The sequence below is a fragment of the Campylobacter sp. MIT 97-5078 genome (assembly GCF_006864455.1).
In the GTDB taxonomy this organism is placed as follows: Bacteria; Campylobacterota; Campylobacteria; order Campylobacterales; family Campylobacteraceae; genus Campylobacter_D.
The window spans coordinates 1-57,213 of sequence record NZ_QHLK01000011.1; the positions used below are offsets into that span (position 1 = coordinate 1).

At 34.4% G+C, this 57,213-nt stretch carries 55 protein-coding genes, 2 tRNA genes and 3 pseudogenes (1 of these 60 only partly in view); 36 read left to right on the plus strand and 24 right to left on the minus strand.

Features of this window, described 5'->3' with window-relative positions; translation table 11 throughout:
• The 9 genes and pseudogenes from DMB91_RS06375 to DMB91_RS06410 all read right to left on the minus strand — a co-directional run.
• Positions 1–865 (minus strand): hypothetical protein (locus tag DMB91_RS06375; protein WP_143116869.1); only part of this gene is annotated, 865 nt, incomplete at its 3' end.
• Positions 866–968: 103 nt separating this feature from the next.
• Positions 969–1,148 (minus strand): hypothetical protein, encoded by a 180-nt coding sequence (locus DMB91_RS06380; protein WP_034907165.1) that lies wholly within the window; start codon positions 1,146–1,148, stop codon positions 969–971.
• A gap of 180 nt (positions 1,149–1,328) precedes the next feature.
• On the minus strand, positions 1,329–2,393 hold the full coding sequence (gene hisB, locus DMB91_RS06385; RefSeq protein ID WP_034902936.1) for a bifunctional histidinol-phosphatase/imidazoleglycerol-phosphate dehydratase HisB: 1,065 nt from the start codon (positions 2,391–2,393) through the stop codon (positions 1,329–1,331).
• The gene (gene hisD / locus DMB91_RS06390) at positions 2,390–3,676 is read right to left on the minus strand and encodes a histidinol dehydrogenase (protein WP_034902939.1); all 1,287 of its coding nucleotides are present in this window, start codon (positions 3,674–3,676) and stop codon (positions 2,390–2,392) included. The genes hisB and hisD overlap by 4 nt, the downstream gene beginning before the upstream one ends.
• Before the next feature lie 11 nt (positions 3,677–3,687).
• On the minus strand, positions 3,688–4,587 hold the full coding sequence (gene hisG / locus DMB91_RS06395; protein WP_034902940.1) for an ATP phosphoribosyltransferase: 900 nt from the start codon (positions 4,585–4,587) through the stop codon (positions 3,688–3,690).
• A gap of 105 nt (positions 4,588–4,692) precedes the next feature.
• Positions 4,693–5,496 (minus strand): metal ABC transporter permease, encoded by an 804-nt coding sequence (locus DMB91_RS06400; RefSeq protein WP_034902942.1) that lies wholly within the window; start codon positions 5,494–5,496, stop codon positions 4,693–4,695.
• Positions 5,480–6,244, minus strand: a pseudogene (locus tag DMB91_RS06405) (metal ABC transporter ATP-binding protein). Before DMB91_RS06405 ends, DMB91_RS06400 begins: the two are co-directional and overlap by 17 nt.
• Positions 6,244–6,384: a hypothetical protein gene (locus DMB91_RS08880; RefSeq protein WP_156104086.1), complete on the minus strand. Its 141-nt coding sequence runs from the start codon at positions 6,382–6,384 to the stop codon at positions 6,244–6,246. The pseudogene DMB91_RS06405 and the gene DMB91_RS08880 overlap by 1 nt, the downstream one beginning before the upstream one ends.
• A 113-nt stretch (positions 6,385–6,497) precedes the next feature.
• Entirely contained in the window at positions 6,498–7,895 is a 1,398-nt protein-coding gene (locus DMB91_RS06410; RefSeq protein WP_052043141.1) for a metal ABC transporter solute-binding protein, Zn/Mn family, read from the minus strand.
• A 191-nt stretch (positions 7,896–8,086) separates the two neighbouring features.
• On the opposite strand from DMB91_RS06410, the gene DMB91_RS06415 reads away from it, so the two are divergent.
• Entirely contained in the window at positions 8,087–8,437 is a 351-nt protein-coding gene (locus DMB91_RS06415) for a Fur family transcriptional regulator (RefSeq protein ID WP_034902949.1), read from the plus strand.
• Here the strand turns inward: DMB91_RS06415 and DMB91_RS06420 are convergent, their stop codons facing one another.
• Both DMB91_RS06420 and DMB91_RS06425 read right to left on the minus strand, forming a co-directional pair.
• Positions 8,438–8,695, minus strand: coding sequence for a ribbon-helix-helix domain-containing protein (locus DMB91_RS06420; RefSeq protein ID WP_034902952.1), 258 nt, complete (start codon positions 8,693–8,695; stop codon positions 8,438–8,440).
• A 9-nt stretch (positions 8,696–8,704) separates the two neighbouring features.
• A complete protein-coding gene (locus DMB91_RS06425; RefSeq protein ID WP_034902955.1) occupies positions 8,705–9,298 on the minus strand; it encodes a bacteriohemerythrin in 594 nt (197 codons plus the stop codon).
• Positions 9,299–9,413: 115 nt separating this feature from the next.
• On the opposite strand from DMB91_RS06425, the gene DMB91_RS06430 reads away from it, so the two are divergent.
• Positions 9,414–10,085, plus strand: coding sequence for a response regulator transcription factor (locus tag DMB91_RS06430; RefSeq protein ID WP_143116870.1), 672 nt, complete (start codon positions 9,414–9,416; stop codon positions 10,083–10,085).
• Positions 10,072–11,292 (plus strand): sensor histidine kinase, encoded by a 1,221-nt coding sequence (locus DMB91_RS06435; protein ID WP_034904451.1) that lies wholly within the window; start codon positions 10,072–10,074, stop codon positions 11,290–11,292. The genes DMB91_RS06430 and DMB91_RS06435 overlap by 14 nt, the downstream gene beginning before the upstream one ends.
• A gap of 36 nt (positions 11,293–11,328) precedes the next feature.
• Here the strand turns inward: DMB91_RS06435 and DMB91_RS06440 are convergent, their stop codons facing one another.
• Genes DMB91_RS06440 through gap form a run of 7 tightly spaced genes read right to left on the minus strand, consistent with a single transcriptional unit; the run spans position 11,329 to position 16,529 of the window.
• The gene (locus DMB91_RS06440; protein ID WP_409513471.1) at positions 11,329–11,532 is read right to left on the minus strand and encodes a hypothetical protein; all 204 of its coding nucleotides are present in this window, start codon (positions 11,530–11,532) and stop codon (positions 11,329–11,331) included.
• A 13-nt stretch (positions 11,533–11,545) separates the two neighbouring features.
• Positions 11,546–12,223 carry a polyphenol oxidase family protein gene (locus DMB91_RS06445; protein ID WP_034904457.1) on the minus strand — a complete coding sequence of 226 codons (678 nt, stop codon included), beginning with the start codon at positions 12,221–12,223 and terminating at the stop codon, positions 11,546–11,548.
• Entirely contained in the window at positions 12,187–12,813 is a 627-nt protein-coding gene (gene ribE, locus DMB91_RS06450; protein ID WP_034904459.1) for a riboflavin synthase, read from the minus strand. The genes DMB91_RS06445 and ribE overlap by 37 nt, the downstream gene beginning before the upstream one ends.
• 5 nt (positions 12,814–12,818) lie before the next feature.
• Positions 12,819–13,640: an enoyl-ACP reductase FabI gene (gene fabI / locus DMB91_RS06455; protein ID WP_034904461.1), complete on the minus strand. Its 822-nt coding sequence runs from the start codon at positions 13,638–13,640 to the stop codon at positions 12,819–12,821.
• Positions 13,634–14,323, minus strand: a complete 690-nt coding sequence (locus tag DMB91_RS06460) for a triose-phosphate isomerase (protein WP_034904464.1) — start codon at positions 14,321–14,323, stop codon at positions 13,634–13,636. The genes fabI and DMB91_RS06460 overlap by 7 nt, the downstream gene beginning before the upstream one ends.
• Positions 14,320–15,531, minus strand: a complete 1,212-nt coding sequence (locus tag DMB91_RS06465) for a phosphoglycerate kinase (RefSeq protein ID WP_034904467.1) — start codon at positions 15,529–15,531, stop codon at positions 14,320–14,322. Before DMB91_RS06465 ends, DMB91_RS06460 begins: the two co-directional genes overlap by 4 nt.
• Positions 15,532–15,533: 2 nt before the next feature.
• Positions 15,534–16,529 carry a type I glyceraldehyde-3-phosphate dehydrogenase gene (gene gap, locus DMB91_RS06470; protein WP_034904468.1) on the minus strand — a complete coding sequence of 332 codons (996 nt, stop codon included), beginning with the start codon at positions 16,527–16,529 and terminating at the stop codon, positions 15,534–15,536.
• Positions 16,530–16,588: 59 nt separating this feature from the next.
• On the opposite strand from gap, the pseudogene nadD reads away from it, so the two are divergent.
• Positions 16,589–17,113: pseudogene (gene nadD / locus DMB91_RS09125) on the plus strand (nicotinate (nicotinamide) nucleotide adenylyltransferase); the annotation flags it as partial.
• Between the two features lie 33 nt (positions 17,114–17,146).
• Complete coding sequence (gene rsfS / locus DMB91_RS09130) at positions 17,147–17,473, plus strand: ribosome silencing factor (RefSeq protein ID WP_260604884.1); 327 nt, start codon at positions 17,147–17,149, stop codon at positions 17,471–17,473.
• Positions 17,474–17,623: 150 nt separating this feature from the next.
• Here the strand turns inward: rsfS and DMB91_RS06480 are convergent, their stop codons facing one another.
• The gene (locus DMB91_RS06480; protein ID WP_034904473.1) at positions 17,624–18,964 is read right to left on the minus strand and encodes an apolipoprotein N-acyltransferase; all 1,341 of its coding nucleotides are present in this window, start codon (positions 18,962–18,964) and stop codon (positions 17,624–17,626) included.
• Here DMB91_RS06480 and yajC point away from each other — a divergent pair.
• The 12 genes from yajC (at position 18,937) to DMB91_RS06540 (ending at position 32,280) form a co-directional block, all read left to right on the plus strand.
• Complete coding sequence (gene yajC, locus DMB91_RS06485) at positions 18,937–19,209, plus strand: preprotein translocase subunit YajC (protein WP_034904477.1); 273 nt, start codon at positions 18,937–18,939, stop codon at positions 19,207–19,209. The two genes, DMB91_RS06480 and yajC, sit on opposite strands and share 28 nt — an antisense overlap.
• A complete protein-coding gene (gene secD / locus DMB91_RS06490; protein ID WP_034904478.1) occupies positions 19,202–20,785 on the plus strand; it encodes a protein translocase subunit SecD in 1,584 nt (527 codons plus the stop codon). The genes yajC and secD overlap by 8 nt, the downstream gene beginning before the upstream one ends.
• Entirely contained in the window at positions 20,785–21,756 is a 972-nt protein-coding gene (secF, locus tag DMB91_RS06495) for a protein translocase subunit SecF (protein ID WP_034904482.1), read from the plus strand. Before secD ends, secF begins: the two co-directional genes overlap by 1 nt.
• Positions 21,757–21,770: 14 nt before the next feature.
• Positions 21,771–24,209, plus strand: a complete 2,439-nt coding sequence (gene leuS, locus DMB91_RS06500; protein ID WP_034904551.1) for a leucine--tRNA ligase — start codon at positions 21,771–21,773, stop codon at positions 24,207–24,209.
• The gene (gene lptE, locus DMB91_RS06505) at positions 24,206–24,712 is read left to right on the plus strand and encodes an LPS assembly lipoprotein LptE (protein WP_052043191.1); all 507 of its coding nucleotides are present in this window, start codon (positions 24,206–24,208) and stop codon (positions 24,710–24,712) included. The genes leuS and lptE overlap by 4 nt, the downstream gene beginning before the upstream one ends.
• Positions 24,705–26,090, plus strand: a complete 1,386-nt coding sequence (locus DMB91_RS06510) for a hypothetical protein (RefSeq protein WP_034904488.1) — start codon at positions 24,705–24,707, stop codon at positions 26,088–26,090. Before lptE ends, DMB91_RS06510 begins: the two co-directional genes overlap by 8 nt.
• Complete coding sequence (locus DMB91_RS06515) at positions 26,080–27,243, plus strand: Mur ligase family protein (RefSeq protein WP_034904490.1); 1,164 nt, start codon at positions 26,080–26,082, stop codon at positions 27,241–27,243. The genes DMB91_RS06510 and DMB91_RS06515 overlap by 11 nt, the downstream gene beginning before the upstream one ends.
• A gap of 4 nt (positions 27,244–27,247) precedes the next feature.
• Positions 27,248–28,138, plus strand: coding sequence for a M23 family metallopeptidase (locus DMB91_RS06520; protein WP_034904605.1), 891 nt, complete (start codon positions 27,248–27,250; stop codon positions 28,136–28,138).
• Positions 28,084–28,479 (plus strand): polymer-forming cytoskeletal protein, encoded by a 396-nt coding sequence (locus DMB91_RS06525; RefSeq protein WP_034904493.1) that lies wholly within the window; start codon positions 28,084–28,086, stop codon positions 28,477–28,479. Before DMB91_RS06520 ends, DMB91_RS06525 begins: the two co-directional genes overlap by 55 nt.
• 6 nt (positions 28,480–28,485) lie before the next feature.
• Positions 28,486–31,437, plus strand: coding sequence for a DEAD/DEAH box helicase (locus DMB91_RS06530; RefSeq protein WP_034904607.1), 2,952 nt, complete (start codon positions 28,486–28,488; stop codon positions 31,435–31,437).
• A 12-nt stretch (positions 31,438–31,449) separates the two neighbouring features.
• On the plus strand, positions 31,450–32,130 hold the full coding sequence (locus DMB91_RS06535; RefSeq protein ID WP_034904496.1) for an endonuclease III domain-containing protein: 681 nt from the start codon (positions 31,450–31,452) through the stop codon (positions 32,128–32,130).
• Positions 32,131–32,205: 75 nt separating this feature from the next.
• Positions 32,206–32,280 (plus strand) — tRNA-Asn (locus DMB91_RS06540).
• A gap of 21 nt (positions 32,281–32,301) precedes the next feature.
• Here the strand turns inward: DMB91_RS06540 and DMB91_RS06545 are convergent.
• The 3 genes from DMB91_RS06545 to DMB91_RS06555 all read right to left on the minus strand — a co-directional run bounded on the left by DMB91_RS06545 (position 32,302) and on the right by DMB91_RS06555 (position 34,247).
• Positions 32,302–32,940 carry an HAD family hydrolase gene (locus tag DMB91_RS06545; protein WP_034904548.1) on the minus strand — a complete coding sequence of 213 codons (639 nt, stop codon included), beginning with the start codon at positions 32,938–32,940 and terminating at the stop codon, positions 32,302–32,304.
• Between the two features lie 32 nt (positions 32,941–32,972).
• A tRNA-Ile gene (locus tag DMB91_RS06550) sits at positions 32,973–33,049 on the minus strand.
• Between the two features lie 85 nt (positions 33,050–33,134).
• Positions 33,135–34,247, minus strand: a complete 1,113-nt coding sequence (locus DMB91_RS06555; protein ID WP_081946915.1) for an FtsW/RodA/SpoVE family cell cycle protein — start codon at positions 34,245–34,247, stop codon at positions 33,135–33,137.
• A gap of 74 nt (positions 34,248–34,321) precedes the next feature.
• Here DMB91_RS06555 and DMB91_RS06560 point away from each other — a divergent pair, with 74 nt between their 5' ends.
• The 17 genes and pseudogenes from DMB91_RS06560 (at position 34,322) to DMB91_RS06640 (ending at position 52,833) form a co-directional block, all read left to right on the plus strand.
• A complete protein-coding gene (locus DMB91_RS06560; protein WP_034904501.1) occupies positions 34,322–35,305 on the plus strand; it encodes an RluA family pseudouridine synthase in 984 nt (327 codons plus the stop codon).
• A complete protein-coding gene (locus tag DMB91_RS06565) occupies positions 35,253–36,464 on the plus strand; it encodes a fibronectin type III domain-containing protein (protein ID WP_034904503.1) in 1,212 nt (403 codons plus the stop codon). Before DMB91_RS06560 ends, DMB91_RS06565 begins: the two co-directional genes overlap by 53 nt.
• Positions 36,464–37,642 carry a tRNA (guanosine(46)-N7)-methyltransferase TrmB gene (gene trmB, locus DMB91_RS06570; protein WP_034904505.1) on the plus strand — a complete coding sequence of 393 codons (1,179 nt, stop codon included), beginning with the start codon at positions 36,464–36,466 and terminating at the stop codon, positions 37,640–37,642. The genes DMB91_RS06565 and trmB overlap by 1 nt, the downstream gene beginning before the upstream one ends.
• 81 nt (positions 37,643–37,723) lie before the next feature.
• A complete protein-coding gene (locus DMB91_RS06575; protein ID WP_034904508.1) occupies positions 37,724–38,389 on the plus strand; it encodes a cell division ATP-binding protein FtsE in 666 nt (221 codons plus the stop codon).
• A complete protein-coding gene (locus tag DMB91_RS06580; RefSeq protein WP_034904509.1) occupies positions 38,376–39,182 on the plus strand; it encodes an FtsX-like permease family protein in 807 nt (268 codons plus the stop codon). The genes DMB91_RS06575 and DMB91_RS06580 overlap by 14 nt, the downstream gene beginning before the upstream one ends.
• The gene (locus DMB91_RS06585) at positions 39,179–40,345 is read left to right on the plus strand and encodes a murein hydrolase activator EnvC family protein (protein WP_034904513.1); all 1,167 of its coding nucleotides are present in this window, start codon (positions 39,179–39,181) and stop codon (positions 40,343–40,345) included. Before DMB91_RS06580 ends, DMB91_RS06585 begins: the two co-directional genes overlap by 4 nt.
• Positions 40,346–40,395: 50 nt before the next feature.
• Positions 40,396–41,112 carry a UMP kinase gene (gene pyrH / locus DMB91_RS06590; protein ID WP_034904516.1) on the plus strand — a complete coding sequence of 239 codons (717 nt, stop codon included), beginning with the start codon at positions 40,396–40,398 and terminating at the stop codon, positions 41,110–41,112.
• A 23-nt stretch (positions 41,113–41,135) separates the two neighbouring features.
• A pseudogene (locus DMB91_RS06595) lies at positions 41,136–41,358 on the plus strand (DNA-directed RNA polymerase subunit omega).
• A gap of 7 nt (positions 41,359–41,365) precedes the next feature.
• Complete coding sequence (locus DMB91_RS06600) at positions 41,366–43,534, plus strand: RelA/SpoT family protein (RefSeq protein ID WP_143116873.1); 2,169 nt, start codon at positions 41,366–41,368, stop codon at positions 43,532–43,534.
• Positions 43,535–43,543: 9 nt separating this feature from the next.
• Positions 43,544–44,746 (plus strand): tyrosine--tRNA ligase, encoded by a 1,203-nt coding sequence (tyrS, locus tag DMB91_RS06605; RefSeq protein WP_034904520.1) that lies wholly within the window; start codon positions 43,544–43,546, stop codon positions 44,744–44,746.
• Complete coding sequence (locus DMB91_RS06610) at positions 44,747–45,844, plus strand: nitronate monooxygenase (RefSeq protein WP_034904525.1); 1,098 nt, start codon at positions 44,747–44,749, stop codon at positions 45,842–45,844.
• Positions 45,837–47,768, plus strand: a complete 1,932-nt coding sequence (locus DMB91_RS06615) for an N-acetylmuramoyl-L-alanine amidase (RefSeq protein WP_034904610.1) — start codon at positions 45,837–45,839, stop codon at positions 47,766–47,768. The genes DMB91_RS06610 and DMB91_RS06615 overlap by 8 nt, the downstream gene beginning before the upstream one ends.
• Before the next feature lie 6 nt (positions 47,769–47,774).
• Positions 47,775–49,610 (plus strand): bifunctional tRNA (5-methylaminomethyl-2-thiouridine)(34)-methyltransferase MnmD/FAD-dependent 5-carboxymethylaminomethyl-2-thiouridine(34) oxidoreductase MnmC, encoded by a 1,836-nt coding sequence (gene mnmC, locus DMB91_RS06620; protein WP_034904527.1) that lies wholly within the window; start codon positions 47,775–47,777, stop codon positions 49,608–49,610.
• Between the two features lie 262 nt (positions 49,611–49,872).
• Positions 49,873–50,631: a transporter substrate-binding domain-containing protein gene (locus DMB91_RS06625; protein WP_052043192.1), complete on the plus strand. Its 759-nt coding sequence runs from the start codon at positions 49,873–49,875 to the stop codon at positions 50,629–50,631.
• A gap of 11 nt (positions 50,632–50,642) precedes the next feature.
• On the plus strand, positions 50,643–51,389 hold the full coding sequence (locus DMB91_RS06630; RefSeq protein ID WP_052043193.1) for a transporter substrate-binding domain-containing protein: 747 nt from the start codon (positions 50,643–50,645) through the stop codon (positions 51,387–51,389).
• Positions 51,390–51,409: 20 nt separating this feature from the next.
• Entirely contained in the window at positions 51,410–52,090 is a 681-nt protein-coding gene (locus DMB91_RS06635) for an amino acid ABC transporter permease (protein WP_034904530.1), read from the plus strand.
• Positions 52,090–52,833: an amino acid ABC transporter ATP-binding protein gene (locus DMB91_RS06640; protein ID WP_034904533.1), complete on the plus strand. Its 744-nt coding sequence runs from the start codon at positions 52,090–52,092 to the stop codon at positions 52,831–52,833. Before DMB91_RS06635 ends, DMB91_RS06640 begins: the two co-directional genes overlap by 1 nt.
• Here DMB91_RS06640 and DMB91_RS06645 read toward each other — a convergent pair.
• Positions 52,830–53,462 (minus strand): MarC family protein, encoded by a 633-nt coding sequence (locus DMB91_RS06645; protein WP_143116871.1) that lies wholly within the window; start codon positions 53,460–53,462, stop codon positions 52,830–52,832. The genes DMB91_RS06640 and DMB91_RS06645 overlap by 4 nt on opposite strands.
• Positions 53,452–53,820 carry a methionine-R-sulfoxide reductase gene (locus DMB91_RS06650; RefSeq protein ID WP_034904539.1) on the minus strand — a complete coding sequence of 123 codons (369 nt, stop codon included), beginning with the start codon at positions 53,818–53,820 and terminating at the stop codon, positions 53,452–53,454. Before DMB91_RS06650 ends, DMB91_RS06645 begins: the two co-directional genes overlap by 11 nt.
• Positions 53,821–53,866: 46 nt before the next feature.
• On the opposite strand from DMB91_RS06650, the gene DMB91_RS06655 reads away from it, so the two are divergent.
• Both DMB91_RS06655 and DMB91_RS06660 read left to right on the plus strand, forming a co-directional pair.
• Positions 53,867–54,676: a ferritin-like domain-containing protein gene (locus tag DMB91_RS06655; RefSeq protein WP_034904542.1), complete on the plus strand. Its 810-nt coding sequence runs from the start codon at positions 53,867–53,869 to the stop codon at positions 54,674–54,676.
• 67 nt (positions 54,677–54,743) lie between these two features.
• A protein-coding gene (locus DMB91_RS06660) for a hypothetical protein (protein WP_143116872.1) crosses the window boundary here: on the plus strand, positions 54,744–57,213 show its 5' portion. 65 nt of this gene lie beyond the right edge of the window; 2,470 of the gene's 2,535 nt are visible here — the first part of the coding sequence; the start codon lies at positions 54,744–54,746; its stop codon lies off the right edge, out of view.

Sequence of the window (57,213 nt, forward strand, 5' to 3'; positions counted from 1 at the left end):
TTAAATCATAATTATCAGGATTACCTGTAAGACCTAATTCTTTCATCAAAGCTTCTTTCATCATCTTTTCTAATTCCTCAAGCATTTTTTTTAAATCAATAAAAAGATCGCGTAGATCTAATTTAACATATTTAAGCCCTGAGCCAATTAATTTTTCAGCTTTTTGTTGGTTTCCTAAAATTTGTCTTAAAGCAAACTTATATTCAGACTCGGACTTATCCTTATCCACTACTAACTCACTCAGTGTAAGCAATCCGTCTTTGTCTTTGTCTTTGCTCAAAGTATTATTGAGTTCTTGGGTTATGCTGAAGGTGGAATCAGTTATTTTATGGCTGAAATTTTCTGGTGTATATCCAAGATTATCCAAATATTTTTTTTGTTTGTTAAATTGACCATAAGAATAAATTTGAGTTTGAACTGAAATTTTATCATTTTGGTAAGTTATATTAGCATCAATTCCTACTCCACTTCTTGTATTACCAAATTCATTTGCGTCTAAAGAGCCATTTTTATCAATATCTGCTTCTAAATAGCCTCTTTGATAAGCTATATCACCGAACCAACCTGCTACTAAATTTTGAGCTTGTCCGCTAAGCCCATAAGTGCCATCTTTGTTTTGTTTAACTTGGGAAGTGCCAAAGGCATTTTGCAAATCTTTTAAATTCTCATCACTTAAATTAACACTAATTCTCCGTCCGCTTACAATATCAGTAAAAAAGACTTTATTTTTAAATTTACTTGATAAGTTTTGATTATTAAGATAATCTTTTATGTTCGCGTTAGTATCAATACTATCTCCGGGTTTTAAAGCTTTATAAACGCTTTCGTTAAAAGTAGAATTAAGATTTAAGAAATTGATTTGCATTTTTCTGCCTTTTTTCTAAAATCAATGTTTTAAAACTAAATCAGCAGAAAAACGAAAAAGTTTATACCAAAAAATTCGAAAATAGAATTAAACTTGGTAAATCTTAGTAATTCCACGGCAATCCAACAGGCCTTGATAATTTTTTAATCGCCTCTTGTCCAGCTTGAACCAAAATAGAATTTGATGAATTATAGCCATAACTGCTAGGATAAGGCTTGCCTTGATTAGCATACCAATTTGCACTAAAAGGCTTATAAAGATACCCACCCTTAACCTCTTTCATCTCATCAAGGCTAAGAACTTTAACACCTTTAGAGTCTCATTTTATATAGATTAAATTATGCTTTATTTTTTAAAGTATTATATAAACTTTTCTTGCTTACAAAAGTAGATGTTTGGTAAATTATTACAAATTCTGTATATATGTTTTTGTAAAAATTCATTTTGATTTTCTCTGGGTAACTCACAGCATACCCTTAGAGCTAGCAAGACTTTCATTTTCTATTTTTATCGCCATTTTAAGAGCTTTAGCAAAGGCTTTGAAAAGCCCTTCAGCTTTGTGATGATCGTTTTTACCTTTTACTTTAAGGTGCAAACTTATGCCAAGCGCATAGCTTAGTGAGTAGAAAAAATGTTCTATCATCTCAGTGCTAAGCTCGCCTAGCTTTTTTTTCTTAAATTTAGCCTTATACACCAAAATAGGGCGGTTTGAAAAGTCTAGCACACAACGTGCTAGACTTTCATCCATAGGTAAGCAAAAGCCATATCTTGCTATACCTATCTTATCGCCTATAGCTTTTTTAAGTGCCTCTCCAAGGGCTAGTGCTACATCTTCAACGCTGTGATGCTCATCTATTTCTAAGTCCCCTTTGCAATGTATCTCAAGGGCTATGCCAGAATGCACTGCTATTTGATCAAGCATATGATCAAAAAAGCCAATCCCTGTTTGAATTTGGCTTTTGCCTCCATTTAAGCACGCTTTAATGCTGATTTGTGTTTCTTTGGTATTTCTTTGAACAAAGCTCGTTCTAAAAGAGCTTAAGATAGTATTACAAATATCTTCCCAAGTGTTCTTTTTTGGCTCATAAAGCAAGCCTTGTATGCCCAAGTTTTGAGCTAAAATCATATCAGTTTTTCTATCGCCTATAACAAAGCTTTGATTTTTATCATAAAGCTGGTGGATGATATAGTCTTTTAAAAGTGCAGTTTTTGGCTTTCTGCATGCACAATTTTCATGCTCAAAATGCGGACAAATGAAAATATCTTGAAATTCTATTCCGCAAGATTTTAAAATATCAAGTATTTTATTTTGCACTAGCTCAAAGTCTTTTTGAGCAAAAGAGCTTGTGCCAAGCCCGTCTTGATTGCTTACAAGCACGAATTTAAAATTAAAATTCTTAAGCTTAAGCAAGGCTGGGATAACTCCTTTTTCAAAGCGAAGTTTTTCAAGGCTATCAACTTGCAAATCACTCTTTGGCTCCTCAATGATAGTGCCATCTCTATCGATAAATAGGATTTTTTCACTCATGATAAAGTTTTTAACCTCAAGCTTACAGCATTTTTATGTGCGTCTAAATGCTCGGCATGTGCTAAAATTTCAACGCTTTTTGCAAGCTTTTTAAAGCCCTCACAGCTTAATTCTTGAACAGTCATTTTTTTAGTAAAATCGCTTAAATTTAAGCTTGAACGTGTTCTTGTCAGCCCATAAGTTGGTAAAACATGATTTGTTCCACTTGCATAATCGCCCATTGATTCAGGAGAAAAGGCTCCTAAAAACACTGAACCAGCATTTTGCACCTTATCAAGCAAACTTCTTGGAGAGGCAGTTTGTATGATTAAGTGCTCTGGAGCGTATTGGTTTGAAATTTGCACCGCTTCGTTTAAATTACTAGCTATGATGATTTTTGAATGACTTAAGCTCTTTGAGGCTAATTCTTTTCGCGGTAAGTTTTCAAGCTGAGAAGCAAGCTCTTTACCTACTTTTTGGGCAAAACTTTCACTCAAACACACTAAAATCACTTGAGAATCCGCTCCATGCTCGGCTTGAGAAAGCAAATCACTAGCTACAAACTCAGCATTTGCTGCCTCATCAGCGATGACTAAAACCTCGCTTGGTCCAGCTTGCATGTCTATATCAGCCCCATTTATATCAGCACTTACTTGAGCTTTAGCTTCAGTTACAAAGGCATTTCCTGGTCCATAAATTTTATCTACCCGAGTTACACTTTGTGTGCCATAAGCTAGTGCAGCTATGGCTCCAGCTCCGCCCATTTGATATACCTCATCTACCTCACAAAGCTTGGCACAAAAAAGCACAGCATCATTGATCTTAGCTGGGCTTGCTAAAACTACCTTTTTGCAATTTGCTATTTTTGCAGGGATTGCTAGCATCAAAGCTGTTGAAAAAAGCGGAGCTAGTCCTCCTGGTATGTAAAGTCCAACTTTTTCTATGGGACGACTCACTAGTTCGCATTTTACGCCCTGTGTAGTTTCTAGTTCTAGGGGCTTAAAAATTTGAGCTTGGTGGAATTTTTTGATATTTTCATAAGCTGTGATAATGGCTTTTTTTAGATTTTCATCTACTCTTTGACAAGCTAAGTTAATCTCATCTTGAGTGAGTTTTATGCTTGAGATTTCAGCCTTATCAAAACGCAAGGCTTGTGCTATCAAAGCTTCATCGCCTCTATTTTTTACTTCATCAATAATGCCTTTTACCAAGGCTGAAAGCTCATCTTTACGCTCTATAGCCGGACGTTTAAGGGCTTTTTTTTGTTCTTCTTGAGTGAGTTTATTAAAATGTAAAATTTGCATATTTTCTTCCTTCATTTAAGCATTTTTTCTATAGGCAGAACTAAGATTGAACTTGCACCTTCCATTTTAAGTCTTTCCATAGTTTCCCAAAAGAGATTTTCTTGACTTACCATGTGTAAAGCCACCTTTTTTTCATCATGAGCAAGAGGCAAAATAGTTGGATTTTCAATGCCCGGAAGCAAAGAGATTATGCGTTCAAGCTTATCTTTTGGAGCATGAAGCATGATGTATTTGCTTTCTCTAGCTTGCAATACACCTTGAATTCGCAATAAAAGCTTATCCACCAGGGCTTGATTTTGCTTGCTTAGGTTTTCTTTTTTCTGGATCAAACACGCTTTTGAAGTGTAAATCACCTCAACTTCTTTAAGTCCATTAGCCTGTAAAGTTGCCCCACTTGAGACAAGATCACAAATAGCATCAGCTAAATTGGCTCGCGGTGCAACTTCAACTGAACCTGTAAGCGTGCAGTGCTTGTAAGTTATGCCTTTTTCACGCATAAAACGTTTTAAAAGCTGAGGATATGAGCTTGCTATCCTTAAGCCATTAAAGCTTTTTAAGCCCTTATATTCGGTATCTTGAGGCATTGCCAAAGATAAGCGACAATGTCCAAAGTCTAGCTTTTTAAGCAAGATATATTCACAGCTTTCTTTGGCTAGGCTTCGTTCTAAGGCGTTTTCTTCAAGTACATTTTCTCCTATAATGCCAAGATCAACTACCCCATCAAAAACAAGCCCCGGTATATCATCATCTCTAACACGTAAGATATCAAGTTCTAAATTTGTCGCAAAAGCGATGAGGCTTTGTTCGTGGATATGAGCTTTTACGCCGATGAGTTCTAAGAGCTCAAGGCAGCTTTTACTTAAGCGACCTGATTTTTGAATCGCAATTTTTAAACGAGAATTTTCTTGCATAGCTTTTTTAACCTTAGTTCTTAAAAGCCTTATTTTATCATAAAATCTAATAAATTGCCTGAATTTTTGTTGAAAAAGAAGTAATTTTTTTGATATTTTACTTGTTTAGTTTTTTCTTCTTTTTACTATAAATACAAGCACAAAGGCTAGGCAGGCTATCATGATGATACTTGCACTGCTGCTAAGATTAAGCACAAAGCTTAAAATAAGCCCTAAAAAGCAAAAGATAAAGCTTAAAAGTGAAGCTAGAGCCATCATTTTTAAAAGTTTTTGAGTAAAATATTCAGCGATAAAACAAGGAATGCTAAGTAAGGCAATGATTAAAATCAATCCCACACAACGCATGCAAATGACTATACAAAAGGCGATCATACAAATGAGTAAATAGTAAAAAAAGCTTGTATTTACACCACGAAGTAAGGCAAATTCTTGATCAAAGCTTATGGCAACAAATTGGCGATAAAAAGCAAGCACAAGCACTATAAAAAGACAATTAGCACCAAATATAAGCCATAAATCAGCACTTGAAACGGCTAAAATCGAGCCAAACAAATACGCCATTAAATCACTCTTATATCCCGCACTTAAATCAATTAAAATCAAGCCCAAAGCCATTCCAAATGCCCAAATAACAGCGATGAAATTATCACTTCTATGAGGATAACGTTTGGATAAAAAAGCTACGATTAAAGCTAAAAAAAGCGTAAAAAGCGAGGTGCATAAAAGCAAAGGCAAAGAAAAATAAAACGCCAAACCTATACCGCCAAATGCTCCATGAGTGATTCCTCCAGCCATTGAAAAAAGGCGGTTTATCATCACTAAAGAGCCAATTATCCCACAAGCTAAACTGATGAAAATAGATGCTAAAAAAGCATTTTGAAAAAAAGAAAATTCAAACATATCCAACACTTTTACTCCTTTTGTGTGTATGCTCGCAACTAAGACATTCATCAAAGCTCATTTCTACCGCACAAAAATGCTAGTAGGTTTGAAGATGAGTAAGGAGCTTTGCTTTGTGCTTATCATTATCATACAAGATGAGTTCTTTGTTAAGATAAGCGATTTTGTTTGCAAAGGCAAGCACTATATTAATATCATGGCAAATGCTAATAATTCCTATGCCTTGTTTATGTAAAGAGCGTAAAAACTCAAAGATATTTAAAGCACTTTTACTATCAAGGCTAGCACTTGGCTCATCAAGGATTAAAAGCTTGCATGGACTTATCAAAGCCCTTGCTATATAAGCTCTTTGTCTTTGCCCTCCGCTTAAATCTTTGATATTTTTATATGCAAATTCTTTTAAGCTAACTTTTTCGAGGACTTCAAGAGCTTTATTTATATCTTTTTTACTATAAAAGCCAAAGATTTTTTCATTAATAAGTCCCATTAAAACAAGTTCAAGCGTATTTATACTAAAGTTTTCATTCACAAGTGTGTTTTGAGGAACATAGCCAATTTCATTCGTTTTTAAAGCCTTAAATTTAAAATTAGCACAGGGTAAAAGTCCTAAGATATGCTTTATAAGCGTTGATTTACCGCCTCCATTTGGTCCAATGATAGCTAAAAAATCCTTTGTATCATAGCTTAAATTTATATCTTTAAGCACCATTTCTTTATCGTAAGCATAATTTAGCTTTGAAAGTTCAAAAAGTTTCATTAAAATACTCCAGATTTTGCGTTAAAAGCGGCTAAAATGGCAATAAAATCGCTTAAATTGAGCGTTGTTTGATAACTTTGTGTTTTTTTGGCATTTAAAAAAGTAAGCTCAATTTGTTCCTTTAAGTGTGTTATGTTCATGTATAAGCTCAATGCTAATGTGTGTTTTAGGTGTATAAATAATAAAGCACAAGCTTTTGCAAAACAAAAAGACAAACAAACAATCATAAGCAAACGAAGCATACAAAACTATCCTAAAAGCTTTGTGAAAGTTTTTGAGCACTCTTTAAAAGTTCGTTTTCCCAGTCTCTTGAAAGATGATCGATCTCTGCTATAGTCGCACCGCATTCTTTAGCTAAAAGCTTTGCTGCACTTTGAGGAAAGCCTTTTTGCACGAATATGGTTTGTATTTTTTCTTTTTTTGCAAGTTCTATTAAAGTTTTTAAGTCTTTAAGTTTTGGCTCCTTACCCTCAATCTCAACTGGCACTTGCACTAGATCATACCTTGCTGCAAAATACGCCCAGCTTGGATGATAAACTATAAATTTCTTGTCTTTTTTATCCTTTAAAAGGCTTTTTATCTTAGTATCTAAGGCGTCAAGTTCATTTTGAAATTTGGCTAAATTAGCTTCATAAAGGGCTTTATTGTGTGGATATTGCTTACTTAAAGCCTGTGTTATGGTGCGTGCTTGAGTTTTTACTAAAAGTGGATCAAGCCAGATGTGTGGATCATTTCCTAGCTCAATATGAGTGATTTGATCTTCTATGATTTGTTCTTTAGAAAGTAATGTTGAGTAAAAAGTAGGCCAATTGAGCATTTTTTTATTAAGTGCTTCAAAGCTTAAATCACCTATAAAGATATGGAAATGATTGCTTTTTGTTGGGCTGATTTGATGATCGCTAAATTGCACGAATTTAGGGGCTTTACTTGTTTTATCAGTATTTTCAAACTGATAACGCACGCCTTTTTTACCGCTTTCATAGGTAAAGATTTTAAACCCTTTATACGCATAAGTGCCTTTTAAAACTTCATTTTTTTTATAAAAACTTATATTGTCGTTATTAATGAGAATTTTATCAATATCGCTTTTATAGCCTTCTTTATAATAAGCTTTGATCTCATTTTTACTTTGCTTGTTGTTTAGAGCTTTAAGATAAAATATTTCATCTAAGCTATCATCAAGCAAGAGTGGATACACTGAGTAAAACTCGCCTTGATAATCATTTATAGTCCTATCTTTTACCTCGCTATCTTTAAATACTACTGGGGCATGCTTATGTTCAAAATGCGTTTTATGTTCAGCTTCTTCTTCATGATGAGCATACTCAAAAGTTGTGTAAAGTAGCTTTATATCTTTTCTGGTATCTATTATGCTAAGATTTTTAAATGTATCTTTAAATTTATATATCATAGGCTTTTCAAACTCAAGCCCTATGGTAAAATAAATATCGCTTTGCTCAAGTTTTTGCATGGTTGAGGGTTTAAATTCAAAATTATGCTCGTCTGTATTTGGCGATATGACTTCATTGATTTCTACGCTATCTCCAGCTATTTTTTGCACGAAATAACTTTGTGGCGGTATGCTAACACTGATGATAGGCTTTGCAAGAAGAGGTAGGGCAAAGATGAGGCTTGCGAGAGTTTTTTTCATTGAATTTTCCTTTTTTGAATACTTTTTGTAAAAAGTTGAGTGAATTATAACAAATGCAACTTAGTTGCAACTTAAAAAATAAGTTGTTTTTAAAAATTAAAGTTGCAAAATAAAATTTGATTTGCAAAAAAGCAAATTTTAGCTAAAAATTTGCTAAAATATATGCAAAAATTAACAAAGAAAGCAAAGCAATGAACGCGGTTGAACTTCTTAGAGAACAAGGTATCGCTCTTACTGATTTAAGGCTTGAAATGCTTGAAATTTTAGCGAGTGCCAATGAGCCTTTGAGTTTTGATGATTTTCATTTAGAGGCGAACAAAACCACATTTTACCGCAATATACAGCTTTTTGAAGAAAAAGGTATAGTGAGTAAAAGCACGCTTGAAAGAAAGAGTTTTTATGAGTTGGCTTTGGGTGCAAAAGCTCATTTTGTTTGTGACGTGTGTCATAAAATCACGGATTTTAAAATGCCAAAAATCAAAGGCAAAGTTAAAAGCGTGATCGCTAAAGGAGTGTGCGATCAGTGTGATGAAAATGCTTGATTATTTTTGTAATTTTTTTACTGCTTTATCGATTTTTTTGCTTGCCTTGTCGTAATTTCCATCTTTTAGCTCTTCTAAAGCATCAATGGCAAATGAAAAATCCTCGCCGTCACTGTCATAGTTTTCAAAATAAGCTTCAAGAGCTTCTATGATAAGTTTTGATTTAGGCTTTGCACTTTTTTTGCTGAGTTTATCAAGCCTTTGTTTTAAGTTTGCCGGTAGTCTAAAATAGCACGCTTTAACTTCTTTTTTTTTCATTGTTTCCCTTTAAGTGGTTTTGTAAAATTTAATTGTTTGTTTGCAGACTTTGCAGTTAAATTTCTTTTTATTTTTTTGTATCTTTTGATGAACATTAAAAGGCACATCGTGAATTTTTCCTTTACAAGCACAGGTATAAAAATAACTATACACTTGTGTATCATCATCATCACTTGCTTCAAAGCTAATATCGCTACCATCTTCTGAAGCAAGAAGAGACTTTCTGTATTCAGCGACTTTCATATCTTCAAACAAAATATGCTCTAAAAGCCATTTTTTAGCTGCTACATAGAGTTTTTCTTTTAAATCATTTGTGCTACGAATATTTTTAATGAGATCAATCATCATTTGAATGATATCTTTGTGAATTTTTTTATGAGGATCAAGGTCTGGAAAACCTATAGTTTGCATATATTTTTCCTCATCATGAAAATGTTCTTTCATATAGTTAAAAAAGCCAGCTAGTAAGTCTTTTACCTTTGTTTTATCTACAGATCTATCTGAGATTTGCTCAACTTCAGCCGCAAGCTCGAAAAGCTTTTTGTGCTGTTCGTCGACTTTAGCGTTATATACGCTGTAAGAATTATCCCACCTTGGGAGCATAATGATTGTCCTTAAAGCAAAGTATGAATTTTTCCTTTCATTATAGCACAAAAATTAATTTTTGTGCTATAAAATATAATAAAAAATTTATATTTTAAGAACAAAAGGTAAAGAAATGGCAGCGAAGATTCTTTTGCTTGAAGATGATATTAATCTTAGTGAGCTTGTTGAGGAATTTCTGATTGATGAGGGGTATGAAATAAGTTTGGTAAATGATGCTGAAGCAGCTTTAAATCTTGCTTATGAAAAGCATTTTGATCTGTGGATTTTAGATGTTAAAGTGCCTTTGGGCGATGGTTTTTCTTTGCTTAAGGAACTCAGGCAAGCAGGCAAAAACACACCAGCTATTTTTCTTACTTCTTTAAATACGGCTAGTGATTTAAAGGAAGGCTTTGATGCGGGCTGTGATGATTATATCAGAAAGCCTTTTGAGCTTGTTGAACTTGCTTTGCGTGTTGAAAGTATATTAAAGCGTTCTTTTGCTCATAAAAATGAAAATTACGAGGATTTGGGCGATAATTATAAATTCTCTCTTTCTTCTCAAATTTTATACAAAGATGATAAAGCCCTTACCCTGCCAAGTAAGGAAATTAAGCTTTTGTCTTTGCTTTTAAAGCACAAAAATCGTTTTGTGAGCGTGAAACAGATTTTTGAAGAGCTTTGGGATTATGATGAAGAGCCAAGTGAGTTGAGTTTAAGAGCGTATGTGAAAAATTTAAGAAAAATTCTCGGTAAGGATTCTATCATCAACCAACGTGGCAGGGGGTATTGCTATGACAGAGGCTAAATGGGTAATTAGGTCAATCCTTAGCCTTTATCTTGTAACAACAGGTATTTTTTTGCTTATCTTCTTTGTTTTGTGGTATCAAAAACTCTATGAAGAGCTTGTTAATGTAAAAACTTCAGACTTAAAGGATGCTCACAGAACTATAGTTTTAAGCGTGATAAACTCTAAATATACCCCAATTACTCAAGCATGCAAAGATATAAGTAATGTTTCAAGTCTTAAATTTGCCATACTTGATGAAAAACAAATTCTTTGTTCAAGTTTGGATTTTACCCCAAAAGATCTTAATGTAAGCATTCGCACAAGGGGAATTTATAAAAACAAAGCCTTTTATATAGCGGCTATGGATTCAACGAGTTATTATCTTCAAAAAGAGGATGATAGAAAAAAAGATTTTGAGCGAGAGAGCATACAAGATGGGGCTTTGAGGACTTTTGTTGTGGGTGAAGATGTGAGCGATGATGTGATGCTTATTCGATCAAAAGTTTTTGCAGGTGCTTTATTTTCTTTTTTACTCATCGCTTTAGTTTCTTATTTTTTGGTAAAAATTGCTATAAAACCGCTTGAAAACAAGATTAAAACCCTAAATAGTTTTATCAAAGACTTTACGCATGAGATTAATACGCCTTTAAGTGTGATTTTGCTTAGCATTGAAAGGCTTGAACAGCAAAAAAATATCCTTGATGAGGTTAAATTTAAACGTATGAAGCTTGCTGCAAAAACCTTGAGTCAGACGTATTCGGATTTGATTTTTTATACTTTTCCAGATACCATTTCAAATGAAGAAGAAAAGATTGATATGAAAGAGCTTGTGAATGAAAGGCTTGAGTATTTTAAGCTCTTTTTTGAGCAAAAAAAGTTGGATTTAAGCATAGAACTTGAGGTAAATAACTTTTTGGTGGCGAGCAAAAGTAAAATCAATAAAATGTTTGATAATCTTTTAAATAATGCTATTAAATATAACAAAAAAGGTGGCTTTATACAAGTAAAACTCAAAGATAATACCCTTTCAATCAAAGATAGTGGGTGTGGGATCGATGAGGAGAGTGTGAAAAAGATTTTTGATCGTTATGCTCGTTTTAATAAAGATCAAGGCGGTTTTGGCATAGGCTTAAGCCTTGTACAAGATATTTGCAAGGAATATAAAATCACCATAAAATGTAATTCAAAGCTACGCGAAGGCACGGAATTTGTGCTGAATTGGTGAGTTTTGTTTTTTTTGTGTAAATGTCTTGAGCCGAGTTTATTTGTTACTGAGTAAGGCTTTGTTTTTGCTTTCTATAAGCTGGTTTAAAAAAGAAGTGATGTACTCTCTTTGCTCTATGTTTAAAGTTGCTAATTCAGCCTTGATCAAATCACTAACAAGCTGTTCATTTGAAAGCTCAAAGTCTGAAAACTCTCTTGCTTTTTGAATGGTTTTAAGCACTCTTAAGTCTTTATTTTGCATATACATTTTTTACTCACTTAAGATAAATTACGCTTACAAAACGTTGTTCGCTCTTATCGCGTCGGTAAGAAAAAAAGCGTTTGTCTTCAAAATTGCAAATTCTACTATCATGAATATGAGCAATATGAAGTTTTTTAGCTTGGGCTTTAACTAAGGCTTTTAAATCAAGCTTGTTTTCATCTACGAAGTCTTTAAAATGAGCCATAGCTTCGGCTAAAACCTCGCCATTTATTTCATAATTTTGCTTGCAAATTGATGCACCGATAAAAAGGTGCATTTGTGCTAAATCTAAATTTGTATCAAAGCTCGCTCTCATCTTTTGTATAGCTTCGTTTAAGATATTTGAAAAACAGCCCTTTCGTCCAGAATGCAAAGCTCCTATATAGCCTTTTTCATGCCATAAAAGCAAAGGCAAGCAATCTGCACTTAAAACGCAAAGGGCGATATTTTTTTGATCTGTGATTAAGCCATCACAAGTATAAACACTTTTACTTTCATTAAAAAGCTCAACCTTGTTTGAATGCATTTGTTCCATAAAAACGCATTTTTTTATATTTGGTGCGTGATGCGTAAAAAGGTTTTTGTTTAAAATTTGAGCTCTAAAACCCATAAAATCAGCATTATAAGCCATAAAAGCCCCAGCTTTTTCATTATCTAGTAAAGAAAAGAAATCCGATCTATGTGTTCCCAAGAAAGTTCCTTTTGATCTGTTTTTGCATTTTTGCACCCAAGCCATCTTAAAGTGTAACGAGCGAGCAAATCACTTTCTATATTGATTTTGCGCCCTATTTTATAGCTGTGAAATAAAGTTTTTTTAAAACTTATAGGGATAATAGTTAAGCGTATGCTACTTGTAAAAACTTCATTAATGGTAAGACTTACGCCATCAACACCTATGCTACCTTTTTCACTCATTAAGGGCATGGCTTTGGTTGGAAGTTGAAGATAAAAATCCACTCCATTTTCGATTTTTTCGATTTTTTCTAAGGTAGCGATAAAATCGATATGCCCTTGCATTAAGTGTCCATCTATCCTATCACTAAGCCTTAGAGCCGGTTCTATATGCACTTTGTCTTTGTAGTTTTCAAGGGCAAGGTGGCTCCTACTTTCCTTTGAAAGCTCGACATCAAAGCCGTCTTGTGCTAGCTTAATGACGCTTAAACATGCTCCGTTCACAGCTATACTATCGCCAAGTTTGGGTTTATAAGAGGCTTTAAGGCTTAAGATATTGTTCTTATAAGCCTTAACTTCAGCAATTTCTCTTATAAGCCCATTAAACATTGTTATTATTTTTCCTTATCCCAGCAAAGTATAGTTTTACCTTTTTCATCTTCGCACACATCACCCATTCCCATGATATTATAGCCCGCATCAACATAGTGAATTTCCCCACTTACTCCGCTTGCAAGATCGCTAAGTAAATACATGGCTGAGTTGCCTACCTCATCGGTGCTGACATTTTTCTTTAATGGAGCGTTGATTTCATTGTATTTTAAAATCATTCTAAAATCCCCTATACCACTTGCTGCAAGGGTTTTGATAGGTCCTGCTGAAATTGCATTTACCCTTATGCCCCTTACACCTAAATCCCTTGCAAGGTAACGTACAGAGCTTTCAAGAGCAGCCTTAGCTACGCCCATAACATTATAATGTGGCACATATTTTATCCCGCCAAGATAGCTAAGAGTAAGCACTGAAGCATTATCATTTAAGATGGGTAATACCGCACGCGTTAAAGCTACTAGGGAGTAGGCTGAAGTACCAAGAGCTATATTAAAAGCTTCTTTTGTAGTGTTAATAAAAGCACCTTCTAAAGCCTCTTTTGGAGCGTATGCTACAGCATGCACTACAAAATCAAGCTTACCAAAGTCTTTTTCTATTTTGCCTGCAAGAGCGTTTAAATGCTCCTCGTTATTCACATCAAGCTCATACACAGCCCTTGAGTTAAACTCAGCTGCAATTGGCTCGACGCGTTTTTGCAAAGCTTCATTTAAATAGGTAAATGCTAGCTTAGCTCCCTGACTCGCACACGCTTTAGCTATGCCATAAGCTATGGATTTGTTATTGGCTACGCCAACTATAAGTCCTTTTTTGCCTTTCATTAGCATTTGTTTATCCTTTTTATTAGAGAGATGAAATTTTCTACTTTTAATGCCCCAGAGCCTATTAAAACTCCGTCGCAATGCTTTATATCTAAAATAGCTTTGATATTTTCTTCATTAACACTTCCACCATACAAAAGTTTTGCTTTACTTAGGCTGTTTAAAAAAAGTAAAACTTCTTCTATATCTTTAAATTCAGCACTTACCCCTGTGCCTATAGAATAAATAGGCTCATAAGCGATGATGAGTTTTTCATAATTTAAATCTATATTTTCAAGCTGTTTGTGTAAAAAATCCTTCGTTTTGCCAGCTTTTTTACATACTAAATCCTCTCCTATACAAAAGACGATTGTATAAGCATGCTCTTTTGCAAAGTCAAATTTAGCTTTGATGAGGTTTTCATTATCGCCTAAAGCTCTTCGTTCTGAATGTCCTATCAAAACAGAGTTTATACCAAATTCATCAAGCTGTTCTTTGCCTATTTCGCCGGTAAATGCTCCTTGCACGCAAGGATAAAAGTTCTGTGCCCCTTGAGTGAAATACTTGACATTTGCATAAAAACACGAGCTTGGCGGAAAGACAAAAACCTCATCTTTTGTATGTATTTTTAAAGCTTCATCAAGCTTTTGAGCATATAAAGCAAAAGAAGCTCTTGAATGATGGCACTTTAAATTCGCCGCATATATCATAATTCGCCCTCTTTGACGCGTAAAGGCTTAACTCCGGGAAGTTCTTTACCTTCGATAAGCTCAAGGCTCGCTCCTCCACCTGTTGAGATAAAAGTCATCTCATCAGCCTCACCTGATCGTGCCACAACATCGGCTGTATCGCCTCCACCAATGATGGTTGTAGCATGGCTATCGCCTATAAAATGACTCATCTTCATACTGCCTTTGCTGAATTTTTCTATCTCAAACACGCCCATAGGTCCATTCCACCAAATGGTTTGCGCATCACTTAAAGCCTCGCGAAAAAGCTTTCCAGTTGCTGGTCCTATATCAAGTCCCATGAAGCCGTTTGGAATTTCTTGAGTTGGCACATAAGACATTAAAGCATCGCTTGAACAAGTGCGCGCCACAGCCACATCTACAGGTAGATAAACTTTTACCCCAAGTTCCTTACCCCTTGCTAAGATCGCCTTTGCTTCGTCGATAAGTTCTTCTTCTAAGAGTGAATCGCCTATATCAAATTCAAGAGCTTTTAAGAAAGTAAAAGCCATTCCCCCGCCGATAATGAGCTTATCGACTTTGTTGATAAGATTTCTTAAAGCTTGAAGCTTGCCACTTACTTTTGAGCCGCCTACCACAGCTACAAAAGGGCGGGCTGGGTGTTTTAAGAGGTTGTTTGCAAAGCTGATTTCTCTAAGGAGTAAAAAGCCGGCTCCTTTGTGATTATTATCAAAAAATTTCGTGATGGCTTCAACGCTAGCATGCACTCTGTGGCATACCCCAAATGCGTCATTGACATACACATCAGCCATTGAGGCAAGTTCTTTTGCAAGTTCTTCATCGTTTTTGGTTTCGCCTTTTTCAAAACGCAAATTTTCAAGCATTAAAATTTCAGTTGGTTTTAAATTTGCTGCCTTAGTTTTAGCGTCTTTTCCAATCACATCTTTTGCCATAACTACTTCTTTATTTAAAAGTCTTGCAAGACGTTTTGCTATAGGCTCAAGAGAGTATTTTTGACTAAGCTCCTTTGGACGCCCTAGATGAGAAGCTAAAATCACGCTACAACCATTATCTAAACAATATCTTATCGTAGGGATAGCTGAGCGAATGCGTCTATCATCAGTGATATTTAAAAACTCATCTTGAGGGACATTAAAATCACAGCGGATAAACACCTTCTTGCCATTTAAATCAAGTTCTTTAACCGAGACAATATCAGCACTTTGCATCTTTAACCTTTCATCACCAACACAGCCATATCAAGCAAACGGCTTGAATAGCCCCATTCATTATCATACCAAGCCACGATTTTAACAAAATCATCTTGTATCACTTGAGTAAGATCGCAAGCCACGATCGCTCCATAACTTGAGCCTATAAAATCAGAACTTACCCTCTCATCTTCATCAATAGCCAAAAAGCCTTTTAAATTTGAAGCTGCAGCCTTTTTAAAAGCATTATTCAGCTCTTCTTTGCTTGTTTTTTTGACAAGCTTTGCGGTCAAATCCACGCTTGAAACATCAATCACTGGCACACGCATACTTTGCCCGTGCAAACGTCCATCAAGTTCTGGCATGATAAGCTTCATGGCTTTTGCAGCCCCGGTTGAAGTTGGGATAATGTTTTGAGCCGCTGCTCTGCTTCGACGTTTGTCTTTTGTCTTTGCATCAATAATGCTTTGCCCATTTGTATAAGCATGTATGGTTGTCATCAGCCCTTTTTCTATACCAAATTCATCTTGCAAAACCCTACACACAGGACCTAAGCAGTTAGTGGTACAACTTGCATTTGAGATAATCTTTTCGCCTTTATAAAGATGAGAATTTACGCCCATAACAAAGGTAGGCGTATCATCTTTTGCAGGAGCTGACATAATTACTTTTTGTATGCCTTGTTCTAAAAAAGCTTGGCACTTTTCTTGAGTTAAATGTGCTCCTGTGCATTCAAGCACGACTTGTGCACCGTATTTTGCAAAGTTAAGTTCTTTGATATCACGAATTTTAAAGACTTTGATTTTTTTGCCATCAATGATAAGCATATCATCTTGGCTTGAAACTTCGCCCTCATAGGTTCTATGCACGCTGTCATATTTAAAAAGGTATTTTGTGATCTCCAAATCTGAAGTATCATTAATCGCTACAAGCTCCACATCATCGCGTTTTAATGCAATACGTGCAACACACCTTCCAATACGCCCAAAGCCATTTATTGCAATTTTAATCGCCATTTAATTTCCTTTTGCAAAATAAAATGCTAGAATTCTACAAAAAAAAGGTTAAAAATTTAATGAAAATTGCATTTTTTGGCGGAAGTTTTGATCCGCCGCACTTAGGACACGATGCTGTGGTAAAGGTAGCTTTAAACACACTTGATATAGATAAACTCATCATTATGCCAACCTTTATAAACCCTTTTAAACAAGGCTTTGTAGCAAGTAAAGAGCAAAGATTTTTATGGGCGAAAAAACTATGGGGAAATTTAGAAAAGGTTGAAATTTGTGATTTTGAGATAAAACAAGAAAGACCTGTGCCAAGTATAGAAAGCGTTTTATACCTTCAAAAACGTTTTAATCCTAGTAAAATCTATCTTATTATAGGCGCTGATCATTTAGCGAGTTTGCACTCTTGGCATGAGTTTGATAGCTTAAGCAAAATGGTTGAATTTGTCGTGGCAAGCAGACTTAAGATCATTATACCAAAGGAATTTAAAAAGCTTGATGTTCATTTTGATATAGCCTCATCTTTTATTCGCGATACCTTAGATGTCAGCGAGGTTTGTGAGGGCATAAAAGATGAAGTTAAAGAATATTATACTCAATTTATAAATAAAACTCAAAGGATAAAAATGCAAGAAAGAATCAAAGCTATTACGGATATTTTAGATGATAAAAAAGCCGAGCAAATCGAAGTTTTTGATATGCAAGATAAGGATTATTTTGTAAGCTTTGTGGTGCTTGCAAATACTTTAGGACAAAGGCATGCTTTGGCATTAATTGATGAACTTAAAACAAAGCTTAAAGAAAAAGGAGAGCAGTTTTTGGGCATAGAAAGTTCTGAGGATTGGAGCGTGCTTGATTTAGGTGATATACTCATTCATCTTTTGAGTGAGGATTATAGAGCAAAATACAATTTGGAAGAGTTTTTAAAAGAGCTTGGCAAGCAAAAGGCTTAAGTTTTACTTTAAGGATCAAAGCTTAGAACAGCGACTTATTATTCTTGTGTTTGGTTAAGATCATTATCTTGAGTTAAGTTATCATTAAACACATTGTCTTTTGTAGGTTTTTTTGCTTGAGTTTTCATCTTTGGTTGCTACATTTTTACTTTATTTTATGTTTTTGAACTGATCAAGATACGCAAAAAGCTCGTTTTTAAGATACGCAAAAAGTGATTTTTTAGGTGTGATGGTGGTTGTAATTTCTCCATTTGTTGCATGATATACGCTTACGCCATATTTACTTGCATAAAATGCGATCAAAAGTCTTTGTAAGCTCGGTTCTATAAAGTCGTCAAACCAAGCATTATTTGATATGGCGATGATGATCTTACTTTCTTTGTATAAGTCTTCTTTTGTGGCTTCATAACAAATCGCATTGGTGATTTTTTGTCCAAAAAGTTCGTAGTGGTTGAGCTTTTCGCCTCTTGAAAACTCGCCCATATCTGGCAAAAGATAAGTTCGCACAAATTCTTTGAAGATAGGTAATTCTTCGCCAAAAGGCACAAGATAATGCTTGTTAAGAATTTTTACCTCACCATTTTGAAAAACATAAGTGCTATTATAAAAACCTTTATTTTCTTCATTAAACGCTCCTGTGATGATAACAATATTTTTAGATAATTCTTTTAAAAGCTCATAATAAAGCCCTGAAAAAGTTTGTTTAAGTTCAAAAGCAAAGGCACTTTCTGGCAACACAACTACTTCTTTTTTAGCTTCTATAGCCTTAAATATCTCATTGATGAGTCTATCTGCTTCATTGGCTTGATTTTCGCTGAGGTATTTTTGATCTTGAGAGATATGTGTTTGTATCAAAGCAATATTTGCATTTAAGCTTTTAAATTCAGTATCCTTATACTGCATACCTATAAAAAATAAAGCTAAAATAATGGTGATTTTATAATATCTTGAAATGTATCTTTCATAGTAAAAATACGCGATTAAAAACATACAAATCACGCCTTTCATTGAGCTTTCAAAAAAGCCATACACACTTAAAATACCCCAATTAAGCCAGTCAAAGCCTAAAGGGTGGATAAAGCTGATTAAAAATACTCCGCACAACCTTAAAAAGTCAAATTTAAGCATAAAGCAAACTTGAAACAAAATCCCATAAAACAAACCAATACCAAGAATTTCAAAAGGGATCAAATAGCTTAGTCCAAAATAAACAGAAGAAAATGAAAGCCAAAAAAACCACAAAATTCCAAGAAAAAATCCAGCCCAAAAATAGCCAGTTTTATCAGATCGTAAAAGCAAAACAAGTCCATAAATAGCCAAAAATGGTGAAAAAATTTCAAGGATTAAGCCCTCAAAAAAGGATAAATAAATTGAATTTGAAAGTAAAATTGCAATAAAAAAGGATTTTATTATTTTTAAAATGCTAGAATTAGAATTTAATTTTTTTACAAAAGGAAAATAATATGCAACAAAACTCTTTGCTAACTTCATTGTTACCTCTACTCGTGCTTTTTGCGATTTTTTATTTTTTGGTTATCCGCCCTCAACAAAAACAAGCAAAAGCCCACAAACAAATGATTTCAGAGCTTACTAAAGGCGATAAAATCATCACAAATGGTGGCTTGATCTGCGAAGTGATAAAACCAGAAGATGATTTTATCAAAGTTAAGCTTAATGATGAGAACACTATTGCAAAAATTTCAAAAGAATTTATAGCAAAGAAAATTGATGCCTAATTCAAAAATCAACTATAAACTTTTTATTTTTGTAGCAGTATTGTTTTTTGGCATAGCGTTTTCCTTGCCTTCTTTTTTGCAAAGTCAAAAGGGAGCAAAGATTAATTTAGGACTTGATTTACAAGGCGGACTTTATTTGCTTTTGGGCGTAGATAGTGAAGAAGCGGTGAAATCAAAGATTAAAAGCATAGCTTCAGCTTTAAGTTATGAGATTAACAAACAAAATATCATTAGTGATGATATAAAAGTAGGCGATACTAGTATCGAGTTTAAGCTTTATGATGAAGGCGATGTGGCTAAAATTGATGCTATTTTAAAGGATATTGTCGGCTTGAATGTTGCGTTTGCAAATATGCATTATAGCTTGAGTTTAAGTGATGAGGAAATTCAATCAACGCTTAATTATGCTTTGCTTCAAGCAGTTGAAACCATACGAAACCGCCTTGATGAGTTTGGTTTGGCTGAACCAACCGTTGCCAAACAAGGCGAAGATAAGATTTTAGTCGAACTTGCTGGTATTAAGACGAGCCAAGATGAGCAAAGAGCAAAAGAACGAATCACCACAGCAGCTCATTTACAACTCATGGAAGTAGATGATGCAAGGATGTCTCAAGCGCATCTTTTAAGTGAAAATGAAGCGGCAAGTTATGGCGATATTATCTTAGCTGATGCTAAAAATGAAAATATTAAATATGCCTTAAAAACTATCCCTGTGCTTGATGGATCAACCTTAACTGATGCAAGAGTAGCTTTTTCTAAAGATTCAAATGCTCCTATTATCAATTTTACCTTAAATTCACAAGGGGCAAGAATTTTTGCTGATTATACTGAAAAAAGTGTTGGAAAACGCCTTGCTATAGTGCTTGATAATAAAGTTTATTCAGCACCCGTGATTAACGAGCGTATAGGTGGAGGTAGTGGGCAAATTAGTGGAAATTTCACTCAAGAAGAGGCTAGAGATGTGGCTGTGGCTTTAAGAAGTGGAGCTTTGCTTGCTCCTGTTAAAGTTTTAGAGCAAAGAAGTATAGGTCCATCTTTAGGAAGCGATAGCATACAAATGTCAATGTTAGCATTAATTGGTGCAAGCATTGCTATAGTGATATTTATGATGGTGTATTATGGTATAGCCGGAGTTTTTGCAAATATCGCTTTGATTGCCAATATACTTGTGGTTGTGGCTGTGATGGCGATTTTTGGAGCGACTTTAACCCTGCCGGGTATGGCTGGGCTTGTTTTAACCGTTGGTATGGCAGTTGATGCAAATGTGATCATAAATGAACGCATACGAGAACTTTTGCGTGAGGGAGCAAGTATCAAAAAAAGCATAGAAGATGGTTATAAACACGCTATGAGTGCGATTATGGACTCAAATATCACTTCTTTAGTAACTTCAATCGCTTTATATGCTTATGGCACAGGACCGGTTAAAGGCTTTGCAGTAACCACTGGTATAGGTATTTTAGTCAGTATGATCACGGCTATTATTGGCACACATGGTATGTTTGATTTGTTTATAAAACAAATGGAAAAAAGCAATAATACAAGGCTTTGGTTTGGATATAGGAGAAAAAAATAATGCAGTTTTTTAGCGAAAAGAAAATTTATGATTTTATGCGTATGCGCTTTGGTGCTTATTTTTTATCTGGTTTTTTGGTGCTCGGTTCGCTTTGGCTTTTATTTGATAGGGGCTTGCAATATGGCATTGATTTTAGTGGCGGCACACTCATACAGCTTAAATACGAACAAAAAGCACCTATTGCAGACATTAGAGCTAAGCTTGAAGCTGGTGGGGACTTTCAAAACTTAAGTGTAACTGAATTTGGCTCTGATGATGAAATAACTATACGTTTTCTAGGTTCAAATGAAAATGTAGAAACTGATTTAAATTCGCAAATTACAAGTTTTTTAAAAGATACAGGCTCTTTTGAGATCAGACGTGTTGATGTGGTTGGTCCAAAAGTGGGCGATGAGCTTAGAAATAAAGGCATTATGGCAGTAAGCGTGTCTTTGCTTGCGATTTTAATTTACTTAGCCCTTCGTTTTGAATGGCGTTTTGCTATGGCAGCTATTATTACTGAGGTGCATGATGTTATCATTACTTTAGGAGCTATTTCTTTATTTAAAATAGATGTGAATTTAGATACCTTAGCAGCTGTTTTAACCGTGCTTGGATACTCTTTAAATGATACTATTATCATTTTTGATCGCATAAGAGAGGGCATAAAAACAAGCAAGAAAAGCGAGCTTGCACCTATTATCAATGAAAGCGTTTCAGCCACGCTTTCAAGGACTGTGCTTACTTCAGGGCTTACCTTAGCCACTGTTGTGATCTTATACTTTTTTGGCGGTTCTATGATAGAAGGCTTTTCACTTTCACTCATCGTAGGGCTTGTAGCAGGGACTTTAAGCTCGATTTTTGTAGCAAGTCCGGCTTTGCTTTGGTTTAAATTTAGTGTAAGTGTGTATAGACAAAAAGAGCTTGATAAACTTAAGAAAAAACAAGAAAAAGAAAAAATGCGTGCCATGTATGAAAAAGGCAGTGTTTAAGGAGAGAAAAAATAATGGCATATGAAGCAAGTGCGATAGAAAAAAAATGGCAGGAATTTTGGCAAAAAAGCGAGGCTTTCGAGCCAAAAGATGATTTAAGCCTAGCTAAAAAATACATTTTATCTATGTTTCCTTATCCAAGCGGACGCATACATATGGGACATGTAAGAAATTATACCATAGGCGATGCACTTGCAAGGCATTTTAGAAAAATAGGCTTTAATGTGCTTCACCCCATAGGCTTTGATAGCTTTGGTATGCCTGCTGAAAATGCTGCTATAAAACATAAAATTCACCCTAAAACTTGGACTTATGAAAATATAGACTATATGCAAAAAGAGCTTTTTTCTTTAGGTTTTTCTTTTTCAAGAAAACGTATGCTTGCTACTTCTGATCCACTTTATACCAAATTTGAGCAAGAATTTTTTATCAAAATGTTTGAAAAAGGGCTCATTTATACAAAAGATGCCCTTGTAAATTGGTGTGATCATGATAAAACTGTGCTTGCAAATGAGCAGGTTGAGGATGGAAAATGCTGGCGTTGTGGGCATGAAGTTATCCAAAAAAAGATGCCTGGATACTATGTAAAAATCACTGCTTATGCAGATGAACTTTTAGCTGGACTTAAGGAGCTTGAAGGTAAGTGGAGTGCTCAAGTTTTAACCATGCAAGAAAATTGGATAGGCAAGAGCTATGGGCTTGAGTTTGCTTTTAAGCTTGATGATGAAAGTGCTTTAAAGGCTGAATCTCCTTCTTTTGAGGTCTTTACGACAAGGGCTGACACGCTTTTTGGTGTTTCTTATGTAGCTTTAGCTCCAGAACACAGCATAGTAAATGCTTTGCTTGAAAAAAACTTGCTTGATGAACACACAGCACAAAAGATTAAAGCTATACAAAATCAAAGCCCAAGAGAAAGACAGATGAATGATAAAGAAGGCTATTTTTTAGGACTTTATGCCCTTCATCCTTTAACAGGGGCGAAAATTCCAGTTTGGGTGGCGAATTTTGTTTTGGCTGATTATGGAAGTGGGGCAGTTATGGCTGTGCCAGCTCATGATGAGAGGGATTTTGAATTTGCTAGGAAGTATAATCTAGCTATAAAACAAGTCATTGATGATGAAAGCTATGATCCAAGCAAGGCTTACACAGATAAAAAAGGCAAGCTTATTAATAGTGTTGAATTTGAAGGCTTAGAATGTAATGTTGCAAGAGTAAAAATAGCTGAGAAATTCGAGCAACTTAACATAGGTAAAACAATGACTAATTTTAAAATTCGTGATTGGGGCGTTTCAAGGCAAAGGTATTGGGGTTGTCCTATACCTATGGTGCATTGTAAAAGCTGTGGTTTAGTTAGTGAAAAGCTTGAGAACTTACCTATAACCTTGCCAGATGATGTAAATATCACAGGGGAGGGCAATCCTTTAGAAAAGCACCCTACTTGGAAACATTGCAAATGCCCAAAATGTGGGCTTGAAGCTCAAAGAGAATGTGATACTTTAGATACTTTTTTTGAAAGTTCTTGGTATTATGCTCGTTTTGCAAGTGATGAAAAAACTTGGCAAAAAATCGCACTTGATGAAAAAAGCACGGATTATTGGCTTGGAGCGGATCAATACATAGGCGGTATAGAGCATGCTATCTTGCATTTGCTTTATGCTCGCTTTTTCCAAAAGGCTTTAAGGGATTTGGGGTATTTAAAGGCGGATGAGCCTTTTGTGCGTCTTTTAACGCAAGGAATGGTGCTTAAAGATGGAGCAAAGATGAGCAAGTCAAAGGGTAATGTCATCGATCCAGATGAGATTATCAGCAAATACGGAGCTGATACAGCAAGACTTTTCATACTTTTTGCAGCCCCGCCAGCAAAAGAACTTGAATGGAATGCTGATGCAGTTGATGGAGCATATCGCTTTTTAGCAAGAGTGTATGAAAGAGCCTTAAAGCTTAAGGGTAAAAGCTTAAAAGCTATAGAACAAAATGCCTTAAACAAGGACGAAAAACTTGCAAGACTTAAGGTCTATGAAGCTTTGAAAAAATCAAATGAATTATATGAGAGCAATTTTGCTTTCAACACCCTAATCGCAGCTTGCATGGAAGCTTTAAATGCCTTAAGTGTAGCAAAAAATGAAAATTTAGAACTTGAGGGCTTTTATATACTTTTAAATGTGCTTGAGCCTATCATTCCTCATCTAGCAAGCGAGCTTTCAAGCGAACTTTTTGGGTGTGAAAATTTTAAAAAACTTGAGCTTTTAACTGAAGTTTTTGTTAAAGATAACTTTAGCATAGGTGTAAGTGTCAATGGCAAAAAGCGAGCTGAGCTTGAAATAGAAGCAAGTTTAAGCAAAGATGAGATTTTAAGCAAGGCTAAAGAAAGCGTGGCAAAATGGCTTGAGGGCAAAGAGCTTGTCAAAGAAATTTATATCGATAAAAAACTTGTGAATTTGGTTATAAAATGATAAAAACTTTATTTGCTTTGGGCATAAGCTTTTTGTTTATCGCGTGTGGCTATGTGCCGACAAGCAAGGTTGCTCAAAAAATCTTTAGTGATAAGGTGTATGTTAGCGTTGAAATTTCACCACAAGATCCACAAAATAGCGTTTTTGTTGTTGATACCTTAAGAGAAGTGATCATTAATAAGCTTGGCAAAAGCCCAGCCTCTAAAGAAGAAGCTGATGAAAGTATCAATGTAAGAGTAGGAAATCTTGATTTTATCCCAATAATCTATGATGAAAATGGCTATGTTATCGCATATAAAGCAAAGCTTAATCTTGAATTTAGTGTTGTATTCAAAGACGGCAAAGAAGAATTTATCAAAACGCAGGGTAGCTATGATTTTGCTATCTCGCCAAATAGCGTTATTAGCGATACGGCAAGGCTTGATGCGATGCGTTTTGCTTCAAGTGAGGCATTTGATGAGTTTGTCTCTATAGTTGCGATTAAAGGACAGCGCAATGACTAATATTAACGAACTTGCAAAACAAACCTTGTTTTTGCTTGGACAACGAGGCTTAAAACCTACGCCAGAAAATTATACTGAAGTTTTCGAAGAGCTTTCTTCAAAACGCGGTGTGAGTGGAGGCACAAAAGAAAAGGTAGAGAAATTTAAAGCTTTATTAATCCCAGCACATCAAAATGATATACAGCTTAAAAATATTAAGAACATTGATGAATTGCTTTTTTTTCTCATCTCAAAGATTAATCGTCAAAACAAAGAAAAATCCCCCCAGCTTTTTGAGCTTTTAAATATTATCATGAAAAGTTTGCTTGCAAGCAAAGATAAAAAGGTTAAAGATATAGCTTCTATGACTTTGGCTCGAATTTCAAAGGCAATGGATCTTGAAAATATTTATTTGCTTGAAAAAAAATGGCAACAATGGCAGCAAGATTATGAAGATCACGAACTTGAAGAAGAGCTTAAAAAATATGGCATTAAAAATGATGATTTTACTCTTACCATCAAAAAACTCCTTTCTCAACTTAAGGCTAGATCATATGATAGATTTGCCAAGCTTATCGCTTTGTGCTTACACCCTTCTTTGCTTCATAATGATAAAATTGCTGAATTTGAACAAAAACTCAAAGAAAAACCCTATATTCTTGCTCTTGATCAGGGCAAAAGCGATACTTTTAAAAACGAACTTTTAGAAATGGTAAATAAAAGAATCAGCACGGACTTAATCTTTGTGCAACAAAACCTTAATTTTTTTGATCAAAATCTCCAAAAGCTTAACCAACTGATCGATTTGCTTAATAACATCAATCAAAATAATGTCGCTTTTGTTAATTCTTTACAAAAAGAACAAGACGGTAGCGTGAAGGTTTCTTTTGATGATTTGAAAAATAAATTCCTTGCTTTAAACGAAAAAATCACACATATTCATACCCACCTTCACAAGGTAAGTGATACCAAACAAAGAGAAAATTGGACGCTTCAAAAGCATATACTCAAGCTTGATGAAGTGTTTTTGCAATATAAGATAAATTATGCTTTGTGCGTGTTTAGTGTTTCAAATTATCGTTTTATCATGGAAAAATATGGCGTGAGCAATTTAAGTGAAATTTTAGAACGATTTAAGAAAATTTTACAAGAAAATTGCGATGAAAACGACGAACTTTGGATGCTTGATGAAAAGTCATATTTACTCATCGTGTGCGCAAAAACTTACGAGCAAATTATCCCTTTTATGCAAAAAAATATCAATGAGATTGAAAATTTTAAATTTATTTATAAACAAGATGTCATCATTCCAAGCATAGTGAGTTTTTTTATGGATAAGGCAAGTTATCCTCACTTAAATCTTTTAGATGAACTTTTAAAGAAAGTTGATGAAATTTAAAGCCTTTTTGGAACAAAAAGTAGAATACTCAACACGAATTGATCGTTTTCGTGCTTTTAGTTTGTATCAAAAGTATAAAAAAGACTTAAAGCTTAAACCCATTATTCATATCATCGGCACAAATGGCAAAGGCAGCACAGGACGATTTTTAGCTCAGCTTTTATATAAGCTTGGCTTTAAGGTAGGGCATTTTACAAGTCCGCATATTTTTGAATTTAATGAAAGATTTTGGCTTGATCAAAAAATACTTGATGATAAAGTATTGCAAAAAGCTCATGAGAGTTTAAGTGAAATTTTTCAAAGCGATTTAGAACGTTTGAGTTATTTTGAGTATGCGACTTTTTTAGCTGTGATTGTGTTTAAAAAATGCGACTTCATTATCTTTGAAGCAGGTTTGGGGGGAGAGTTTGATAGCACTTCTTTGTTTGAAAAAAGATTAAGTGTTTTTACGAAAATAGGTTTTGATCATACTCAAATTTTAGGCGACAAGCTTGAAATGATCGCTCGAACAAAACTTAAAGTTATGGCAAAAAAGGCTGTGATCTCAAACGAGCAAGAAGAGCTTGTTTTGCAACTTAGTCAAAAAATAGCCATTTTAAAAAAAGCAAAGTTGTTTTATGTAAATGAGCTTTTAGACGTTCATTTGCTTAAAGCGAGCAAAGCTTACGCACAAAGACACAAACTTCCTTCTTTTTTAGAACACAATCTAAATCTCGCACTTGCTGCTTTAAGAGTTTTGCAAAATAAAACTCAAGTTTTTCGTGCTGTTAAAAAACTTCAAAAGCTTGATTTAAGAGGTAGGTGCGAGCAAATAAGTGAAAATATCTTTGTTGATGTAGGACACAACGAGCTTGCAGCACGAGCTTTGCTTGAGAAATTTAAAGGACAAAAGCTTTGTTTGATTTATAATTCTTTTTTAGATAAAGATATTTTTGCAATTTTAAGAATTGCTAAGCCTATAATTGATAAAATTATGATTTACAAATATGAAAGTCAAAGAGAGCTTGCTACAAAACATATTAAAGAAGTGGCTTTAAAGCTTGATATAAAGTGTGAGGATTTCATAAAACTTGAAAAAGATCGAACTTATCTTGTCTTTGGCTCTTTTGTTTTGGTGCAGCATTTTTTAAAGGAGTATTTTGAGACCACATAAGCGTATGCTGAATAAATTTACCATTACGATCACTGATGTTAATGGTTCAAAGCATTTTTATCTTTCTCAAGTGATTAAGAAGATTGCTTTTTACCTTATCGCTTTTGTTTTACTTTTTTTAATCTTTAGTGCTTTTTATATCCATTATTTAGATTCTAAAGTCAGCGAACTTGACGCAAAAAGAGAAGAATTGATACAAAATAGCAAAGATTTAGTCATAAATAACGAAAAAATGCAAGCAAGTCTTGCTGAAAAAGCTGAACAATATGCAGCTATAGAAGATAAAATTGCCATTTTTGAAGAGCAACTTGGGCTTGACAATGAAAATAATCTGACTTTAAATGCAAGACTTGAAAAGCTCAATCTTACAAACGAACAGCAACTAGGTGTTTTGCTTCAAATTCCAAATGGTTATCCCATAGAAGATAAAGGGATTTCTGGTAATTATGGCTGGAGGGATCATCCTATCTTAAAAAGGCAGGAATTTCACACCGGCATTGACTTAAGAGCAACCATTGGCACACCAATTTATGCCCCTGCAAATGCAGTCGTTGAGTTTTCAGGCTATAATAGCAATGGTTATGGTTATATGGTAACTTTACAACATAATTTTGGCTTTAAAACTATCTATGCTCATATGATGCGAAAAGATGTGGTAAAACCCGGACAATTTGTTTCAAAAGGAGAGCTTATCGGTTATACAGGCAACACAGGAGCATCAACTGGTCCTCATTTGCATTATGAGGTAAGATTTATCAATAAGACTTTAGAACCTCTATATTTTTTGAATTTAGATCGTAAAAATATGGATAAATTTTTTAATCAAGAAAGGAGAGTGCCATGGCAATCTTTAATAAAAGCAATATCAACAGCAGCGTCTCAGAAACAACAGTGATTTCAGCAGGAGCAAGGATAGAAGGACAATTTTACTTTGATTCTATGCTTCATGTTGATGGTGAGATTAGCGGTGTAATCCACTCACAAAGTGTGGTTGTTATCGGTAAAACAGGGATTATTAAAGGACAGCTTAATGCTGATAAAGTCGTTGTGAATGGAATTTTTGATGGTGAGCTTGATGCAAACAATCTTGAAATTCTTATGGGTGGTTTAGTCAATGGAAATATTTCTATAAAGGGCTTTGCTATAGAAAATGGTGGCAAGTTTAACGGCAATAGCAAGATCAAAGACGAAACACTTACACTTATTGAAAATACTGCTTCAAAAACCGAAGAATAAGTTTTGATTCAGGCTAAATTTTACGAATTCTTGCAAAGCGAGCAAAAATGTGAGCTTTTACTTTGCGAGGATGATAAAGAAGCTGATGAGCTGGCTCAAGTTGCTTTATTTTTAGGCTTTAAAAGCTTTGTTTTACCAGATTTTAGAGCAAGTCAAGATGATGATTTACGCCCTTTTTCAAAAGAACTTTTTGAGCTTTGTAAGGTGCTTAATGCCTATTATCAAGAACAAAGCTCTAAAAAAATATTTATTTCTCCTTTGCGAACTATTTTGCATAAATTACCGGGTAAAAAGCATTTACAAAATATTAAGCTTAAACTTGGTGAGCATATTGATGAAAAAGTCTTAAAAGATGAATTTGTCAGACTTGGTTATGAGTTTGTGGATATAGTGCAAGATAAGGGCGAGCTGTCTTGGCGTGGCGAAGTTTTAGATATTTTTGCCATCAATGAAGAACAACCATTTAGGATACTTTTTTTTGGCACTCAAATAGAAAGCCTGCGGTATTTTGATATAAATACTCAAAAATCTATACAAAATGAACTTCAAGAGCTTTATATCTGTCCTTTTTTGGCTCATTTTTCTCAAAGCGAGTTTAAAAATTTGCAAGATAAGCTTGAAAAATTTGAAAATTCAGCTTTGATTAGCGATTTTAATTCTTTTGGTTTTTGGTGTATAGATGATTTTTGTGATTATTTAGAGCTTGATTTTAAGAGTATAAAAAGCTTTAAGGATTTAGAATTTGAGGGAGTAGATAAGGCTAAACTTGAAAAGATTAATGCTAGAGTTTTACAAGAAGCTAAGCACTATAAAGACTTACAAAGCACTTATTCAAAGGATTTTTTTAATTTTCATCAAGATAAAGAAATTCTTATCTTAGCACGAAATGAAGCTCTTTTTAAGGCTTTAAATATAGAAAAAACTTCAAATTTAAGCTTGCAAATTAGCCCTTTAAGACTTCATCTTATCAGCCAAGAAAAGATCATACTTTCTTTAAATCAAAAAACATCTAAAAAACGCATACGAAAAGCAAGTTTAATCATCGATGAGCTAAGCAAGGGCGATTTTATCGTGCATCAAGATTATGGTGTGGGGAAGTTTTTGGGGCTTGAGATGATTAAGATCAGTGGAATAAAAAAAGAATTTGTTGCTCTTTTGTATCAAAATGATGACAAACTTTTACTTCCTGTTGAAAACTTATATATGATTGATAAATATATAAGCTCAAGTATCCCAAGTATGGATAAGCTTGGCAAAGGCACTTTTTTACGTCTTAAAGAAAAGCTTAAAGAAAAACTTTTTGCGATTGCTTCACAGCTTGTGATACTGGCTGCTAAAAGGGCTTTGATTGAGCCTAAAAAAATTCATATTGATTATGTAGAGCAAGCAAAATTTGCCACAAGTGCTGGCTTTGCTTATACTGAGGATCAAATTAAGGCTTGTGAGGCTATTTTAGAAGACTTTCAAAGTGGCAGGGTTATGGATAGGCTCATAAGCGGGGATGTTGGTTTTGGTAAAACCGAAGTGGCGATGAATGCCATTTTGCCTGTGCTAAAAAGTGGTTTTAGTGTGCTTTTTTTTGTGCCAACCACTCTTTTATCACACCAGCATTATAAAACCTTAAGCAAGCGATTTGCAAGTTTTGATATAGAAGTTTTTAAATTCGATCGCTTTACAAGCACAAAAGAAAAAAAGCTTGTAAAAGAAAAACTTGCTTCAAATGCTCCTTGTGTAGTTATCGGCACGCATGCACTTTTAAGTTTAAAATGTGAAAATCTAGCCCTTGTCATCGTTGATGAAGAGCATAAATTTGGAGTAAAACAAAAAGAAAAGCTTAAAGAGCTTAGCTACAATGCCCATGTGCTTTCTATGTCAGCTACGCTAATCCCAAGAAGCTTAAATCAAGCCTTAAGTCAGATCAAATCTTATTCAAGCTTACAAACTCCGCCTTTACAAAGGCTTGATGTAAGAACTTATGTGAAAGAATATGATGAAGCCTTGCTTAAAGAAGTGATCGCTAGAGAGCTAAGAAGGGGCGGACAAATTTTTTATATACACAATCATATCGCTAGTATAGAGCTTCGCAAAAAAGAGCTTTTAGAGCTGTTTAAGAGCTTAAAAATTCTTGTGCTTCACTCACAAATTGATTCAAAAATTCAAGAAGAACAAATGCTTGAATTTGAAAACAAAAAATACGATATGCTCCTTTGCACCAGCATAGTAGAAAGTGGTATTGATTTGGCTAATGTTAATACTATCATCGTTGAAAATGCTGATCGTTTTGGTATGGCTGATTTACACCAACTTCGTGGCAGGGTAGGAAGGAGTGATAAGCAAGGGTATTGTTATTTTTTAGTTGAGGATAAAAATTTTATCACCAAAGAAGCCTTAAAACGTCTTGTATCTTTAGAGAGCAATTCTTTTTTAGGGGCTGGTTCTGTGCTAGCTTATCATGATCTTGAGATACGAGGCGGGGGGAATTTATTAGGAAGCGATCAAAGTGGGCATATAGAGCAAATTGGGTTGAGCCTTTATCTTAAAATGCTTGAAGATGAGATTAATGCCTTAAGTAAAAAAGAAGTGCCAAGTGAAGAAAAGATAGACTTAAAACTTGGGGTAAATGCCTTTTTAAACCCAGACCTAATCAACGAAGATCGCTTGCGTTTAGAGCTTTACAGGCGTTTAAGCAAGTGTCAAAGTGTAAATGAAGTCTATGAGATAGAAGGCGAGATAAATGATCGCTTTGGCAAGCTTGATGTCTATACCCAACAGTTTTTATCCCTCATCATCATAAAAATTTTAGGCTTAAAGCATTTTAAAAGTATTTCAAGTTTTGAGATGAATATACAATTTACCTATCTTGATGATACAAAAGAAATGATAAGAGCTCGCAGTAATGACGATGATGATGTGCTTGATGCAGTGCTTTCATTTTTAAGAAAAAAGCAAAGTGCATAAAAAGGAGTTTTAATGAATGGGGCTAGGATTTTTGACTTTTTGATACATTTAAATTTAGATTATGAGGGCTTTGATTGGCTCGAAAATAGGGGCTTGAGTGACTTTGAGCTTCTCATTTCTGTGATTTTAACTCAAAATACAAATTGGAACAATGTCTTAAAAGCTCTAAACAACCTAAAAAACGCTCAAATTTCAAGTATAAAACAAATCACAAAGCTTGAAAATGAAGAGCTTGCAAGACTTATTAAGCCAAGTGGATTTTATAATACCAAAGCAAAACGTTTAAAAAATCTATGCGAAAAGCTCATAAATAAGTATGAAAGCTTAGAAAATTTCAAAACAAAAGCGAGTAGGGAATGGCTTTTAAGTATCAAAGGGCTTGGCTTTGAAAGTGTTGATAGTGTGCTAAATTATCTTTGCAAACAAGAACTTCTTGTTGTTGATAGCTATACCAAACGTTTAGCCCTTGCCTTAGGTTTTGAGTTTGAAAGCTATGAGGAGCTAAGAGAGTTTTTTCAAAGTGGGGTAGAAAGTGAACAAGCAAAACTTTGCAAGGCTTTAAAAAAAGACTATGAGCTATATGAGCTATATCAAATTTTTCACGCTTTAATCATAGCCTTTGGCAAAGCTTATTTTAAAGGGGCAAAATTAAGCTTTGAGGGCGAAAAACTTTTAACACAATTAAGGGCTTAAATTTAGAGCTTTTTTTAAAAAAGTCTTGACAAAAAAGAGCTATTTTGCTACAATCACACTTTTAATTTTAAAAATTCCGGATTAGCTCAGCGGTAGAGTAGGTGGCTGTTAACCACTTGGTCGCAGGTTCGAATCCTGCATCCGGAGCCACTTTTTATTTTAGAATTTTTATCATAACTTTTCAAGATATTTCACCGCTTCATAAGCATTTTCTTTAACTATAACCTTTTGAGCAAGCAAGTTTTCTTTGCTTTCATAGCCACAGCTTAAAGCTATACACCCAATTTCAGCGTTTTTAGCTGCTTGTATATCAAGATAAGTATCGCCTATCATAAAAGCATTTGTTTTTTCTTTGCAAAGTAAGTCTAAAGCCTTGAGTATAGGTTCTGCATCTGGTTTTGGTTTGATAATGTCATCTCTTCCCACAATGACTTTAAAAAAATGCTCCACACCCAAATGTTTAAGTAAAATTTGGCTAAATAAAGAACTTTTTGTCGTTACTACTCCTAAATCAGCAAATGAAAAAGCCAGCTCAAGAGCCTCTTTTGCTTTTTCTAAAAGTGTAGTTTGTTCAAGATAGACTTCTTTGTAAGCATTTTTATATATTTGAATATATTTTTCAATATCTTTATCTTTAATACCTAGATTTTTAAATATTTCATCTAAAGGCAAGCCTATCATATTTTTGATGGCTTCATCATCACGAAAATCATACTTAAAATACTCAAAGCTTTTATGAAAGCCGTGTAAAATAGCTGAAGTGGAGTCAATTAAAGTGCCATCCAAGTCAAACAAAATCGTCTTTTGCATAAAATTTCCTTGATGAGTATTAAAAAAAGAAGTGGTGGATTTAGCAGGATTCGAACCTGCGACCAACCGGTTATGAGCCGGTTGCTCTAACCAACTGAGCTATAAATCCGCCTTTAGTAAGAAAACAAAAATTATACTCTACATTTGCTTAATTTTAACTAAACGCCATAAAAACAAGTTGGATTTTTAAGCGACTAAGTGCCCTTAAGCCTGATTTTAGTATCTAAAGCAAAATATCTAAAAGTGATAAGATGCTGTAAAATTCCAAAAAATACCATAAAGGTTGTAAAAGAGCTTCCTCCATGACTGAAAAAGGGTAGCGGTATGCCAACAACAGGAGCAAAGCCTATAGTCATAGAAACATTTACGGCTGTATAGATAAAGATAAACAAAGCAACGCAGTTTAATGCTACGCGTGTAAAATAATCATCTTTAAATTTAGCATTCAAACTTAGCAAATGAAAGATCAAAAGCATATAAAGCAAAAGCAAAAATGCTCCTCCTATAAATCCAAAACGCTCCACAGTATAAGCAAAAATAAAATCGCTTGTTGAGATAGGCAAGAATTTAAAATGCGTTTGGGTTGCTTCATCGCTGTTTTTGCCTTTAAGTCCGCCGTTTCCAATAGCGATTATGGATTGTTGGACTTGATAACTTGGCTTTTCGGCTAAAAAATCATGAATTCTTTGTTTTTGATATGGTTTTAAAAGATTCGTGTAAAAGATAGGCGAGGATACGGCGATGACTAAAAAAATGCTAAGCCAAATTTTATAATTTACTCCTATGATAAAAAGTGTGCCAAAACCAACGATAAGTAAAACTGTTGCTGTGCCAAGATCTGGTTCAGCAGCGATGAGAAAAAAAGGTAAAAGTATATAAAAACTAAGCTTTAAAAAGCTTTTGAGTTTATAGCCGTTTTTAGGTGGGGGATCGCGGTAGATAAGATAAGCAAGCATTAAGATAAAAGAGGATTTAAGAAGCTCTGAAGGCTGTATGGTAAAGTGTGTAAATGGCACCTCAAGCCATCTTTTTGCTCCAAGTTTTTTAACACCAAAAATATCGACGCTTAAGAGTAAAAAGATATTGATCCAATAGAGCAAAGGTATAAGCCATGCAAGCTTTCTAATAGGAAGTATGAAAAAAAACGAAAAGCACAAGAAGCCCACTAAAGTGTAAATGAGTTGTTTTTCAGCTAAAAAGGAGCTGACTTCAGCCACCAAAATAAAAGAAATGGCGATGATTGGCAAGATTAAAGCAGGTTGGACGAAATCAAAATGAGTGAGAATTCTTCTATCAAATAATTTAATCACTTAAAAAGCCTTAATAAATTTGTAGTATTATACGCTAATATTTTAACTTTGCAAAGGATAAATGCTTTAAAATGCAAAAAATTTTAGTCAGTGAAATTTCAAGACTTGATATTTTTTTGAGTAAAAATTTACAGCAAAGTCGTCATCAAATCGCTACTTTGATCAAAAATGGTGGCGTAAAAGTCAATGATCATCTTGAGCTTAAACCTTCTTTTAAACTTAAAATAAATGATGAAATTAACGTGCGAAGGCTTGAAACTTCGCCAAAACAAAGTAAATTTGACTTTGATTTTGATATAAATGTGTTGTATGAAGATGAAGACTTGCTTGTTTTAAATAAGCCACCAAAGCTTGTTGTGCATGCGGCTTTAAGTGTGAAAGAAGCAACTTTGGTTGATTATCTTTTGGCTAAAAATTACGCCCTTTCAACTTTAGGTGGTGAGCTTCGGGCAGGCTTAGTGCATAGACTTGATAAAGATACAAGTGGAGCTATACTCATCGCTAAAAACAACGCTACACACAAAGCTTTAAGTGAGCAACTTTTGGATAAAAGTATGGGGCGTTTGTATTTAGCGTTAAGCGATCTGCCTTTAAAAGAAAATTACATACTTGTGGAAAAAGCACTTGCAAGAAATCCACATAACCGTCTTAAAAAAATCGCCCTTGATCCGCAAAAAGCGAATTTAAACGGAGCAAAAAGTGCAAAATCAGCTTTTATAAATTTACTCATCAAAGAGGATAAAACAAGCCCAGCTCTCATCGCAGCAAAGCTTTTTAGCGGACGCACGCACCAAATAAGGGCTCATTTAGAAAGTTTAAATCGTCATATTTTAGGTGATGAACTTTACGGCTTTAAGGGAGTAAAGTATGAAAGAGTGATGCTTCATGCGTATTTTTTATATTTTATGCACCCAAAAAGTCAAAAAAAACTTTGTATTAAAGCACCGATTTATGATGATTTTTATACAATTTTACAAACATATTTTACACAAGGAGAACTTGATGAAAAAACTTCATTTGAGTCTATTCACTCTGCTTTTAACGCTTGTATTTAATGCGTGTAGTTTAAATATGCAAAATCAGCAAATGAGTGTAAATGAGGATTTGCCAAGTGTGCAAACACTCAAACATATTAGCGATATGAGTAGTGTCGCTTTTGAGTGGAATTCTTTTTATAATGAAAATATACAAGGATTTTTACTCTATAAAAGCACGCCAAATGAACCTGAAATGAAGCTTGTTGCAACGATTAAGAATAAATTTCAAACCCATTATGTTGATACTTTGCTTGAGCCAGATACGACTTATCTTTATACAATGAGAACTTTTAATGAATTTAATCAGATTTCAAATGAGGGTGTTTTAATCGAAGTAAAAACAAGCCCAAGACTCCAGCCCTTGCCTTTTGTGCAAGCTATTAATGGCTTACCAAATAAAATCAAGCTTATTTGGCGTCCGCACCCTGATCTTAGAGTGCAAGCTTATGAGATACAAAGGGCAGAGCAAGGTGGAAATTTTAAAACTATAAAAGAACTTAAAAATCGTTTGGAAGCTGAATATATCGACGAGAATTTAAAACCTAATCAAAATTTTCAATACCGCATTTTTGCTAAAACCTTTGATGGTGTATATTCAGAATCAAGTCAAATTCTAAACTCTACTACCAAAGCTTTGCCACCGCAAATCACGTATTTATCAGCTACAACCGATCTTGCAGGGCGCATACTTTTAGCTTGGGATAGTCCAAACTTTGAGGACTTTGCGTATTATAAAATTTATGCGAAGAGTTCAGGTTTGCTCCCTTTTTCAGAGCTTGCACGAACACAAAGCAATAATTATGAAGATAAGGTTGATGAAGTAGGCAAGAAAAAAGAATATAAAATTACTATTGTTGATAAAGATGGGCTTGAAAGTGCAATGCCTCAAAGTTCAGTAGAGGGCAAAACTCTTGATGCCCCACTTGCTCCAAGTATCACTTTAACGGCTATTGCACCTGATGGTATTGATCTTGGTTGGACGCCAAATGATGATAGAGCGGTAAGTTATACGCTTAAACGATATGGTGGAGGCGATGTGGTCTTTAAAGAGATTAACGAAACAACTTTTAAAGATACTACAGCCGTGCAAGGGCAAAGCTATACTTATGAAGTCATTAGTGTAGATAGCAACGGCATTGAGTCTAAACCTTCAGCTAGAGTAAGGGTAGGCGGTTAATGCCAAATTTTAAATGCAAAAGTATTAAGTCGCTTGTTTTGCCTTTTACACAAGATGAGGTAAGCTTTTTGTGGATTTGTCATGATGCACGTTCAAGTTTGCTTTTTGTAAAGATAGTCAATGAGCACTTTTTCTTGCAAATCGTAAAACAAAATGATGCTTTTGTGATTAAGGCTGAAAAACACAGCAAGCCAACGCAAATTGGTTATGTGCAAAAGGCTTTGCTTGTGTTTAAAAATACTTTCGCCAAAGATGTGATTAGTGAAGCTTTTGCACTCAAAAAGACACATCTGCTTAAAAAAAACAAATTCATAGAAAATGATATTCTGTCTTTACTTGAAAACACGCAAAAGTATAATAGGGTATATTTAGAGATAGGTTTTGGCTCGGGCAGGCATTTGCTCTATCAAGCACGAGAAAATCCTAATATTTTAATACTAGGTGTTGAAATTTACATGCCAGCTTTAGAACAAGTTGCAAATTTAGCGATGAAAGAGGGTTTAGATAATATTTTGTTGATGCAAAATGATGCTAGACTTTTGCTTAGTGTGCTTAAAAATCACTGCCTTGCAAAAATATTTTTGCATTTTCCAGTGCCTTGGGACAAACAACCTCAAAGAAGGGTTGTGAGTCTTGATTTTGTAAAAAATTGCCAAAGAGTGCTTCAAAAAGGCGGTTGTTTTGAGTTAAGGACAGATAGCAAGGCGTATCTTGACTTTACTTTACAGCAGTTTTTAACCTTACAAACTTGCAAAGCACAGATTAACAAAAACGCAGATTTGGGCGTTACAAGCAAATACGAAGCAAGATGGAAAAGACAAGAAAAAGATATATATGATCTGTGTGTATATAATGAAACTTTTGATGATAATGAGCTTGCGTGTTTTGATTTTAAATTAAAGGATTTTAAACCCCTAATGAGTGTAGAAAAACTCAAGCAAAACTTTGCAAAAAAGCATTTTAGGGGTGAGGATTATTTTTTAAGTCTTGAAAATATGTATGTTAAAGATGAGCAAAGCGTGGTGCTTAAAATAGCTTTTGGTAGCTTTTATAGTCCAGAACATATGTATTTGCTGTTTGATGAAAAGCTTTCATTTTTATTTAATGAACCTTTTAAGACAGAGCAAAATTTTAAAGCTTTACAAAAACTTTTAAACTTTTTAAATCAAGAAATTTAAAAAGTTAGGGCTTAAATTTCTTGATTTTTAAGATAAAACAGAGCATAATCTAAAATTTAGTTTTTTTATTAAGGATAAAGTATGTCAATTATGATTCGAGCACAGAATTTATCTTTAGGTTATGATGAATTAGTTATCGAGCGAGCAAATTTTTCTTTCAAAAATGATGATTTTGTTTTTATTACCGGAAAAAGTGGAAGTGGTAAATCTACGCTTTTAAAATCATTTTATGCAGATTTAGAACCCTTATCTGGACGTCTTGAGGTGTGTGGTAACGTGATTAATGGCATCTCAAATAAAGAACTTTTACATCTTCGCCAAAATATAGGCATCATTTTTCAAGATTATAAACTCATTAAAGAGTACAGCATAGAAAAAAATGTTATGTTGCCTTTGATGATTAAAGGCTATTCTAAAAAAATTTGTCAAGAACAAAGCACGAAGTTGCTTAGCCATGTTGAACTGACTTTTAAAGCAGATAAAAAACCAGATCAGCTTTCTGGCGGCGAACAGCAAAGAGTGGCTATGGCTCGGGCTTTAGCTCACAATCCCAAGCTTTTGCTTTGCGATGAGCCAACTGGGAATTTGGACGAATACTCCTCAGATATCATTTGGACGCTTTTAAAGTCAGCAAGAGAGATACTTGGCACTTGTGTTATTGTAGTAACACATAGAATTCCAAGCAATCTCAGGCTTGAATACAGACGCTTTGATATAGAAAGTGGAAAAGTTAATGAAATCATTTAAAACACATTTAGGGCTTATTTTGCCACTCCTTTTTATGATGTTTGCTTTTGAGTTTATACTCATCATCAATCAAACCGTGAAGTATTATGAAAGTCTTTTAAATAAAGATTATAGTATTATCATTGCCAGCTCAAAAGAACTTTCTCAAACCAGTGTGCAAAATCAAATTCCATCGCTACAAGCCTTGCAAAATCTTGATACAAAAAGCTTTATGCAAAGGCTTAAAAACGATGTTTCAGCAAGTAACCTTGCTGCTTTAGAACGTTCTTTGCCACACTTTTATAGTCTCAAGCTTAATCACTTGCCTACTCAAAGCGAGCTTAAAGAACTAAAAGATAAGCTTTCAAAAATGCCAAATGTGATTCGAGTCGAGGCTTTTGCAAAGACTTATGATAAAATTTATAGCTTGCTTGTATTGATTAAATTTGTCTTTTGGTTGTTTTTATTTATCATTATCTTACTTTCTTTTGTGCTTTTTTTAAAGCAAATGCGAATTTGGCTTTTTGAGCATACTGAAAGGGTTGAGATTATGTGTCTTTTTGGTGCTCCTTTTTGGTTTCGTTCTTTTATGTTGTATAGGGTGGTTTTATTTGATTGTTTGATTGCCTTTTTAATCTTACTTGTTTTTTTCACTCAAATTTTTTCTCTTAGTTTTATCCAAAATGCATTAAATGCTGTAGATATTAGTTTGCCAAAGATGAATTTTATCTTGCATTTAAGTATTATTTTTGCTTTAAGTTTGTTTGTATCTTTGCTCTGTGTAAATTCGGTAATGTTTAAGGTTAAAAAATGAAAATTTTGTGGCTTTTACCGCTACTTTTTGTTTTTTCATTTGCTGATGAATTGAGCCAAAAAACGAAGGATTTGAAAGAAAATGAAAGGATAAGCAAACAGCTTGGTAAAAAGCTTGATGACTTAGCTAAGGATATTTTAGCAAATGAAAAAAACCTTAACAATCTCGCTGGACAAATTCAAAAACTCAGTCAAGAAACACTGAAACTTGAGGAGAATGCAAAGCTTCAAAACAAGGAGCTTAAAACCTTAAATTCGCAAAATCAAGATTTACTCAAAGACAAAAACGCCATGGAAAACAAACTTGTGAGCTTAATTGCTGAAAATTTCGCCTTTGATCTGCCTATACCAAGCGGATATATAGAAAGTGAGGAAAGCTTTATCGCTTTTGAGCTTTTAAATTCGCTTGATGAAGTATTTAAGGAGGAGTTTTACAGACTTTCAAAGGATTACGAGCTTATTTCAAAGCAAATTAGTGCAAAACAAGATCAAATCGATAAAATCAATACAAATTTAAAAAAATACAACGATGATCTAAGCAAGCTTGAAAAGCTTAAACTTGAGCAAATTGATGAGATTAAAAGGCAGAAAACAGACAAAGATATTTATACAAAAAAGCTTAATGATGTGCAAAAGCAACAAGTCGAGCTAAGAGATACCTTAGCCCAGCTTAAAATCGTAAGCGAAAAGCAAGAAAAACCAAGCACGCAGAACACAAGCAATCAAGCCGTGCGTCAGCTTGGATCAAGCTATCAAAATGCAGCTGTAAAAAAATACAAAGGACAAAAAACTATAGCTCCACTTGATTCTTTTATCATCAAACAAAAATTTGGTAATTTTACAGATCCCATTTATAATATCAAAATTTTTAATGAAAATGTGATTTTGCGTTCAAAAACAGCTGATGCAAGGGTTAAAAGTGTATTTGGTGGCAAGGTTGTTTTTGCCAAAGAGACAAATTTGCTCCAAAGAGTAGTGATTATCGAACATAATAACGGACTTCATACGATTTATGCTCACTTAGATAAGATTTCGCCTACACTTAAGGTAGGCAAAAATGTCAAAAAAGGCGAAGTTTTAGGCAGGGTAAAAAATGATCTTACTTTTGAGGTAACTCAAGAGAAATTTCATATTAATCCTTTGGAATTAATTAGTCTAAATTAACTAATTTTAAAGGCTTTTAGAGTATAATAACAGCTTAAAGGAGATGAGGTATGCAAAAGAAAAAACGAGTTTTGGTCAAATTTTCAGGCGAAGCTTTGGCTGGAGAAAACGGCTTTGGCATTGAAAATTCAGTGCTTAAATATATCGCTTCGCAGATCAAAGAGTTACTCATTAATGATGTAGAAGTTGGCATAGTTATAGGTGGGGGCAATATCATAAGAGGCGTTACAGCGGCTAAAGATGGGCTTATCAAACGAACAAGTGGGGATTATATGGGTATGCTTGCAACAGTGATTAATGCTATAGCTATGCAAGAAGCCTTAGAAAGTGCTGGGCTTGATGTAAGAGTGCAAAGTGCGATACAAATGGAAGCTTTTTGTGAAACTTATATCATGAGACGTGCTCAAAGACATCTTGAAAAAGGACGCGTTGTGATCTTTGCAGCTGGCACTGGAAATCCTTATTTTACCACTGATACAACGGCTGTTTTAAGAGCTGTTGAGATTGAAGCTGAAGTGATTATTAAAGCGACTAAAGTTGATGGGGTGTATGATAAGGATCCGCACAAATTTGAAGACGCTCAGTTTTTACATACAATCAGCTATGAAAGAGCCTTGCATGACAATATCAAAGTCATGGACGATACAGCCATAGCCTTAGCAAAAGACAACGCACTTCCTATCATCGTGTGCAATATGTTTTGCGAGGGCAATTTGCTTAAAATCATACAAGGTGATATGAGCATTTGCTCTGTGGTTAAAAATTAAGAAAATTAAAAAAAAGGAAAACAATGCAAAGGATAGAAGAAATCGCTGCAAAAGCTTTACAAAAAATGGGAAATGATCGCTATAAACTTTCTTTAGTTGTAGCAAAAAGGGCTGAAGAGCTTGCTAATGGAGCTATACCTTTAGTGGATTTAGATAAGAATAAAGTCAAATTTGCTGATATTGCTCTTTATGAGATCGCAGAAGAAAAAAATCACCCTAGAGAGCGGCATTGAAAGCAATCGATGAGGGACTTATGCTTGATAAGCTTATCGAAGATATCAAGCATTGCAAAGAACTAGAACAAGCTACAAATTTACTTTTTAAGGTATACGCACCAAGTGAGGACCTTAAAAGAGCGGTTGCGTTTTGCACGCTTGCTCATGAAGGACAGGTTCGAAAGAGTGGCGAAGCTTATGCTGTGCATCCTATCTTAGTGTCTGCTTTGGTTGCTTTTTTAAGTTCAAATGAAGCTATGATTATCGCGGCTTTGCTTCATGATGTGATCGAGGATACACCATATGGCGAAGAAGAGCTAAGAAAGGACTTTGGCTATGAAGTAACTAGGCTTGTTCAAGGGCTGACCAAGATCACTGAGATTAGAGAAGATAATTTCAATTCAAAAGTGAGTAAAAATCTTGCCAAATCAGCCTTAAGTTTTAGGAATATGCTCCTAGCAAGTATAGAAGATGTGGGTGTTTTGGTGATCAAGCTTTGCGATAGATTACACAATATGCTTACCTTAGGAAGCTTAAGAGAGGATAAATGCAAAAGGATTAGCGAAGAAACCTTAGTAGTGTATGCTCCTATAGCTCATAGGCTTGGAATTTCAAGTATTAAAAATTATCTTGAGGATTTAAGCTTTAAGTATTTGATGCCAGATGAATTTAAGCAGATTAACGATTATATCAATTCAAGCGATCAATATATGCAGTTAAGTTTAAACGAGTTTATCTCAAAAGTCGAACTTCTGTTTAATAAAAACGGCTTTAGACAAGGAAGCTTTGAGATACACAAGCGTATTAAACATAGCTATTCTGTTTATCTTAAAATGCAAAGAAAGGGCATTTCTATAGAAGAAGTGCTTGATTTGCTTGGGATAAGAATTTTGGTTGAAAATACGCTTGATTGCTATATTGCACTTGGGATTTTGCATACGCATTTTAATCCTCTTGTGTCTCGTTTTAAGGATTATATAGCTTTGCCAAAACAAAATGGTTATCAAACTATACACAGCACGCTTTTTGATACTAAAAATATCATCGAAGCTCAAATTCGCACCTTTGATATGCATAAAATCGCTGAATTTGGTGTAGCAGCACATTATAAATACAAAGAAGGTTCGGCTGTAGCTACACCTAAGCTTGATTGGATTAGTGATCTTTCTATGCAAAATTCAAGCATCAATGCGAACGAAGGAGATTATAACGCCGTTGAATTATACGAATACGCCAAAGATAGCCTTTATATCGAAGATGTGGCGGTGTATTCGCCAAAAGGAGAGATTTTTACCCTGCCAAGGGGTGCGACTGTGCTTGATTTTGCTTATGAAGTGCATACTAAAATAGGGCTTCACGCAAAAACAGCCTATGTTAATCGTGTTAAAGTTCCGCTTTTAACTGAACTTAAAAACGGCGATATTGTCCGCATAGTTACTTCAAATGATAAATTATACCGCTGTTCATGGATAGATAGCGTTAAAACCGCCAAAGCAAAGGCTAATATTAGAGAATTTTGCAAGCAAAAGATCAAAGAAGTTGATTTAGAAAGTGCGGTAAATATTCTTGCCTTTGTTTTTAATGAAAGCCATCAAACTATCCTAAAATGGATAGATGATGAAAGGTTGAATAAAAGAATTCGCCAAATCAGTATTGATGGCGTGTATTTTAAAGATGTAGTGAATATGCTTAAAAAATATGCTAAAAAATCTTATCTTTTTGATAAATATGAGCTTAAGGAGCAAAAATTTGGCAATATCATCATCTTAAGCAATCACAAAATCGCTAATACGGGCTTTGATTTTTGTTGCCGTCCTAAAAGAGGCGATGGAGTGGTGGCATTTGCTGAGGCGGGTAATGCCGTGCTTCATCACAAGTTTTGCGAAAAGGCTGATAAAATGCTTGAAGAACAAAAACCTATGGTTTTTGTAGAGTGGAACAACGATGCAACGCAAAGTTACCAGATCATCTTTTCGCTTGAGAATAAAAAAGGAACTTTGGCTGAATTTTTGACGACCTTATCCAAAATGCAAGGCAATGTGCTTTCCATAACTCTAGCAAATGCACAAAATTCAAGCCTTGATTATTTTGAAGCTCATATAGAATTTCCAGATAATGCAAAAATTGAAACTATCAAAGAACGCTTAAAAAATCGTTATAAAATTTTAGATTTTACTTCGCTTAATGACGCGTATAATGGCAAATAAAGGATATGAATGAATTTAAATGAAATTATTTTAGATATAAAAAGAGGTGTCGCTGAAATCATCGATGAGGAAAGATTGCTTACTTTGATTAAAAATTATTATGATAAAGGTGAGAATTTCTTTGTAAAAGTCGGCTTTGATCCAACAGCTCCTGATTTACACTTAGGGCATAGTGTGGTTTTAAGCAAAATGGCACTTTTGCAAAAGCATGGAGCTATAGTTCAGTTTTTAATTGGCGATTTTACCGGACAAATTGGCGATCCAAGTGGCAAAAGTGTAACGCGAAAAAAGCTTTCTAAAGAAGAAGTGCTTAAAAATGCTAAAACTTATCAAGAACAAGTCTTTAAAATCCTTGACGCAGAAAAAACTATCATCAAATTTAACTCAGTATGGTTAAATGAGCTCTCAAGCGTTGGTATTATAGAGCTTAGCTCCACTTTTAGCGTGGCTAGAATGCTTGAAAGAGATGATTTTACCAAACGTTTTAAAGAGCAAAGTCCGATTTCAATCAGTGAGTTTTTATATCCACTTTTACAAGGCTATGACAGCGTAGCCTTAAAATGTGATATAGAAATGGGCGGAACAGATCAGAAGTTTAATCTCCTTATGGGTAGGCATTTACAACGAGTTTATAATGTCGGCAAAGAACAAGTCGTGATGATGATGCCATTGCTTGAAGGGATTGATGGTATCAATAAAATGAGTAAAAGTTTAGGAAATTATATAGGCATTAGCGAAAAAGCAAATGATATATATGCTAAAATACTTAGCATTAATGATGAGTTGATGTTAAGGTATTATGAACTTTTAAGCTTTAAAAGCACAAAAGAGCTTGAGTGCTTAAAAGAGAATTTAAAGCAAGGTAAAATCCACCCAAAAAAGGCAAAAGAAGAGCTTGCTCTTGAGCTATGCCAAAGATATCATAGCAAAGATGAAGCGATGAATGCAAAGGCTGAATTTGATAAAGTGCATAGTCAAAATCAAATGCCAAGTGATATGCCAAGCTTTGAGCTAGAGGGCGAAATTTGGCTTGCAAAAGCTTTGGTGCATTGCGAACTGGCAAGCTCAACAAGTGCCGCAAGACGCGATATCAATGCTAATGCAGTCAGCATTAATGGAAAAAAAGAAAATGACGAGCAAAAAAAGCTCGATATTGGTGAGTATATCTTACAAATCGGCAAAAGAAAATTTGCAAAATTAAAGGTTAATTAAATGCAGTTAAAACCACTTAAGATAGGCAAACATACGATTAAAAATCCTATTTTTCAAGGCGGAATGGGACTTGGTATAAGCTGGGATCGTTTAGCCTCTGCTGTTTCTTTAAATGGCGGACTTGGTATCATTTCTTCGGTTGGCACAGGTTATTATGAAAACAGAAGTCATATTAGCAAAGAGTTAAATTTAAAGCCTTATGGAAGTGAAAACTTCTACTCAAAAGAAGGCTTAAAAGCTTTAATCACAAATGCAAGAAAAGTCTGTGGTGATGCACCTTTGGGGTGCAATATACTTTGTGCGAGTAATGATTATGCAAGGATAGCTCGCGATGCATGCGAAGTAGGTTTTAATGTCATCGTCAGTGGGGCAGGATTACCTACAAATTTGCCTGAATTTACAGCTGATTTTCAAGATGTAGCCCTTGTGCCTATCGTTTCTTCAGCAAAAGCACTCAAAATCATCTGTAAAAGATGGCTTGGTAGATACAAACGCTTACCAGATGCTGTTGTGGTAGAAGGTCCAAAAAGTGGCGGACATCAAGGCTTTACTTATGAGCAATGTTTAATGAGCGAATATCAACTTGAAAATATCGTGCCTCAAGTAGTTGAAGAAGCTAAAAATTGGGGAGACTTTCCTATCATCGCTGCTGGAGGTGTGTGGGATAAAAATGATATAGAAAAGATGATTTTACTTGGTGCAAGCGGTGTTCAAATGGGAACTCGATTTATCGGAACCTTTGAGTGTGATGCAAGTGAGCATTTTAAAGAAGTTTTGCTTGCTTGTAAGCAAGAAGATATTGAACTTATTCATTCTCCAGTGGGCTATCCTGCAAGAGGCGTTCGCACAAATTTACTTGATCTTGTGGATAAAAGACAAGGACCAAAGATCAATTGTATCAGCAACTGCGTTTCGCCTTGTCAGCGTGGCAAAGAAGCGACAAAAGTAGGTTACTGCATAGCTGATCGACTCTATGATGCGTATAGTGGGAAAAAGGAAACAGGATTATTTTTTACCGGAGCAAATGGCTATCGCTTAGAAAAGCTTATCAGCGTTAAAGAGCTTATGCACAAGCTTGTTTATGGTGAAGATGCGTAAAATCTTTTTTGTCTTTTTATTGCTGTGTGTGCAGCTTTTTGCGGCGTATGAAACACAGCTTTTAAATTTTGATAAAAACTTTGCTCGTTCAAGCAATAAACAAGATTTTCATCATCAGCTTAAAAATTTATACATTCAAAGCGTAATTGGCGAAGATGAAAAAAGTAAAGTTGAAATTTTAAAACGTCTAGTCATTAGTTCAAATGCTTTAAATTTGGATGATAAAAACTATGTTAAAGAACTTGTTGAAAGCGGTATCAAAACAGATGAAATTAAAGCCTTGCAAGCTCAAAATAAGCAAACACCAGCAAAAACAAGCACCCAAAACACCAAAGCCACGCAAGATAAAAGTTTAAGCGATACCAAACAAAGCTCAAAAGCTCAAAAAGAGGCTGAAAAAAAGCGTTTCATCTTGCAGGCTAAACAAGTTCAAAATGAGATCATTTTAAGTTTAAACGAAGAGCTTACACAAGAAGAACTTCGTATATCAGAACTTAAAGAAAAACAAAATTACCGCTATATCATTGACTTTAAAGCTGCTCTTGATACAGGTAGAAAAGAGTTTAAAACAGCTAATGCTCGAATTTTGCTTGCCCAATTTGACCCACAAACTACAAGACTTGTGATTTATGCTGAACAAAAACCAGATTTTGATCTTAAGCTTGATAAAAACTCGCTTGAACTTGAATTTAAAGATGAACAAAATGAGCCAAAGAAAATGGTGCAAACAGATAAAAAAACAAGCACTACAAATTCAGCACAAATTAAAACACAAACTTCACAAAAAACAAGTCAAACAAAAGAAAATAAAGCCAAAGAAAAGCTTTTTGTGCTAGGAAGCACAAAAGAAACAAATGGTATTACACTAAGGCTTAGCGATGAGCTTGATGAGGACGAGCTTCAAATTTTTCAGATAAAAGATAAGGACGCTTACCGCATAGTGATTAATTTTGAAGCTGTGCTTGAGGGCAAGAGAAAAAAATTTGATTTTAAAAATACAGACATAAGTCTTATTCAATATACACCTAAAATCGTCCGTGTGGTGCTTAGTTCAAAGCAAGAACTCAAACTTTTTAAAGAGCTTGATAAAAAAAATCTTTTTCTAGGCTTTAATAGCTTTCAAACAAATGCTAAAACACAAACTAGCAAAACAAATTCAAATGTTAAGACTACACAAAATAAGCAAAACCAAACCACTCAAACAAACCCAAAAAACACTAGCTCAAGAGCAAGCCCAAAAAATAAAGTCATCGTCATAGATGCAGGACACGGCGGAAAGGATGGCGGTGCTGTAGGTGGTGGGGGCAAATTACTTGAAAAAAACATAGTTTTAAGTGTGGCTTTAAAGCTTGGCGAAGAGCTTAAAAACAAAGGCTATAAAGTTTTTTACACAAGAACAAGTGATAAATTTATCAATCTTAGAGATCGCACAAAAATTGCCAATGATAAAAAAGCAAATCTTTTCATCTCCATACACGCAAATGCTGCACCAAATGCGGATAAAGCTAAAACTATGCAAGGCTTAGAAACCTTTTTCTTAAGCCCAGCAAGAAGTGAAAGAAGCAAAGAAGTTGCCGCTGCTGAAAATAAATCTGATCTTGAAGAAGCGAATTTTTTCTCAAGACAAAATTTCTTACATTCTTTAAGCAGAGAAAAGATCATCGCTTCAAATCGCCTAGCTATAGATATACAAAAAAATCTCTTAAGCAAAATACGAAGCAAATACAAAGTCGTTGATGGGGCGGTAAGAGAGGCTCCATTTTGGGTTTTAGTTGGGGCTCAAGATATGCCAGCTGTGCTTATAGAAATAGGCTATATCACTCACCCAGAAGAAGGCAAAAGATTAACAAGTAAAAACTATCAAGAGCTTTTAGCACAAGGCATAGCTACTGGCGTGGATAATTATTTTGTAAATAATCCTTAAGTTATCATGGAAAAAGCAAAGATTATCTTTAAGGAAAATACCCCTTTTTCTTTGAATTTTGGTGATTTTTATTTTAGCCATAAAAATGCCCTTGAAGAGCGTCGTTTTGTTTATAGCGAGGCTTTTGAACTTAAAGATAATCCTACCTTCATCATCGCTGAACTTGGTTTTGGCATAGGTTTAAATTTCTTTCTTAGTTTAAAACGTTTTTTAAGAGATAAAAAAGGTATTCAAAGGCTGTTTTATGTGAGTTTGGAAAATTTTTATATACCAAAAGATGAATTAAGAATGATTTATCAAAAACTTGGTCTGTATGAGGAATTTAAAGACCTTTTAGAACCTTTTTTAAGTGTGTATCCAAAGCAAAAAAATGGCTCATATAGATTTTATTTTAAAGATGTTTTTTTAGACCTTGTTTTTAATGAGGCTGCAATTTCCCTTCAAGAGCTTGATTTTAAGGCTGATGTGTGGTATTTAGATGGCTTTTCACCAGCCAAAAATCAAAGTGCATTTAATGAAAATATCATCAAACAAGTTGCAAGGCTTTCAAAGCTAAATGCTCAAATTTGCACCTTTTCAGCCTCATCTTTTTTACAAAATAGCCTTAAAAAATACAATTTTAAAGTGCAAAAATGCAAAGGTTTTTACAAAAGAGAGATGATAAGGGCGTATTTTATGGGCTTTGATTTTGAGGATAAAGAGGCGTATTTTCAAAGGATAAGTCAAAAGGCTAAAAATAACAAAATCGCTATCATCGGTGCAGGCATAGCAGGTGCTAGCCTTGCGTATGAGCTTTCTTTAAGAGGCTTTAAACTCAGTGTTTTTGATAAAAATGAAAGCATAGCAAGTGAGGCAAGTGGCAATGAAAGCGGTGTTTTAAGTTCTTTGATCTTAAAGCCTAAGGTGGCTTTAGGCGAGTTTAGTGAGCTTTGTTTTTATGAAGCAAGCAGGTTTTATCAGCAAATTTTAAAGCTTAAGCCAAATGGGGTTTATGAATTTGCTTATAATGCACTCATGCAAGAAAGATTTGCTTTACAAAAAGAAAATCCTTTATTTGATATAAAGGCTAATCAAGCTTTTTTGACTGATGGGCTTGATCTAAGCCCAAAAGATATAGTGAGTAAGCTTTTTGCAAAAAGTAAGGCAGAGCTTTTTTTGGGGCATGAATTTACACATTTTACTTATGAAAATGAGAGCTTTAGGCTTCATTTTAAGGGGCAAAATCCTCTTGAAGGGTATGGCATTTTAATTTATGCCTTAGGAAGTGAAAGTAAGGATTTTATGCAATATGAAGCCATGAATTTAAGTAAAGTAAGAGGACAAGTAAGCTTATACAAGCCCTTTTTACGCACCAAACACGCCTTTAGCTCAAAAGGCTATGTGTGTGTGCCTAAAGCTGATTTGCAACTCATAGGAGCAAGCTATGATAGGCAAAATATAAACAAAGAGCCTTTGCAAAGTGATGATGCTTTAAATCTTGATAATATTAAAGAGTTTTTGCCTAAAGACTTAAAGCTAGAATTTATAAGCTCAAGAGTGGCTTTTCGCTCGTATTCTTCAGATCGTTTTGCGATTTTTGGAGCCATGTATGATGAGGCATATTATAAAAAAACATATAAAAGCTTATTATGGAGCAAAACTAAGGCTCAACCTAAGCCAAGATACATAGATAATCTTTATCTTAGTATAGCACATGGCTCAAGGGGTTTTGCAAGTGCTATCATCGCTGCAAGATATATCAGTGCTTTAATCTGCGATGAGCCACTTTTTTTAAACAAAAGCCAAATTCCACACATTCACCCAGCCCGTTTTTTGATACGAAAGCTCAAAAAAGGCTTGTAAAAATTTAAACTTGTATTTTATTTTTCTCACTTTAGTTTTCTTTAAGGAAAAAAAGAATACAATCGTGGCTATCATTTCATTAAAAAAGGAGAATAAATGACAAGTTCTTACACTTTTTCATCACTCTTTCATCGTTTTTTTTCTCCTTGTATGTGCCTTTGAGCACATTATTTATCTTTTTTATGCTTTTTTTGAATTTCATTTTTTTGTTGTAGCATTTTGGCTATTTTAATTTTAGTTTTCTCAAATCAAAGGAAAAACCATGAAAAAAACTTTTTTTATATTTTTAAGCTTAGTTTTTTATACTCATTTTGCCCATGCTTTAGTGATAAAAGTTGGCACAGGAAATAGTTATAAGCCTTTTTGTTATGTGGGCGAAAATAATGAAGCTGTTGGTTTTGATATAGAACTTTTAAAGCTTTTAAGCAGTATTGATGAGAATTTGAGCTTTGAATTTGTGCCTCAATCTTTTAACACTCTTTTTGTAGGGCTTGATGGGGCTAAGTTTGATATGCTTGCTCATCAAATTGCTAAAACTAAAGAAAGAGAAGAAAAATATATCTTTTCTGACACGCCTTATTTTAATGTCTTTTTAAATTTTATCACAGCACCAGATTCAAATATCACAAGCTTTGCTGATTTAAAAGATAAAAAAATAGGTGCTGTAGTTGGCTCTAATCAAGCCTTAAGGATAGAAGAATTTATCAAAAATGAGCCAAATTTAAATGCAAAAATAGTGCATTTTAAAAATTATGGAGCCTTGTTTTTAGCTCTTAAAAATAAGCAAATCGATGCCTTGCTTGACAATCCTATAGTAGCACTTGATTATGCTAAGGCTCAAGGCGTTGCCATTAAGATCACTGATTTAAATTTGCAAAAAACTTCGGTATTTTTTGTTTTTGCTAAAGAAAATATTGAGCTAAAAAACAAAATTTCAAAAGCCCTTGAATTAGCAAGGCAAAAAGGTGAGCTTAAAGCCTTGTCTTTAAGATATTTTAACGCAGATTATACTTCAAATTGAAAGAAAAAACCATGAAAAAAATTCTTATTCTTGTCTTTATCGTTTCAAATTTACTCTTTGCAAGAGAGCTTAAAATTGGGAGTGAAAATGCTTATGCACCTTTTGCTTACCTTGATGAAAATAATCAAGCTACAGGCTTTGATAATGAAGTGGTAAAAATTCTTTCTTCTTATTTGCCAGATGTTAAGCTAACTTTTGTTTCTGTGCCTTGGAATGCTATTTTTTCAGGGCTTGATGGGGCTAAGTTTGACATCATCGCCAATCAAATTTCAAAAACCAAAGAAAGAGAGGAAAAATACCTCTTTTCAGCCAAGCCTTATTTTTACGGCGTGAGTGCTTTAATCCTTTCCAAAAATGGTAGTGCAAAGCACATAGATGAGCTAAAGGGCAAGAAAATTGGCGTGAGCATAGGTAGTAATCATGCTTTTAATCTTGAAAAATACGCTAAAGATCACCCTGAACTTAATTTAAAAATAGTGCATTATAAAACCTCGCCTACTCTCATCGCTGATCTTGCAAATTCAAGGCTTGATGCTATTGTTAATGATCCAATCGCAAGTTTAGATTATGCTAAGGCTCAAGGTGTTGCTATCAAAGTAACTGAATTTTATTTTGAAAAAGTACCCGTATTTTTAGTCTTTAGAAAAAACTCGCTTGCCTTAAAACAAGAGCTTGATGTTGCACTTGAAAAAGCCTTACAAGATGGTAAGATTAGTGAGCTTTCGCAGCGATATTTTGGGCTTGATTTAAGCAGGTAAGTTAGGAAAATCAGCTTAAAATGTTTGATTTTGATTATTTTTTAGCCAGTGCAGAAAGGATATATCCTGGGATTTATTATACCATACTCATTGCTGCTCTTTCTTTTGTGATGGGCTTATTTTTTGGATTAATATTGGCTTTGATTCGTCTTTATAAAGTCCGCTTTTTCAACGAAATTGCCATAGTGTATATTTCTTTTTTTAGAGGCACTCCGCTTTTAGTGCAGCTTTTTGTGTTTTATTTTGGTTTGCCAGCTTCTTTTGGATCTGATTTTTTTGGACAAATTGATGCGATTTATTATGCTTTGGTGGTGTTTTCTTTGTATGCGAGTGCGTATTTAGCTGAAATTATGCGTTCAGCCATTTTAAGCGTAGATAAGGGACAGCTTGAAGCAGCGTATTCTTTGGGTATGAGTGCTTTTGCGAGCTTTAAACGCATAGTTTTGCCTCAAGCTTTTATGATTACCTTGCCAAATTTGTGTAATTTTTTCATTATTCAGCTTAAAAATACAGCCCTAGCCTTTACCATAACTGTGCATGATTTAATGGGACTTGCTGAGATTGAAGCTGGCAGAAGTTCTAAATTTTTAGAAGCATATTTGATGGCTGCTATTATGTATTGGGGTGTTTGTGTGCTTTTTGAATTTCTTTTTTCCTTGCTTGAAAAAAAGATGAAAGTATTTAGAAAGGCTTATGCTTAATGCTTGAACTTGCTCATTTATACAAAAGCTTTAAAGACAAACTTATACTTAAAGACATTAATTTAAAGCTTGAAAAAGGAAAAATCATTGCTATCATAGGCTCAAGCGGGGCAGGAAAATCCACGCTTTTAAGGTGTATTAATTTACTTGAAATTCCTACAAGTGGGAGCTTGCGTTTGGATAATTTAAGCCTTGATTTTAAGCATATCAACAAAAAAGATATAGCTGCTTTTCGCCAAAAAACAGCTATGGTCTTTCAACACCACAATCTTTTCATCAACAAAAATGCCATAGAAAATGTAGCAGAAGCTTTGATAGTGGTTAAAAAAATGCCTAAAAAACAAGCCTTTGAGCTTGCTTATGAAAAACTTGAACTCGTAGGTTTAAAAGACAAGCTTTATTCTTATGCTTTTGAGCTTAGTGGAGGACAGGCTCAAAGAGTAGGCATAGCAAGGGCTTTAGCTGTAAATCCTAGCCTTATGCTTTTTGATGAGCCAACTTCAGCCTTAGATGCCGAGCTAGTAGGAGAAGTTTTAGAAGTCATTAAAAACATAAAAGATCAAAGTATGCTTATAGTAACGCATGAGCTTAATTTTGCTAAATCTGTAGCCGATGAGATTGTTTTTATGAGCGAGGGTGAAATTTTAGAGCAAAGTTTAACTCAAGACTTTTTTAAAAAGCCAAAGCATCCAAGAGTGAAGCAGTTTTTAGCTAGGTTTGATAATGAGGATTTTTGCATTTAAAGATGGAATATATCTTTAATGCCCACTATTATCATCTTAATGCCAATAGCCATAATAAAAACTTGAGCTATGCGTGAAAAAACATGCAAAATAAGCTTACCGATAATCCTTTCAATAGTAGCTGCAAAATGAAAGAGCAAAAACATAAAAGCAAAAGCAAGCACTATTGCCCCACAAGCAACAAGCAAGCCTTGATCCTCTGAAGCGATGATGGCTGTTGAAAGCGTGTCAGGACCTACAAGCATAGGAAAAGCCATAGGCACAACACTAGCTCTTAGTAAATCCTTTTCGTCTAAGCCTTGATAATGCAAAAAATCTTGCTTTTTTGCTGTAAAAAGTAAATTCTTTGTCGCCATGATGATGAGTATTAGCCCTCCAGCAATGCGTAAATCATCAAGGCTTACATTAAACACATAACGCATGATAAAAGGACCACTAAATAAAAACACCATAACGATGATAAAGGCTGTATAAAGTATATTGCGAAAGAGTTTTTGTCGTATAGACTTAGCAAGTTCAGCTGTCATAGCGATAAATTGAGTAAGATTGCCAAAAGGATTTAAAACCGCAAGTATGGTGATAGAGATAATAAACATACTATAAATTTGGGATTCTACACTAGTAAACACGAGCTTGATCCTTGATGAAGTCTAAGGAAAGTGAATTAACACAATGTCTAGTATTTTTAGGTGTAAAACCCTCCCCATAAAACACATGTCCTAAATGCCCTCCACATTTTTTGCACATAATTTCAGTTCTAATACCATCTTTATCTTTTTGTTTTAAAATAGCTCCTTCATACTCATCATCAAAGGCTGCCCAGCCGCAATGAGCTGGAAATTTATCCTCACTTTTATATAGTTTAGCCCCACAAGCTTTGCATACATATATGCCTTGTTCAAAAAAGTCATTATAAATGCCAGTAAAAGGAGCTTCTGTGCCTTTGTGTATGAGTATGTATTCTTCTTCTTTACTGAGTTTTTTCATGATCAAGCCTTAATTTTTTTCGTTATAATAGCACAAAGGCAGGTAAATGAATAAGGAATTTTTTAGGAATTTAGAAAATATTTTATATGAGCAGAATTTAAGACTTAAATTTGAAACTTTTTTTGATTTTTATGATGATTTTAAAAGAGAGCTTTTTATCTTTGATCATGAACACAAGGCTGTATTAAGAGATAATATTCACGCAAGCTTAAGTGTAAAAAAGCCCATGAAAATTCGCCGAGTGAGTAAAATAAACTCAAATGAAGCCCTAGCAAAAATGCTTCATTCCATAGCCCATATTGAGTATAGTGCCATAAACTTAGCCCTTGATTCAAGTTATCGTTTTCATGGTTTAGACTTTGCTTTTTATAGGGATTTTCTTAAGATAGCAGATGATGAGATCAAGCATTTTAAGCTTTTGCAAAGTGCTTTAAGTGAGCTTGGCTTTAAGTATGGGGACTTTGTGGTGCATGATAATCTTGAAGCTGCCCTAAAAGCTACCGCAAATTCGTTCAAATACAGAATGAGCGTAGTGCATAGAGGATTAGAAGCAAGAGGACTTGATGCTAATCCTTTTGTAGTTAAAAAACTCCAAAGCACCAAGCATACTCTAAAAACATTTTTAGAAGAAATTTTAAATATCATCTTAGAAGATGAGATCGCTCATGTAAATAAAGGTGATATATGGTGGAGAGCAAGCAAAGATGAACATGAAAACTTTATACAAATTTGTGAAAAATTCAAAGAATTTAGCCTAGCTGGCAAGGTGCTTAACACCGAAGCGAGATTAAAAGCTGGTTTTAATGAAACAGAGCTTGAGGAGCTTGAAGAATTTTATAAACACAGGGGTTTTTAACTCCCGTTAATGCAATTTTTAAGCATTAAAATTATACAATCACAGAGTCAAAATCAAGGAAAAACAAATGTATAGTTTAAAAATTCGTGAAGAAGAGCTCAAACTGAAAGTCGCTGGGGATTTTTTCGCTCAATTTGACACCACAAGGATAGTGCAAAACATAGACTTTTGCGTGGTGCAAAAAGACAGACTTGACTTTGACGAGCTTGGCTCAAACACGCTTTTATGGGCTGAGGCTAAAAAAGGTGAGCTAAAGCTTGAAGACTTTTATCAAAGCTTTGTGCAACTTATCCTTACCATAGGTAAAGCTAAAATCAATGAAAAAACCTTACCACCTGAGTACTTAGGTGCTTTTGATGCGGTAAAAATCGCCTTTATCCCTTATGAGAGTATAGCCTTTGTTTTTAACCAAAATGATTTTAATTGGCAAGTAACCCCAAGCAACCACGAAAGTAAAGAATTCAAACAACTCTACGCCCAGATAAAAGAGCTTTTAAAAGATAAAAGCCTCATCTTTGACTTTTTTATCCAAGAAAAAGACGAAGTGAAGAAAAACAAAGACTTAGAGCATTTTTTACACAATGACTTCATCGTAGGTTGGGGACAAGGCAAAGCCATAGCCATTACTAAAAACAACTTTAATATCGTCTATCAAAAATGGCTTGCAAAAGTAAAGCCAAGCATAAAGCTTGATTATAAAGATGAAGATGGTAAAGTCAAAGAGCTTAATCCAGCTGATTTTTACCTTGCGGATTTGCTCTCAAAGGACAATAAAAGCTTAAAGCAAAATTTAGAAGTTGTGCTTTTAAAAGATCATTATGAAAAAACCTTACCAAATGGCTTTGAACTCAGTTTTAAATTTAAAGACGAACAAAAGGCTCATAAAGACTTTTGGTCCTTTTATGAGCGTCCCCCTGCTGAAGAGGTGCGAAAGCACATACTTAAAAGACGCGATTTGCTTGTGCCAAGAGATATAAGAGAGCGAAAAGGAGCCTTTTTTACCCCTGCTATTTGGGTGGAAAAGGCTCAAGAATACTTAGCTAAAGCCTTAGGGGAAAATTACCAAGATGAGTATATCATTTGGGATTTGTGTGCAGGAACAGGAAATTTGCTTGCCAATTTACAAAACAAAAAGCAAATTTATGCTTCAACGCTTGATGAAGCCGATGTAAAGATCATGAAAGATGATGCTAAGGAGGGTAAAAATAACCTCTTTGAAAAGCATATCTTTCAATTTGACTTTTTAAACGATGAGCTACTTGATGAAGTAGATAAAAAGGGTAATATCCTTAAAAAATCAAAAGTGCCAGAGGCTTTGCAAGCAATCATCAAAGAGGAACAAAAGCGTAAAAAACTTTTGATTTTCATTAATCCGCCGTATGCGGAGGCTACTTCAAGCAAGAGCATTGTAAGCGAAAAATCAGAACATAAAGATTTGGTTGCCGAAAGCACAATAAAAAACAAATATCAACATATTTTAAGACAAGGTGCAAAGGAATTATATGTGCAATTTTTAGCAAGAATTTATGAAGAACTTCCAAATTGTATCCTTGCAAATTTTTCAACTTTGAAAAATTTGCAAGGATCGCACACACAAGAATTTAGAGATTTTTTTCAAGCTAAATTGTTAAAACTATTTATATGTCCTTCATACACCTTTGACAATGTAAAAGGTAAATTTCCTATTGGATTTTTTATTTGGAATTTAGCAATCAAAGAAAAATTTTCAAAAATCTCTGCAGATATTTACAGCGAAAAAGCAAAATTTATTGGCACAAAAAATATTTTTGTTACTCCAAAACAAAATATTAAAACTTGGCTAGCACACTATAATAAATTTTTAACAAAAAATGAAACAATATTAAGTTATCTTGTAAGAGGAAGCGTTGATATGCAAAACAATAATGTTGTTTTTATAACTCACACGCCCTCACAAAGCGTTATAAAGGCTTCTAATTATAATGCTATAACAAAAAATAATTTAATGGCAAATTCCATCTTTTTCTCCGTTCGCCACGCCATAGAATCGACTTGGCTCAATGATAGAGATCAGTTTTTATACCCTAATGATAAGTGGTTGAAGGATAAAGAATTTCAAAACGACTGCCTCGCCTTTATGCTCTTTCACGGACAAAATAGAATTTCAAGCAAAGAAGGGTTAAATCACTTTATCCCCTTTGATGAAAATGAGCTAGGTGCAAAAGAAGCCTTTGCAAGTTCTTTTATCGTTGATTTTATTAGGGGCAAGCTTGGCACCAGCAAAAAAGAAGAAGCTTTATTTGAAGAGGACTCTTTTATCCCACAAAAGGCTTTAGAATTTAGCCCTGAAGCAAGGGCTGTGTTTGAAGCTGGCAAGGCACTTTTTAGCTACTATCATAAAAATTGCACTGAAGTGCTTTATAATGCTAATGCAAGTTTGTATGACATCAAAGAGTATTTTCAAGGACGCAAGGAAAGTAAGGACGGCAAAATAGGCAGAATGAATACTAAAAGCCAAGATCTAAAGTATAACGACTTAATCGCTATTTTAAGAGCAA

Excerpts from the sequence above, each read along its gene's own strand:
- DMB91_RS06380 (WP_034907165.1), bottom strand. The coding sequence starts at position 1,148 with ATGAAAGAGGTTAAGGGTGGGTATCTTTATAAGCCTTTTAGTGCAAAT.
- hisB (WP_034902936.1), bottom strand. The coding sequence starts at position 2,393 with ATGAGTGAAAAAATCCTATTTATCGATAGAGATGGCACTATCATTGAG.
- hisD (WP_034902939.1), bottom strand. The coding sequence starts at position 3,676 with ATGCAAATTTTACATTTTAATAAACTCACTCAAGAAGAACAAAAAAAA.
- hisG (WP_034902940.1), bottom strand. The coding sequence starts at position 4,587 with ATGCAAGAAAATTCTCGTTTAAAAATTGCGATTCAAAAATCAGGTCGC.
- DMB91_RS08880 (WP_156104086.1), bottom strand. The coding sequence starts at position 6,384 with ATGAACATAACACACTTAAAGGAACAAATTGAGCTTACTTTTTTAAAT.
- DMB91_RS06410 (WP_052043141.1), bottom strand. The coding sequence starts at position 7,895 with ATGAAAAAAACTCTCGCAAGCCTCATCTTTGCCCTACCTCTTCTTGCA.
- DMB91_RS06415 (WP_034902949.1), top strand. The coding sequence starts at position 8,087 with ATGAACGCGGTTGAACTTCTTAGAGAACAAGGTATCGCTCTTACTGAT.
- DMB91_RS06420 (WP_034902952.1), bottom strand. The coding sequence starts at position 8,695 with ATGAAAAAAAAAGAAGTTAAAGCGTGCTATTTTAGACTACCGGCAAAC.
- DMB91_RS06425 (WP_034902955.1), bottom strand. The coding sequence starts at position 9,298 with ATGCTCCCAAGGTGGGATAATTCTTACAGCGTATATAACGCTAAAGTC.
- DMB91_RS06430 (WP_143116870.1), top strand. The coding sequence starts at position 9,414 with ATGGCAGCGAAGATTCTTTTGCTTGAAGATGATATTAATCTTAGTGAG.
- DMB91_RS06435 (WP_034904451.1), top strand. The coding sequence starts at position 10,072 with ATGACAGAGGCTAAATGGGTAATTAGGTCAATCCTTAGCCTTTATCTT.
- DMB91_RS06440 (WP_409513471.1), bottom strand. The coding sequence starts at position 11,532 with ATGCAAAATAAAGACTTAAGAGTGCTTAAAACCATTCAAAAAGCAAGA.
- ribE (WP_034904459.1), bottom strand. The coding sequence starts at position 12,813 with ATGTTTAATGGGCTTATAAGAGAAATTGCTGAAGTTAAGGCTTATAAG.
- fabI (WP_034904461.1), bottom strand. The coding sequence starts at position 13,640 with ATGCTAATGAAAGGCAAAAAAGGACTTATAGTTGGCGTAGCCAATAAC.
- DMB91_RS06460 (WP_034904464.1), bottom strand. The coding sequence starts at position 14,323 with ATGATATATGCGGCGAATTTAAAGTGCCATCATTCAAGAGCTTCTTTT.
- DMB91_RS06465 (WP_034904467.1), bottom strand. The coding sequence starts at position 15,531 with ATGCAAAGTGCTGATATTGTCTCGGTTAAAGAACTTGATTTAAATGGC.
- gap (WP_034904468.1), bottom strand. The coding sequence starts at position 16,529 with ATGGCGATTAAAATTGCAATAAATGGCTTTGGGCGTATTGGAAGGTGT.
- rsfS (WP_260604884.1), top strand. The coding sequence starts at position 17,147 with ATGCAAGAAAGAATCAAAGCTATTACGGATATTTTAGATGATAAAAAA.
- yajC (WP_034904477.1), top strand. The coding sequence starts at position 18,937 with ATGCAACAAAACTCTTTGCTAACTTCATTGTTACCTCTACTCGTGCTT.
- DMB91_RS06480 (WP_034904473.1), bottom strand. The coding sequence starts at position 18,964 with ATGAAGTTAGCAAAGAGTTTTGTTGCATATTATTTTCCTTTTGTAAAA.
- secD (WP_034904478.1), top strand. The coding sequence starts at position 19,202 with ATGCCTAATTCAAAAATCAACTATAAACTTTTTATTTTTGTAGCAGTA.
- secF (WP_034904482.1), top strand. The coding sequence starts at position 20,785 with ATGCAGTTTTTTAGCGAAAAGAAAATTTATGATTTTATGCGTATGCGC.
- leuS (WP_034904551.1), top strand. The coding sequence starts at position 21,771 with ATGGCATATGAAGCAAGTGCGATAGAAAAAAAATGGCAGGAATTTTGG.
- lptE (WP_052043191.1), top strand. The coding sequence starts at position 24,206 with ATGATAAAAACTTTATTTGCTTTGGGCATAAGCTTTTTGTTTATCGCG.
- DMB91_RS06510 (WP_034904488.1), top strand. The coding sequence starts at position 24,705 with ATGACTAATATTAACGAACTTGCAAAACAAACCTTGTTTTTGCTTGGA.
- DMB91_RS06515 (WP_034904490.1), top strand. The coding sequence starts at position 26,080 with ATGAAATTTAAAGCCTTTTTGGAACAAAAAGTAGAATACTCAACACGA.
- DMB91_RS06520 (WP_034904605.1), top strand. The coding sequence starts at position 27,248 with ATGCTGAATAAATTTACCATTACGATCACTGATGTTAATGGTTCAAAG.
- DMB91_RS06525 (WP_034904493.1), top strand. The coding sequence starts at position 28,084 with ATGGCAATCTTTAATAAAAGCAATATCAACAGCAGCGTCTCAGAAACA.
- DMB91_RS06535 (WP_034904496.1), top strand. The coding sequence starts at position 31,450 with ATGAATGGGGCTAGGATTTTTGACTTTTTGATACATTTAAATTTAGAT.
- DMB91_RS06545 (WP_034904548.1), bottom strand. The coding sequence starts at position 32,940 with ATGCAAAAGACGATTTTGTTTGACTTGGATGGCACTTTAATTGACTCC.
- DMB91_RS06560 (WP_034904501.1), top strand. The coding sequence starts at position 34,322 with ATGCAAAAAATTTTAGTCAGTGAAATTTCAAGACTTGATATTTTTTTG.
- DMB91_RS06565 (WP_034904503.1), top strand. The coding sequence starts at position 35,253 with ATGAAAAAACTTCATTTGAGTCTATTCACTCTGCTTTTAACGCTTGTA.
- trmB (WP_034904505.1), top strand. The coding sequence starts at position 36,464 with ATGCCAAATTTTAAATGCAAAAGTATTAAGTCGCTTGTTTTGCCTTTT.
- DMB91_RS06575 (WP_034904508.1), top strand. The coding sequence starts at position 37,724 with ATGTCAATTATGATTCGAGCACAGAATTTATCTTTAGGTTATGATGAA.
- DMB91_RS06580 (WP_034904509.1), top strand. The coding sequence starts at position 38,376 with ATGAAATCATTTAAAACACATTTAGGGCTTATTTTGCCACTCCTTTTT.
- DMB91_RS06585 (WP_034904513.1), top strand. The coding sequence starts at position 39,179 with ATGAAAATTTTGTGGCTTTTACCGCTACTTTTTGTTTTTTCATTTGCT.
- pyrH (WP_034904516.1), top strand. The coding sequence starts at position 40,396 with ATGCAAAAGAAAAAACGAGTTTTGGTCAAATTTTCAGGCGAAGCTTTG.
- DMB91_RS06600 (WP_143116873.1), top strand. The coding sequence starts at position 41,366 with ATGCTTGATAAGCTTATCGAAGATATCAAGCATTGCAAAGAACTAGAA.
- tyrS (WP_034904520.1), top strand. The coding sequence starts at position 43,544 with ATGAATTTAAATGAAATTATTTTAGATATAAAAAGAGGTGTCGCTGAA.
- DMB91_RS06610 (WP_034904525.1), top strand. The coding sequence starts at position 44,747 with ATGCAGTTAAAACCACTTAAGATAGGCAAACATACGATTAAAAATCCT.
- DMB91_RS06615 (WP_034904610.1), top strand. The coding sequence starts at position 45,837 with ATGCGTAAAATCTTTTTTGTCTTTTTATTGCTGTGTGTGCAGCTTTTT.
- mnmC (WP_034904527.1), top strand. The coding sequence starts at position 47,775 with ATGGAAAAAGCAAAGATTATCTTTAAGGAAAATACCCCTTTTTCTTTG.
- DMB91_RS06625 (WP_052043192.1), top strand. The coding sequence starts at position 49,873 with ATGAAAAAAACTTTTTTTATATTTTTAAGCTTAGTTTTTTATACTCAT.
- DMB91_RS06630 (WP_052043193.1), top strand. The coding sequence starts at position 50,643 with ATGAAAAAAATTCTTATTCTTGTCTTTATCGTTTCAAATTTACTCTTT.
- DMB91_RS06635 (WP_034904530.1), top strand. The coding sequence starts at position 51,410 with ATGTTTGATTTTGATTATTTTTTAGCCAGTGCAGAAAGGATATATCCT.
- DMB91_RS06640 (WP_034904533.1), top strand. The coding sequence starts at position 52,090 with ATGCTTGAACTTGCTCATTTATACAAAAGCTTTAAAGACAAACTTATA.
- DMB91_RS06650 (WP_034904539.1), bottom strand. The coding sequence starts at position 53,820 with ATGAAAAAACTCAGTAAAGAAGAAGAATACATACTCATACACAAAGGC.
- DMB91_RS06655 (WP_034904542.1), top strand. The coding sequence starts at position 53,867 with ATGAATAAGGAATTTTTTAGGAATTTAGAAAATATTTTATATGAGCAG.